We start from the raw sequence: 57,671 nt of genomic DNA on the forward strand, positions 1-57,671 counted from the left end.
GCCGTGGTCGCCGCCGCCGTGCCGGCTGTGCAGGCCGCGCCGCCCGCGCCGGTGGCGGCAGCGCCCGCCGCGGCGTCCGCCGCCAAGGAATCCAGCTCCATCCGCGTCGACGTGGAGAAGGTCGACCAGCTCATCAACCTCGTGGGCGAACTCGTCATCACGCAGTCGATGCTCACGCAGGCCGCGACCATGCTCGACCCGGTGGCCTACGAGCGCTTCCTCAGCGGCCTCGGCCACCTGGAGCGCAACGCGCGCGACCTGCAGGAATCGGTCATGTCCATCCGCATGATGCCGATGGACTACGTGTTCAGCCGCTTCCCGCGCGTGATCCGCGACGTCAGCGCCAAGCTGGGCAAGCAGGTGCGCCTGGACACCTACGGCAAGGAAACAGAGCTCGACAAGGGCCTGATCGAGCGCATCGTCGACCCGCTCACGCACCTGGTGCGCAACAGCCTCGACCACGGCATCGAGACGCCCGAAGTGCGCCTGGCCAAGGGCAAGGACGCCACCGGCCAGCTGCTGCTGTCGGCGCAGCACCACGGCGGTAACATCGTGATCGAGGTGAGCGACGACGGCGCCGGCCTCAACCGCGAACGCATCCTGGCCAAGGCCATGCAGCAGGGCATGGCGGTGAGCGAGACCATTCCCGACGAGGAGGTGTGGCAACTCATCTTCGCGCCCGGCTTCTCCACCGCCGACCAGGTGACCGACATCTCGGGCCGCGGCGTGGGCATGGACGTGGTCAAGCGCAACATCCAGGAAATGGGCGGCCATGTGGAAATCCACTCGCGCGGCGGGCAGGGCACCACCACGCGCATCGTGCTGCCGCTGACACTGGCCATCCTGAACGGCATGTCGGTGAAGGTGGGCGACGAGGCCTACATCCTGCCGCTGAGCTACGTGATCGAGTCGCTGCAGCCGCTGCCGGAGCACCTGCATTCCATCACCGCCGACGGCCACGTGATCCGCGTGCGCGGCGAATACCTGCCGTTGATCGAACTGCACCGCGTGTTCGACGTGGCGGGCGCGCAGACGCATCCGACGCAGGGCATCCTGGTGATCGTGCAGGCCGACGACAGCCGCTTCGCGCTGCTGGTCGACGAACTGCTCGGACAGCACCAGGTGGTGGTGAAGAACCTGGAAACCAACTATCGCAAGGTGCCCGGCATCTCGGCCGCGACCATCCTCGGCGACGGCAGCGTGGCCTTCATCATCGACGTGGGCGCCATGCCACGCATCCAGCGCGCGCAAGCCGCGAGCGCGGCTGCCCTGGCGGGAGCCTCCCGGAGGGCCGACGCCATCGCGCTCTGAGACCCACGGAGACAGCTGAATGCGTTTCGACTTCTTCAGACGTTCGGGTTCCGGCGGCGCCGATGGCGCGGACGGCACCGACGCCGCGCGCGGCCAGGATGCCGCCGCGAACGGCCACGTGGCCTACGCCATGCTGCTCGACGCGCAGCGGCGCGTCACCGGCTACCGGCTGGCCTGGCGGCCGGCGGGCGAACAGGCGGCCGCCCAGGCGGGCGCCGGCATCAAGGCGCTGATGGACACCGCGGCGCTGCACCTCAACCCCGAGGACGGCGGCTGGCAGCTCGGCGCCATGCTGCTGTTCGTGGATGTCTCGGTCGACGCGCTGTTCCAGAGCGAACTGCAGTCGCTGCCGGCGCAAAGCGTGGTGCTGTGCATGGACAAGGAAGACCTGATGGACGCCGAGCTGCGCTCCATCCTGCTGTTCCTGCGCGAACAGGGCTTCGGCTTCATGCTGCGCGGCGCCGCGGCGCTGCCGGAAGACCCCGAACTGCGGGCCATCGTCACCCACTTCGAGGTGGACGCGCTGGACGCCGAGACCGTGGTGCGCGTGCGCCAGGAAACCCAGCAAGGCAACCCGCCGGTCGAGCTGGTGGCGCCCCGCGTGAACACCTGGAAGGAATTCGACGCCTGCGCCGCGCGGCGCGTGAACGTGTTCATCGACGGCGCGTTCCGCAATCCGCCGGTGCGCGACGTGGACGACGCCCTGCAGCCCGAGTCGCTGCTGATCGTGCAGCTCATGCAGATGATCCAGCGCAACGAAGACGTGCGCGTCATCGAGGCGGCGCTCAAGCACGACGCGGCGCTCACCTACCGGCTGCTGCGCTACATCAATTCGCCTTCGGTCGGCATGGCGGTGGAGATCCATTCGCTGCGCCATGCGGTGGCCATGCTCGGCTATTCGCCGCTGTACCGCTGGCTGTCGCTGCTGCTGGCCACCAGCAACAAGGCCAGCTCCCCGTTCATGATGAAGAAGGCCATCGTGCGCGGCCGCTTCGTCGAGCTGATGGGGCAGGGCATGCTGCCGCCCAGCGAATCCGACAACCTGTTCGTGGCGGGCATGTTCTCGCTGCTCGACCAGCTGCTGGGCGTGTCGATGGAAGGCGTGCTGCGCAAGGTGCAGCTCACCGAGTCGGTGCAGCAGGCCATCCTGTCGCGCGGCGGCCTTTACGGCCCGTTCGTGGCGCTGGCCGAGAGCTGCGAGCTGGACGACGGCCAGGCCCCGCGCCTGGCCGAGGCTCTTTTCCTCAGCGCGGCGCAGGTCAACGCGGCGCAACTTTCGGCGCTGGTGTGGTCCCAGGACGCGAGTCCGGCCGCGGCGGGGCCCTGACATGACATTGAAAGTGCAGGGCTTTTGTGCATCTGATCGCTCCATTGGAAACGGGGAGCGGTATGTACATTGAAAGCCATGCTTCCAGGCTGGCTGTGAATAACGAGTTCCTCTTTACCGATAGCGACTTCTCGAGAATCCGGACCCTCATCCATCGCCGCGCCGGCATCGCCCTTGGCGACCAGAAGCGGCAGATGGTGTACAGCCGGCTCTCGCGTCGCCTGAGGGAGCTTCAGCTCCCCGAGTTCTCCACGTACCTCGACTGGCTGGAGTCCAGCGCGGACGGCGGGGAGTGGCAGTTGTTCATCAACTCGCTGACCACCAACCTGACCTCGTTCTTCCGCGAGGCGCACCACTTTCCGGCGCTGGCCGCGCATGTGCGCAAGATGCCGCAACCGGTGACGGTGTGGTGCGCGGCCGCATCGACCGGCGAGGAGCCGTACTCGATCGCCATCACGCTGATGGAGGCGCTGGGCGACAAGGCGGGGTCGGCGCGCGTCATCGCGACCGACATCGACACGGCGGTGCTGGCCAAGGCCGCGGCCGGCGTATTCACCACCGAGCAGGTCGCGCGGCTGTCGCCGGAGCGGCTGCGTCGCTTCTTCAACAAGGGCACCGGCGCCAATGCGGGCAAGGTGCGCATTCGCCCCGAGGTGGCCGCGCTGGTGAAGTTCTCGCGGCTCAACCTGCTGGACAGCGCCTGGTCCGTCAAGGAGCCGGTCGACGCGATCTTCTGCCGCAACGTGATGATCTATTTCGACAAGCCTACGCAGAAGAAGGTGCTCGACCGCTTCGTGCCGCTGCTCAAGCCGAACGGGCTGCTGTTCGCCGGGCATTCGGAGAACGCGTCGCTGGTCAACCAGGCGTTCAAGTCGCTGGGCCAGACGGTGTACGAACTGGCGCGCACGCGCGCCCCGGGCGCGGCATGAGCAACACCAGCCCCAGCGCGCCGGATTCGGTGGCGACCCACCACTACTTCGACCGCGACGTCGGCCACAAGGCGGTGAAGCTGCTGCCGTCGGAGTACTACGTGACGGCGGACGACACCGTGCTGAGCACCGTGCTGGGCTCCTGCGTGGCCGCGTGCCTGCACGACGCCGAGGCCGGCGTGGCCGGCATGAACCACTTCATGCTGCCCGACGACAGCGAGTCCGGCATGCGCGACCCGGTCGACTCCATGCGCTACGGCACCTACGCGATGGACGTGCTGATCCGCGAGCTGGTGCGCGCGGGCGCTCGCCGAGACCGGCTGCAGGCCAAGGTGTTCGGCGGCGGCGCGGTGCTGGCCAACATGACCACGCTGAACATCGGCGACCGCAACGCGGACTTCGTGCTGCGCTATCTGCGCACGGAGCGCATCGAGGTCGCCGCGCAAGACCTGCGCGGGCCGCACGCGCGGCGCGTGTACTTCATGCCGGCCACCGGCAAGGCGATCGTGCGCAAGCTGCGCGCGCAGACGGAAGTCCGGTCGATCCAGCGCGAGGAGGGCGAACTGCTGCGCAGTCTGTCCGGCCTGCGCGCGGTGCCCGACCTGGAGAAAACAAGCAACGCCCCGGGCGCCCGCATGGCGCCCCTGGCCGCCATCAAAGGAAACCGGTGAGCGTAAAGAAAATAAAAGTGCTGTGCGTCGACGATTCGGCGCTGATCCGCAGCGTGATGACCGAGATCATCAACAGCCAGAGTGACATGACCGTGGTGGGCACTGCAGCCGATCCGCTGGTGGCGCGCGACCTCATCAAGGTCACCAACCCCGACGTGCTCACGCTCGACGTCGAAATGCCGCGCATGGACGGGCTGGAGTTCCTCGAGAAGCTCATGCGCCTGCGGCCGATGCCGGTGGTCATGGTGTCTTCACTGACCGAGCGGGGCTCGGAGATCGCGCTGCGCGCGCTCGAGCTCGGCGCCATCGACTTCGTGACCAAGCCGCGCCTGGGCGTGCGCGACGGCCTGCTCAACTACACCGAGCTCATCGCCGGCAAGATCCGCACGGCCGCCAGCGCGCGGCTGCTGCCGAGCCGGCATGCGGCCGCCGCCAAGTCCCCGGCGGACGCGCCGCAGGAATCGCTGCTGCGCAGCCCGCTGCTCAGCACCGAGAAGCTGATCATCATCGGCGCCTCCACCGGCGGCACCGAGGCCATCCGCGAGGTGCTGCAGCCGCTGCCGCCCGACTCGCCCGCGGTGATGATCGCGCAGCACATGCCGGCCGGCTTCACGCGTTCGTTCGCGCAGCGCCTGGACGGCCTGTGCCGCATCAACGTCAAGGAAGCGGAGCACGGCGAGCGCGTGCTGCCGGGCTACGCGTACATCGCGCCGGGCGGCTTTCACCTGTCGCTGGGCCGAAGCGGCGCCAACTACGTGGCGCACCTCGACCAGGAGCCGCCGGTGAACCGCCACCGCCCGTCGATCGACGTGCTGTTCGATTCGGCCGCCAAGTGCGCGGGCAAGAACGCCATCGGCATCATCCTGACCGGCATGGGCAAGGACGGCGCCGAGGGCCTGCTGCGCATGAAGCGCGCCGGCGCCCACACGCTGGCGCAGGACGAGGCCAGCTGCGTGGTCTTCGGCATGCCGCGCGAGGCCATCGCGCTGGGCGCGGTGGACGACGTATCCCCCCTGAGTGAAGTGAGTCGCCGGGTTCTGGCGCACCTTCGCACGTTCGGCGAACGTGCGAACCGAGTTTGAAAATCGACCTGTTGGAGTTGGAAATATCGTGATCGACAAGAGCATCAAAATCCTGGTTGTGGACGACTTCCCGACCATGCGCCGCATCGTGCGCAACCTGCTGAAGGAACTGGAGTTCCTCAACGTCGACGAGGCCGAGGACGGCGCGGCCGGTATCGAGAAACTGCGCGGCGGCAATTTCGGCTTCGTGGTGTCCGACTGGAACATGCCGAACATGGACGGCCTGACCATGCTGCAGACCATCCGCGCCGACCCCGAGCTCAAGAAGCTCCCGGTGCTGATGGTCACGGCCGAGGCCAAGAAGGAAAACATCGTGGCGGCCGCGCAGGCGGGCGCCAATGGCTATGTGGTGAAGCCGTTCACCGCCGCCACGCTCGAAGAGAAGATCACCAAGATCTTCGAGAAGCTGGCCAAAGAGGCAGCCTGACATGAGCCAGGACGCATCGGTGGCCGCGGACTCCACCAACAACACCGCGGAACAACTGCTCGGGCGCATCGGCCAGCTCACGCGCCAGCTGCGCGAAGGCCTGCGCGAGCTGGGTCTGGACAAGCAGGTGGCCAAGGCCGCCCAGGCCATTCCCGACGCGCGCGACCGCCTGAGCTACGTGGCGGCGACCACCGAGCGCGCGGCGCACCGCGCGCTCAACGCCATCGACGTGGCGCAGCCGCTGCAGGAAGCGCTGGCCAGCGACGCCAAGGGCCTGAGCAAGCGCTGGGACCAGTGGTTCGAGAACCCGCTCGAGCTCGACCAGGCGCGCGAGCTGGTGCTGGACACGCGCGGCTACCTCAACGAGGTGCCCGATCGCGCCAGCGCCATCAACTCGCAGCTGATGGAAATCCTCATGGCGCAGGACTTCCAGGACCTGACCGGCCAGGTCATCAAGAAGATGATGGAAGTGGTCAACGACGTGGAGACGCAGCTGCTCCAGGTGCTGATCGACAACTCCCCGCCCGAGAAGCGCCAAGAAGCCGCCCATAGCCTGCAGAACGGCCCGCAGGTCAAGCCCGGCAACCCCGAGGCCGTGACCGACCAGGCCCAGGTGGACGACCTGCTGGAGAGCCTGGGCTTCTAGAGCCCGCCCGGCCCTGCTTCATTGGCCGAACTGCAGGGCGATAAGGGCCCTTATCGGCAGATTGTTCCGGACGACCGAATTCAATAATTTGGTCATGAGCAAGGCGTACTTCGCCACTGCTGGTTCGGAGCATGAATGGCTGAGGAAAGCGATCTCGAAAAAACGGAACCCGCCTCCGAGCGGCGCCTGGAAAAGGCGCGCGAGGAAGGCAACGTTGCCCGTTCACGGGAGCTCACCACCTTCGTGATGCTGGGCACCGCGAGCGCGGGCCTGTGGTTCAGCGCGGGGCTGCTCGGCGAGAGCATGGACGGTTCGCTGCGCCGCGGCCTGCAGTTCGAGCGCGCCAGCGCGTTCGACACCTCGCACATGCTGGCCCAGACCGGGCTCATGGGGCTGCAGACGCTGCTGGCCATCGGCCCGCTGTTCGCCATGATGATGGTGGCGGCCGTGGCCGCGCCGCTGATGCTCGGCGGCTGGATGTTCTCCGTAGAGGCCGTCGCGCCGAAGTTCAGCAAGATCAATCCGCTGGCCGGCATCGCGCGCATGTTCTCCGCCCAGTCGCTGGCCGAGCTGGTCAAGGCGCTGGCCAAGTCGGCGCTGATCGGCGGCGTGGCATGGTGGGTGATCGCGGGCGACATCGGCACGGTGATGGCGCTCATGGCACAGCCCGCGCACTACGCGCTGCCGCACGCGCTGGTGCTGGTGGCCAAGCACTGCGTTCTGATCGCGGCCACGCTGTTCCTGGTGGCGCTGATCGACGTGCCGTTCCAGCTCTGGAGCTACTACCGCAAGCTGCGCATGTCGCGCGAAGACCTGCGCCAGGAGCACAAGGAAAGCGAAGGCGACCCCCACATCAAGGCGCAGATCCGCCGCCAGCAACAGCAGATCGCCAAGCGCCGGATGATGTCCGAGGTGCCCAAGGCCGACATCGTGCTGACCAACCCCACCCACTTCGCGGTGGCGCTGAAATACCTGGACAGCGACATGCGCGCGCCGCGCGTGGTCGCCAAGGGCACCGACCTGGTCGCCGAGCGCATCCGCGAACTGGCGAAGGAACACAACGTCGCCATCCTCGAGGCGCCGCCGCTCACGCGTTCGCTCTACAAGCACACCAAGGTGGGCGAGGAGATTCCGAGCGGCCTCTACACCGCGGTGGCCGAAGTGCTGGCGTGGGTCTACCAGCTCAAGCGCTGGAAGAGCGAGGGCGGCGACGCCCCGCGCACCCCCACCGACCTGCAGGTGCCGCAAGCCCTTGAATACACAGTGAAAGACACAGCGAAAGCCGCATGAACGCGATGACCAACCTGTTGCGTCTGCCGACGCAGATGTTCTCCGGATCGCAGTTCAAGGGACTGGCCGGGCCGATTCTCATCATCATGATCCTGAGCATGATGGTGCTGCCGCTGCCGCCATTCCTGCTCGACCTGCTGTTCACCTTCAACATCGCCATGTCGGTGATGGTGCTGCTGGTGAGCATGTACACCATGAAGGCGCTCGACTTCGCGGCCTTCCCGGCGGTGCTGCTGTTCTCCACGCTGCTGCGCCTGTCGCTGAACGTGGCCTCCACGCGCGTGGTGCTGATGAACGGCCACACCGGCCCGGACGCGGCCGGCAAGGTGATCGAAGCGTTCGGCCACTTCCTGGTGGGCGGCAACTTCGCGGTGGGCGTGATGGTGTTCATCATCCTCGTGCTCATCAACTTCATGGTGATCACCAAGGGCGCGGGCCGCATCGCCGAGGTGGGCGCGCGCTTCATGCTCGACGCGATGCCCGGCAAGCAGATGGCCATCGACGCCGACCTCAACGCCGGCCTGATCGGCGAGGAAGTGGCCCGCAAGCGCCGCCAGGAAGTGGCGCAGGAAGCCGACTTCTACGGCTCGATGGACGGTGCCAGCAAGTTCGTGCGCGGCGACGCGATCGCGGGCCTGCTCATCATGGTGATCAACATCATCGGCGGGCTGGTGGTCGGCATGGTGCAGCACGGGCTGGACTTCTCCACCGCCGGCAAGACCTACACGCTGCTGGCCATCGGCGACGGCCTGGTGGCGCAGATCCCGGCGCTGGTGATCTCGACCGCGGCCGGCGTGATCGTCTCGCGCGTGACCACCGACGAAGACGTCGGCAGCCAGCTCACCGGGCAGCTGTTCTCCAACCCGCAGGTGCTGTTCCTGACGGCCGGCATCGTCGGCCTGCTGGGCATGATTCCCGGCATGCCGAACCTGGCGTTCCTGCTGATCGCGGGCGGCCTGGTGTGGCTGGGCCGCCGCCTGGTGCAGCGCAAGCCGCAGCAGCAGGCGGCGCAAGAGGCGGCCGCCGCGCAGGCCGCCAACCTCGCGCCCGGCAGCGAGATGGCCGAGGCCACCTGGGACGACGTGGCCATGGTCGACCCGCTGGGCATGCAGGTCGGCTACCGCCTGATTCCGCTGGTGGACCAGTCGCAGCAGGGCGAGCTGCTGGGCCGCATCAAGAGCATCCGCAAGAAGATCGCGCAGGACATCGGCTTCCTGGTGCCGGTGGTGCACATCCGCGACAACCTGGAGATCAAGCCCAACACCTACGTCATCACCCTGAAGGACGTGGAGATCGGCCGCGGCGAGGCCTTCCCGAACCAGTGGATGGCCATCAACCCGGGCCAGGTGTCGGGCACGCTGCCCGGCGCGCCCACGCGCGACCCGGCCTTCGGCCTGCCCGCGGTGTGGATCGACGCCAGCCAGCGCCAGCAGGCGCAGGTGTACGGCTACACGGTGGTCGATGCCTGCACCGTGATGGCCACGCACCTGAACCATCTCATACAGACGCATGCGGCCGAACTGCTGGGCCGCCAGGAAGTGCAGCAGCTGCTCGACCAGATCGCCAAGACCGCGCCCAAGCTCACCGAGGACCTGGTGCCGAAGGTGCTGTCGCTCAGCACGCTGCACAAGGTGCTGCAGAACCTGCTGGACGAAGAGGTGCCGATCCGCGACATGCGCACCATCCTCGACGTGATGGCCGAGCACGCGCCGACCATCAAGGACCCGACCGAACTCACCACGCTCACGCGCCTGGCGCTGGGCCGCGCCATCACGCAGCAGCTGTTCCCGGGCGATGGCGAGATGCAGGTCATCGGCCTGGACGGCGCGCTCGACGGCGTGCTGCAGCAGGCGCTGGGCAGCAGCGGCGGCATCGAGCCCGGCATTGCCGACAACCTGCTGCACCAGGCGCAGGCCGCCATCCAGCGGCAGGAGCAGATGGGGCTGGCCCCGGTGCTCGTCGTGCAGCACTCGCTGCGCGTGCTGCTGTCGCGTTTCCTGCGGCGCAGCCTGCCGCAGCTCAAGGTTCTTTCGCACGCGGAAATCCCTGATTCCCGCACCATCAAGATCACCGCCGCCATTGGAGGACGAGGTTGAATTCCCAGCAGAACGACGTGCGCACCACCGCACGCAAATTCGTCGCGGCCACCAGCCGCGAAGCCCTGAGGCTGGTGCGCGAGGCGCTGGGCGCCGACGCCATCGTGCTGACCCACCGTGCCACCGCCGAGGGCGTCGAGATCGTCGCCATGGTGGAGGGCGATGTGCAGGGCGTGGCGCGCAACGCGGCGCCGGCGGCTGTCGCGGCCGCACCCGTGCCCGCACCTGCGGCTGTCGCTGTCGCAGCGCCCGTTGCACAGGCCGCGCCGGTCGCACTTGTTGCACCTGTTGTTCAGGCCGCGCGCCCCGCGCCGCAGCCCGTGGCCGCGCCCGCGCCAGCACCCGCGCTCCACGGCGACACCGTGCTCAACGAACTGCACTCCATGCGCGGCATGATCGAAGAGCAGCTCGCCAGCGTGGTCTGGAACGACAAGCAGCGCCGCGACCCGGTGCGCGGCCGCCTGCTGCGCACGCTGCTGGGCGCCGGCTTCAGCGCGCGCCTGTCGAAGGCCATGCTCGAGAAGCTGCCCACCGGCCAGACCTACGCCGAGGGCATGGCCTACGTGCGCTCCGAGCTGATCCGCGCGGTGCCTGTGCATGAAGACGAGGACGCCCTGTTCGCGCAGGGCGGCGTCTATGCGCTGATGGGCCCGACCGGCGTCGGCAAGACCACCACCACCGCCAAGCTGGCCGCGCGCTGCGTGATGCGCTTCGGCGCCGACAAGCTCGCGCTGGTGACCACCGACAGCTACCGTATCGGCGCCTACGAGCAGCTGCGCATCTACGGCCAGATCCTCAACGTGCCCGTCTACGCCGTGAAGGACGCTGCCGACCTGCACCTGGTGCTGCAGGACCTGCGCGACAAGCACATGGTGCTGATCGACACCGTCGGCATGAGCCAGCGCGACCGCGCCGTGCCCGAGCAGATCGCCATGCTGGGCCAGAGCCCGCGCCCGGTGAAGCGGCTGCTGCTGCTCAACGCCACCAGCCACGGCGACACGCTCAACGAAGTGGTGCACGCCTACCGCCACGGCAACGACCTGACCGGCTGCATCTTCACCAAGGTCGACGAGTCCACGCACCCGGGCGCGCTGATCGACACCGTCATCCGCCATCGCCTGCCGGTGCACTACATCTCCAGCGGCCAGAAGGTGCCCGAGAACCTGATGCAGGCCGACCGCGCGCAACTGGTGGACAGCGTGTTCCAGCCGCGCCAGCACAACCCGCTGTTCGTGCCGGCCGAAAGCGACCTGCAGGAAGAGCCCGCGGGCACCGCGCCGTCGGCGCAGGTGGTGCAGGCGCAGGGCGAAGCCGACCGCCTGCGGCTGAAGTACCAGAACCTGATCCGCGCGATGGCGCACGACGCGCAAGAGCTGGCTACCGCCGCCAGCGCGCTGGCCGGCGCGCAGATCGGCTTCGAGCGTGCGCGCGGGCTGTGGCGCAATGCCGCCGACGAAGACATCGGCCAGAAGGCCGTGCTTCAGGACCTGATGGTGCATGCGCGCGGCGAGATCGCGGCCGGCTGCAAGACCCATGTGCTTGCGCTGTGCGGCCAGGTCGGCCTGCGCTCCAACGAAGGCGGCGACGCCTACGAATGCCACGGCAGCCTGCTGCTGTCGGACCGCAGCGGCCTGCCGCTGGCCGCGCCCAACCAATGGCTTTCCACCGCCGCCACGCGCGGCATGAAAGACGCCTCCCGCAAGCCGGGCGCGCGCCAGGTGCCGTGGCTGCGCCAGCAGGACTTCGGCGGCAAGCCGATGGTGCATGTGCTCACGCGCCTGCCCGGCCTCGAGTCGATGCTGCAGTGGCAGGCGGGCGGCCAGCGCTGGCTGGCGCGCGCGCCGGGCTCCACGGCGGTGGTCGATGCGCGCACCGGCGCACCCGACACGCTCGCGCGGCTGGACTTCGAGTTCAGCGAAGGGCAGGCCGTGCGCTTCCGCGGCAAGGCCGCGCTGCGCTGCGAGGCGCAGGTCGACGTGGTGCTGCGCTTCAACGCGGCCGCGGTGGCGGCGGGCGTCGGGCGCGAGGCCATGCCCGCGCTGCGCTGCGTCGCCACGCGCATGCTCGACGCGCGCAGCGGCAACGTGCTGGCGCAGAGCTATGCGCTCACGAACATCGGCACCGAGGTGACGGCGCGCCAGCTCGCCCAATGGCAGGCCTGGGCCAACGACGCCGAGCCGTGCTTCCGCCTGCTGCGCGACGGCGTGCAGCTGGTCGGCGGCATCGGCGAACTGGGCGACCCGAACAACATGAAGCGCCTGCTCATCGCCGGCCAGATGACCACCACCGTGTGGCGCCTGGCGCAGGCCGAGGGCGAATGGGCCGACCGCACCCGCGTGCTGCTGGGCCAGCTGACCGGCCGCCCGGTGCGCAACGGCCGGCTCATGAGCGGCAGCGCGCTGTATGCGGGCGTGGGCAAGCTTTTCCTGTTGCTGGAGGCGCTGGGCACCGAGTCCACCGCGCCCGTGCAGGCGCCGCGCGCGCTGGAGCCGCAGGGTTGAGGAGATCGCAATGAGCAAGATGGTCGCGGACCAGGCCGACGGGTTGCGCCGCCTGCTGGCGCAGACGCAGACACGCGTGGTCGCGGTCACGAGCATGGGCCCGGGCGCGGGTGCCACCACGGCCGCGATGAACCTCGGCGCCGCGCTGGTGCAGCAGGGCAAGAACGTGCTGCTGCTCGATGAGCACTGTCCCAAGGTCGGCTCGGCCTGCGAGGTCTGGGCCATCGATCCGCTGGGCGGGCTGGCCGACGTGGCCTCCGGCCGGCTCACGCTCGCGAGCGCGGCGGTGCGCGCCGGCAGCGGCGTGCACGTGCTGCCCGCGCCGCCCGGCGTGGCCGGCGACGCCACCGACCCGCGCACGATGTGGCGCGACGGCGTGGTCATCGTCGACGCGGCGCTCGACAGCGAAGGCCGCCTGTCGCCGCTCGCGCAGGCCGCCGACGAACTCCTGCTGGTGCTGCAGCCGCAGCCTGCGTCGATCACCACCGCCTATGCGGGCATCAAGCGCCTGCACTACGCGCACGGACTCAAGCAATTGCGCTTCCTCGTCAACGGCGTGGCCGAGGTCGAGGCGGCGCGCCGGATCATGAGCAACCTGGCCAACGCCGGCAGCCGCTACCTGGCGCTGTCGCTGGAGGCGGCCGGCTGGGCCCGCTTCGACGCGCGCGTCGCCGATGCATGGCGGCTGAAGCAGACCATCGTCGAGGCCTTTCCCGCGAGCGCGGCGGCGGTCGATTTCCGCCGCGTGGCCGACGACATGGGCCGCTGGCCCTGGCGCGCCGATGCGCGCGCCGGCGTTGCTCCAGGCAAGCCAGCCCAGGCCGTGATGCACGCGGCCGCAGCCGCCTGACCCGGTTCCGGCAGATAACCGCAAGAGGACGTCCGTGTACACCGCACAGGGAACCATCGAGAAATCGCACCTGCTGGCGCAGCATCAGCCGCTGGTGCGCCGCATCGCATTGCAGATGATGGCCAAGCTGCCCGCCAGCGTGGAGCTGGACGACCTGATCCAGGCCGGCATGCTGGGCCTGCTGGATGCGTCCAGCCGCTACCAGGACAACCGTGGAGCGCAGTTCGAGACCTTCGTCAGCCAGCGCATCCGCGGCGCCATGCTCGACGAACTGCGCGCCAGCGACTGGGGCTCGCGCGGCCTGCGCCAGTCGGCCCGTGGCATCGAGAAGGCCATTCATGCGCTCGGCCACCGGCTCGGGCGCGCGCCGAGCGAAGGCGAGATCGCCAAGGAACTGAAGATGGACCTGGAGGCCTACCAGTCCATGCTGCAGGAGATACATGGCTGCCAGCTGCTCTACGTGGAGGACTTCGCGAAGGACGACCCGGACAACCCGTTCCTGGACATCCACTCGCAGGACGCGCGCCGCGACCGGCGCAGTGGCGACGACCCGCTGGAGCAACTGCTGGAGAGCGGCTTCCGCCACCAGCTGGTGGATGCGATTTCGGCGCTGCCGGAGCGCGACCAGCTGCTGCTGAACCTCTACTACGAGGAAGAATTGAACCTGCGCGAAATCGGCGCCATCTTGGAAGTGAGCCAGTCGCGCGTGTGCCAGCTGCACAGCCAGGCGATCAGCAGGCTGCGCGCGAAGCTCAAGGACCTGCTCTGACGACGACGCAGCCGGCCGCGGCCGGATAGGCGTTGTCCGGCAGCACTTGGCGCCGCTCTCCGGCGCGGTGCCGCCGGCCGGCGGGCGATGCTCACGGCTTGTCTCAGCCGCCAAAAAATAAGCAACCCTCGACGCGCCGGCGGCATGCCCGCCCGGCACGGCCCATTGCCGACTATGCGCTGATCGGCTCCACCCACAGCGCCGCGCTGGTGCACCTGGGCGGCGACATCGAGTGGCTGTGCCTGCCGCGCTTCGATTCCGCCGCCATGTTCGCGAGCCTGCTCGGCGACGAGCGCAACGGCCGTTGGACCATGCGCGCCAGGAGCGCCAAGGCCCGGGTCACGCGCCGCTACCTGCCCGGCACCATGGTGCTGGAGACCACCATCCACACCGCCAAGGGCACGGCCCTGGTGACCGACTTCATGCCGCGCCCGGCCGCGGGCGGCACGCACGAGGTGGTGCGCATCGTGCGGGGCGTGCGCGGCGCGGTGAACATGCACACCGAGTTGCGCATCCGCTTCAACTACGGCGAGTGGTGCCCCTGGGTCGAGCGGCGCGACGGCGCGGTGCATGCCGTCGCCGGGCCCGATGCGGTGCGGATCAGCTCCGGCGTGCCGCTGGTCAATGAAGACTTTGCGAGCCGTGCCGATTTCACCGTGCTGGCCGGGCAGTCGATCGCGTTCGTGCTCGACTGGTTTCCCTCGCACGAGAAACCGCCGGTCACGCGCGACGCCAGCGCGTTGCTGGCCCAGGCCAGCGCCGAGTGGTGCGCATGGACCGATCGCTGCGGCTACCACGGCGAGTACCGCGAGCCGGTGATGCGTTCGCTGCTCACGCTCAAGGCGCTGACCTACGAGCCCACAGGCGGCATCGTCGCCGCGCCCAGCACCTCGCTGCCCGAGCAGCCCGGCGGCGAGCGCAACTGGGACTACCGCTTCTGCTGGCTGCGCGACGCCGCGCTCACGCTCTACGCGCTGATCGGCTCCGGCTATGTGGAAGAGGCCAGCGCATGGCGCTGGTGGCTGATGCGCGCCGTGGGCGGCTCGCCCGAGGAACTGCAGGTGATGTACGGCTTGCACGGCGAACGCTCGCTCACCGAACTGGAACTCGGCTGGCTGCCGGGCTACGACGGCAGCCGGCCGGTGCGCATCGGCAACGGCGCGCACGGGCAGCGCCAGCTCGACGTGTACGGCTCGGTCATCGCGGCTTTCCATGCGGCGCGCAAGGCGGGCCTGGCGGACATGGACAAGGTCTGGCCGCTGGAGCGCGCCATCGCGAAGCAGCTCATGGTGCTGTGGAAGCAGCCCGACTGCAGCCTGTGGGAAGTGCGCGGCGAGCCGCGCCACTTCGTCCACTCCAAGATCATGTGCTGGCTGGCCTTCGACCGCATGATCGCGAGCGCGGAAGACTTCGGTCTCGAAGGGCCGGTCGACCACTGGCGCGCGGCGCGCGACGAGATCCATGCCGAGGTCTGCGCGCGCGGCTACGACGCGGCCAGCAATTCCTTCGTGCAGTACTACGGCGCCGACACGGTCGATGCGGCATTGCTGTGGATGCCGCTGATCGGCTTCCTGCCCATCCACGATCCGCGCGTGCAGGGAACCATCGCGCGCGTCGAGAAAGAACTGATCTTCAACGGGCTGGTGTATCGCTACCGCACCGAGAAAGGCGTCGACGGCCTGGAAGGCGGGGAGGGCGCGTTCCTCGCCTGCAGCTTCTGGCTGACGAACGTCTACGTGGCCATGGGCAAGCTGCGCAAGGCACGCGTGCTGTTCAAGCGGCTGCTGGCGCTGGGCAACGACCTGGGCCTGTTCGCGGAGGAATACGACCCGGTCGGGCGGCGGCAGCTCGGCAATTTTCCGCAGGCGTTCTCGCACATCGGGCTGATCAACAGCGCGCATGCGCTGGTGTCCGCGGCGGGCGGCGTGTGGGAGCTGGCGGACCTCGACGGCAAGGCGCCGCTCAAGCGGCGGCGGCGTCCTTCGCGTGGCGGGTGAGCCGTGCGCCGATGTCGGACACGATTTGCGCCACGGGCTTGTCGATGGCGGCATGCCACACGTCCGTTTCGCTCGGGTCCGGCCGTTCCAGCGTCCGCAACTGGCTGTCGAGCAGGCTGGGCGGCATGTAGTGGCCGGTGCGCCGTTCCAGGCGCTGGCGGATGAGCGCATCGGGCCCGTCCAGGAACACGAACTGCAGCGACGGCGACGCGGCACGCAGCCGGTCGCGGTAGGCGCGCCGCAGTGCGGAGCAGGCCACCAGCACGCCGCGCGGCGCGGCGGTGCGGTCGGCCAGGTTGTCGCCCACGCGGTCGAGCCATGGCCAGCGGTCCGCGTCGCCCAGCGGCTGGCCGGCCCGCATGCGCGCCACGGCTTCGGGCAGGTGAAGGTCGTCGGCGTCGATCCAGGGCAGCGCGAGCAACTGCGCCAGCCCCGCCGCCACGCTGCTCTTGCCGGTGCCCGACACGCCCATCACCACCACGCAGGTGCGCTGCTGCGCGTGCATGCGGCTACAGGCTCGCGGTGATGCCGCCGTCCACGTACAGGATGTGGCCGTTGACGAAGCTCGAGGCGTCCGACGCGAGGAAGATGGCCGCGCCGCCGAGTTCCTCGACGTCCCCCCAGCGGCCGGCCGGCGTGCGGCCCGACAGCCAGGCCGTGAAGGCCTCGTCGGCCACCAGCGCCTGCGTCAGTTCGGTCTTGAAGTAGCCGGGGCCCAGGCCGTTGACCTGGATGCCGTGCTTGCCCAGGTCGATGGCCATGCCCTTGGTGAGCATCTTCACCGCGCCCTTGGTGGCGGCGTAGGGCGCGATGCCGGGGCGGCCCAGCTCGCTTTGCACCGAGCACACGTTGATGATCTTGCCGCGCTTGCGCTCGATCATGCGCTGCGCCACGAAGCGGCCCACGAAGAACACGCTGTCGATGTTGGTGGTCGTGATCTTGTGCCAGGCGTCGATGGGGAATTCGGCGAATGCGCCGCGGTGCTGCATGCCCGCGTTGTTGACCAGGATGTCGATGGGGCCGATGCCGGACTCGACCGCGGCCACGCCGGCCTCGACCGCCGCGGCATCCGTCACGTCGAAGGCGACCGATTCGGCCGCGATGCCCCGGGCGCGCAGTGCGTCGCGCGCGGCGGTGAGTGCGGCTGCGTCGCGTGCGTTGAGCACGACGCGCGCGCCGGCCTGGCCCAGTGCCGCCGCCAGCGCGAAGCCGATGCCCTTGCTGGAGCCGGTGACGAGGGCGGTGCGCCCGGAAAGATCGAACAGTTTCAAGAAGAGCTCCTTGGTACGGGGCGTGAGCGGGGTGCCACGGTACGTGGCAACGGCAGGAAGTTACCGGTATCTTTTGAAAACGTCAATGGGTGAAGCCCGTGCTGGCTTTGCTGCAAGCAATTCGTTAGAGTTGCCGGTATCTTTCATGCCGCAGGAGACTTCCGCTTGACCGCTACCGCCATTTCCCCGCACGTGCTCCTGGCCGGCGCCTATCCCGAGTGGGACATGGCGCCGATGCGGGCGGCCTACACCTTGCACCACCTGTGGGAGGCGCCGGACCCGGCGGCCTTCGTCGCCGAACATGCGGCCGACATCCGCGCCATCGCCACGCGCGGCGAACTGGGCGCGAGCGCGGAGCTCATCGCGTCGCTGCCCAGGCTGGAGCTGGTCGCCTGCTACGGCGTGGGCACCGACGCCATCGATCTCGCCGCCTGCCGCGCGCGCGGCATCCGCGTGACCAACACGCCCGACGTGCTCAACGGCGACGTGGCAGACCTTGCCGTGGGGCTCACGCTGGCGCTGCAGCGGCGCATAGCGGCCAGCGACCAGTTCGTGCGCAGCGGCGCATGGGCGCAAGGCGGCGTACCGCTGGCCACGCGCGTCTTCGGCCAGCGCGTCGGCATCGCCGGTTTCGGCCGCATCGGCAGCACCATCGCGAAGCGGCTCTCGGGCTTCGACGTGGAGCTGGGCTACTTCAGCCGCACCCCGAAGGCAGACAGCCCGCACCGCCACTTCGCGAGCCTGAGCGCGATGGCCGACTGGTGCGACGTGCTCATCGTCATCCTGCCGGGCGGCGAGGCCACGCGCGGCATCGTGAATGCCGAAGTGCTGCAGGCGCTGGGCCCCAGGGGCTGGCTGGTGAACGTGTCGCGCGGCACCACCGTCGACGAAGCCGCGCTGCTGCAGGCGCTGGAGGCGCGCAGCATTGCCGGCGCGGGGCTCGACGTGTTCCTCAACGAGCCGCGCATCGACCCGCGCTTCGCCGCGCTCGACAACGTGGTGCTGACCCCGCACCATGGCAGCGGCACCGAACAGACGCGCCGCGCCATGGGCGAGCTGGTGCGCCGCAACCTCGAGGCCCACTTCGCGGGCCAGCCTCTCATCACCCCCGTGGCCTGATCGCCCGAAGGAAAGAATCATGCGTTTGCGTTGTATGTGCCTCGTGATCCACGCCCCCGACGACCTGCGGCTGGACGAACAGGACGCCGGGGAAATCGGCCCCGGCCAGGTATTGGTGAAGGTCGGCATGGGCGGCATCTGCGGCTCCGACCTGCACTACTTTCACAACGGCGGTTTCGGCACCGTGCGCATCAAGGAGCCGATGGTGCTGGGCCACGAGGTGGCCGGCACCGTGGTGGCGGTGGCGCCCGGCGTGGAGAGCGTGCGCATCGGCGACAAGGTGGCCGTCAACCCGAGCCGTCCCTGCGGCGCCTGCAAGTTCTGCCTCGAAGGCCTGCCCAACCAGTGCCTGGACATGCGCTTCTACGGCAGCGCGATGCGCACGCCGCACGTACAGGGCGCGTTCCGCAACATGCTGCTGTGCGAGGCCACGCAGTGCGTGAAGGTGGCCGACCACGTGCCGCTGCGGCTGGCCGCGCTGGCCGAGCCGTTCTCGGTGGGGCTGCACGGCGTGTCGCGTGCCGGGCCGCTGCTGGGCAAGCGCGTGCTGGTGTCGGGCTGCGGCCCGATCGGCGTGCTGGCCATCGCGGCGGCGCGCGCGCACGGCGCGGCCGAGATCACCGCCACCGACGTGGTCGACGAGCCGCTGGCCATTGCACGCGCCATGGGCGCCGACCAGACCATCAATGTCGCGCAGGACAAGACCTGGGTGTCGCGCCATTCGGCCGACAAGGGCACCTTCGACGTGATGCTCGAATGCTCCGGCAACGAACGCGCGCTGCGCGACGGCCTGGAAGTGATGCGCCCGCGCGGCGTGGTCGTGCAGCTCGGCCTGGGCGGCGACGTGAGCATTCCGCAGAACATGGTGGTGTCGAAGGAGCTGAGCATCTGCGGCTCGTTCCGCTTCCATGCCGAGTTCGCGCTGGCCGTGCGGCTCATCAACGAAGGCCAGGTCGACCTGTCGCCGGTGGTGACGCACACCTTCCCGATGCTGCAGGCGCGCGAGGCCTTCGAGCTGGCGAGCGACCGCAAGCAGGCGATGAAGGTGCTGATCGACTTTGCGGACGCGGGAGCGGCGGCCTGAGGCCGCTCAGGAGCTCTCCCGCTGCTCGACGCGAAACGGGATGAGCACCGTCTCCGGCGGCGGCCGATGCCCGTCCCGCGTGCCGTCGATCACCCGCAGCAGCAGCTCGCCCGCCGCCGTGCCGATGCCCATGCAATCCACCGCCACGGTGGTGATGCGCGGATGGCAGGCGCGCGCGACTTCGAAGTCGCCAAAGCCCGCGATCGCGATGCGCCCGGGCACGTCCCAGCCCCGGCGCTGGCATTCCATCAGCGCGCCGAAGGCCGAGAGGTCGGACACGCAGAGCACCGCATCCACGTCGGGCCACTGGCGCACGAGCTGCGCGATGGCCTCGCCGCCTTGCGCCATCGAGATCGGCGGCTGGCCGAAGCTGATGACGCGCCCGTCGGGCAGCCCCAGTTCGCGGATCGCCTGCGCATAGCCGCGCTGCCGGTCGGCGCCGCGCGTGTCGCGGTTCGAGGTGCCGCCGATGAACGCGATGCGCCGGTAGCCCTTGCCGTGCAGGTGCCGCACCATCGCCGCGGCGGCTTCGGCGTTCGAGAAGCCGACCGTGTGCCCGATGGGCGTGGCGGGCAGGTCCCAGGTCTCGATGACCGGCACGCCGGCGGCCTGCAGCATGGCGCGCGCGGCGGGCGTATGGGAGCCGCCGGTGAGTATCACGCCCTCGGGCCGGCGTGCGAGCATGGCGCGCAGCAGGCGCTCTTCGGTCTCCACGCGGTAGTCCGTGTAGCCCAGCAGCAGTTGCAGCCCGCGCGATTCCACCGCCGCGGCAATGCCCTGCACCGTCTCAGAGAAGTTGGAGTTGTTGAGCGACGGGATCAGCGCCGCGACGAAACCCGAGCGCTTGCTCGAGAAAGTGCGCGCGGTCTGGTCGATCACGTAGCCCATCTCTTCGCAGGCCTGCAGGATGCGCTCGCGCAGCGCCTGCGAGGTGACGCGGTCGCTGCCCACGCTGCGGTTGAGCGCACGCGAGACCGTCATCTTCGACACGCCGACGCGCGCGGCCACGTCGGCCATGGTGGGCGGGCGGGACGCAGGGACGGAGGCTTTGGTCGGGGGCAATGGGCTCTCTCGGAATCGGGTTCGAAGGCAGGCGGCGTGATGCGATACCGATAACGCGGGTATCGCCTGTACGCATGCTACGAGAACTCCGGCGTTTGTGAAAACTCCGGAGCGTAATGGCGGTCTCGGCGTCTGCGGAAAGCCCGGGTTACAGGTATCTCTTCGCGCGTGTTCAGGGTTCAGGCCCGCTCTTTCTTCAGCTGTCGCAGGGCCGCTTCGGCATGCGTGATGAAGCGCCCGGCCAGCAGCGAGGCCGCGAAGTTGTCGTTGGTGACGGCGAACACGTCGAACGACGGCGCCTTCCCGATCGGCCGGAAGCTCAGCCGGTCGGTCATGCAGCCGCGCGCGGTGAGGTCGTCGACGATGGCCACGCCCGCGCCCGCCGCCGCCAGCGCGCAGGCGGTCTGGCCGGCGCGCACCTCGGTCTGCGCATCGGGCTGGCAGCCTTGCTGCAGGCACCAGTCGGCAATGATGCGGCCCTGCGGCGTGTCGGGGCTGAACGCGATCATGCGTTCGCCCAGGATGTCGGCCGGCTTCAGCGTGCGCCGCGCTTCCAGCGGGTGGCCCTTGGGAAACACGCCGGCCAGCGTCCATTGGCCGATGGGGCGCGCGTTGAGCAGCGGGTCGTCGATGGCCAGGGTGGAGATCGCCACGTCGGCCTCGTGCGCGGCCAGCCGCTTTACCATGTCGCGCGCCAGCAGCACCTCGACGTAGAAACGGGCGGCGGGGAACTCGCGGCCCAGCGCAGTGAGCGCGCGCGGCACCATGTCGAGCCCGGTGCTCGGGCTGCACAGCACGCGCAGCGTGAGCATCTTGCCGCTCTTGAGCGCCTGCGCGCAGTCCTCGATGCGCGCAACGCCGCGATACACCTGCTCGACCTCCGCGAACAGCGCCTGCGCCTCGGGCGTGGCCTGCAGCTTGCCCTTGCGGCGCTCGAACAGGCGCAGCCCCAGCTGCAGCTCGATGTGAGACAGCATGCGGCTGATGCCCGGCTGCGACACGTGCAGCGAGCGCGCCGCATCGGTGACGGAGCCGGCCAGCATGACGGCGCGGAAGACTTCGATCTGTCGGAGGTTCATGACTTTGCCCGGCGCTTCGGCGTTGTTCGATAACGCGATGTTATGGGCTCGCCACATGTTGGTATTTGCCGCCCCGGCGCCCCGTTCCTAGCATCGGCGTGTTCCTTCATTCGATCAAAACCATAAGCAGAGGCATACAGGACATGGTTCACCGTCCAATCTCGGGCCGGGGTGCGCTGGCACCCGGCGTCACACGCAGAAGCGTTCTCTCGGCCGTGGCGCTCGGCGCCGCGGGCACCCTGGCCGCCGGGCCCTGGCGTGGCGCCGGGGCCGCCGAGGCATGGCCCACCAAGCCGGTGCGCATCATCGTGCCCTTCGCGCCGGGCGGCGGCGCCGACGGCTCGGCGCGCGTGCTGGCCGAGGTGCTCGCGCCGCAGCTGGGGCAGGCGGTGATCGTGGAGAACAAGCCCGGCGCCGGCAGCGCCATCGGCGTGGCGGCGGCCCTGCAGAGCCGCGACGGCCACACGCTGCTCATGGGCAGCAACAGCATGGTGATCAACCCGGCGCTGAACCCGAAGCTCACATATGACGTGGCGCGCGACTTCGACGCCATCGGCATGGTTTCGCAGCAGCCGCTGGTGCTGGTCGTGCCGGCCGAGTCGAAGGCGATGACGGTGGCCGACCTCGTGGCGCAGGCCAAGGCGCAGCCCGGCAAGCTCAGCGCGGGCAACAGCGGCACCGGCACGCTGGCCCACCTGACGGCCGAGCTCTTCGCGCAGGAGACCGGCACCTCGCTGGTCAGCGTGCCCTACAAGGGCGAGAGCGCGCTCATGCCCGACCTGATCTCCGGGCTGGTGTCGATGGGCTTCCTCAACCTGCCGAGCGTGATCGTGCACATCCGCTCGGGCCGGCTGCGCGCGCTGGCCGTGTCTTCGGCACAGCCGGTGGCCGAACTGCAGAACGTGCCCACCTTCCGCAGCCTGAAGCTGCAGAGCCTGGAGGTCGAGGGCTGGGCCACGCTGGTCGCGCCCAGGGGCTCGATTCCGCCCGAAGGGCTGGCCCGGCTCGAGAAGCTGCTGGCCGCGGCCCTGCAGTCCGACGCGGTGAAGAAGCGCTTCGCCGCGCTGAGCCTCGAACCGTTCACCAGCGGTCGCGAGGCCACGGCCAGATACCTGAAGGCCGAAGGCAGCCGCTGGGGCGAAGTGGTGAAGAGCCGCGGCATCCAGCTGGAAAACTGAAATGAACGACAGCACGATTCAGGGGCAGGCAAGCAGCCGCACGGTCGAGGCCGACGTGGTGGTGTGCGGCGGCGGCGTCGCCGGCACGATGGCGGCCGTGGCGGCGGCGAGGCAGGGCGCGTCGGTCGTGCTGGTGGAGCGCTACGGGTTCCTCGGCGGCAATGCGACGGCCGGCGCGGTGGCGCAGTTCAACAGCTGGCAGACCGGCAACGGCCGCAAGGTGGTGGCCGGCCTGGCGCAGGAGGTGGTCGATCGGCTGCGCCGCTACGACGGAGCCCGCGCGCACGAGACCTTCGTGATGTCCACCGGGCACCGCATGGACCGCGTCGAATACGCGCCCGAAGTGCTGAAGCTGGTGCTGGACGACATGGTGGCCGAGGCCGGCGTGCGGCCCCTGCTGCATGCCAGCCTGCTCGACGTGGCCTGCGAGGGCCGCCGCATCGAGCGTGCGAGCGTGCTGACCAAGGGCGGTGTGCTGCACCTGCGCGCGGGCGTGCTGGTCGACGCCTCGGGCGACATGGATGTGCTGAAGCGGGCGGGCGCGCGTTTCCTGGAACTCGGCAACGGCGAGGCGCTGCAGCCGGCGACGATGATGTTCCGCTTCGGGCCGATCGACTTCGCGCGCTTCGGTGCGCTGTCGAAGGCCGAGCTTGCCGAACTGGCGGCGCGCGGCTTCGCGCAGGGCCGGCTGGCGCGCGCGGCGCTGCATTCGAGCCGCGATCCCTATTCGGACGACGGCTGGTTCAACATCAGCCGCCTGGGCATCGACGCCACCGACCCGATGGCGCTGGGCGCCGCCGAGATCGAAGGGCGGCGCCAGGCGTGGAAGGCGGCTGGCTTCCTCGCGGATGCGGTGCCCGGCTGCGAGCGCGGGCGGCTGCGGGCCTTCGGCACGCAGGTCGGCGTGCGCGAGACGCGGCGGATGGAGGGCGACCATGTGCTGACGGCGGCCGAATTGCTGGAGCCGGTGCGGTTTCCCGACGCGATCGCCGCGGGGGCATATCCGATCGACATCCACCCCGCGACGGGCGGTGCGCTGCACTACGTGCCGATGGACGCAGACCACGCGTATCAGATTCCGTACCGCAGCCTGGTGCCGAGGGCGCTCGACAACGCGCTGGGCGTGGGCCGCGGTATTTCGGCGAGCCACGAGGCGCTGGCGGCGATCCGGGTGATGACGATCTCGATGGCGGTCGGGCAGGCCGCCGGCATTGCCGCGGCCATGGCCGCCAGGGCGGCGGAGGGCGGCATGGGAGCACAGGTGCGCAAGGTGCCGGTGCCCGCGCTGCGCGAGGCGCTGCTGCGCGGCGGCGCCGTGCTCGGCTAGCGCCGCCGGCAGCCTGGCGTCAGAGCCAGTTGCCGCTCTGCGGCATCTGCACCTTCTCGGCCGGGTCGTCGCTCGTCACGAACGAGCCGATGACGACGCTCAGGATCGAGATGAAGATGCTCGCGAACAGCGCGGTCCAGAAGCCGGACACGCGGAAGCCCTTCACCAGCGCGGCCACCAGCAGGATCATCAGCGCGTTGATGACCAGCAGGAACAGGCCGAGCGTCACGAGCGTCAGCGGCAGCGTGAGCACGATCAGCAGCGGCTTGACGACGGCATTGGCCAGGCCCAGCAGCAGGGCCGAGACCACCAGCGCGCCGGTGCTCTCGAACTTGATCCCCCGAAACAGATGGCTCGCCACCCAGAGCGAGATGGCCGTGATGGCCCAGTGGATGAGAAAAGGGGCCAGGTTGTTAAACATTTCCGGGGGCTCGTGATTCGTGGAAAAAGGAGCCGGCCATTATCCGTGGCCCGTGGGAGCGCCGTTTTCTCCTGTTACGCGCAGAAACAACGGGCGACACCCCGTTAAGATCCCACCTCTTTGGCGCCCCGTGCAGAAGGGGCTTTCTTCATGGCCGGACAAACAAGGGTCATCACCACATGGCCAATGCCTCGATCGCGAGCTTGACACCCGCCCCGGCTTCGGCCGACGAGGCCGAATCATGGGTGCGCGGCGAGCTCATCCGCAGCCTGATGCGCTCGGCGCGCGGCTCCTATCTCGTCTCGGCCGCGCTGATGCCGGCCATGGTCGGCCTCAACTGGGCCTACATACCTCGCTGGGAACTGATCACCTGGCTGGTGGCCGGCCTCATCGCCACGGCCTGCCGCGCCTGGGGCGCGCAGGTCTATGCGGTGCGCTATGCGGGGCGCAGTGCCGCGGCGCAGCTGCAGTTCACCGAGCGCTACGGCTTCGTGTGGAGCACCAGCGCGGTGGTGTGGGGCTTCTCGGTGCTGCTGTTCTTCGAGCGCACGCCGCAGGCCAACCAGTTCATGAGCTGGCTCATCGTGGCCGGGGTGGGCACCTTCCCGCTGAACGGGCTGGCGCTGCATCCTCCGCTGCTCAAGCGCTACGTCAACACGCTGTTCATCACGATGCTGGGCGCGGTGCTGATCCGGCTGTCGGGGATCATGCTGCATCACCCCCAGTTCCAGTACAGCTACCTGATGCCGGTCCTGCCGATCCTGCACTGGTTCCTGCTGCTGCGGGCCGGGCGGCACATCTACGAGACGGCGCGCAACAGCCTGGAGCTGCTGTTCCACAACCACATCCTGATCAAGTCGCTCACGCAGCAGCGGCAGGCGGCGGTGTCGGCCGTGGCCATGAAGAACCGCTTCCTGGCCAGCGCCGCGCACGACATGCGCCAGCCGGTGCTGGCGCTCTCGCTGTACGCCGACTGGCTGCGCAACGAGCCCGAACTGGTGCTGGAACTCGCCCCGAAGATCGTGCGCGCCACGCATGCGGTGAACGCGCTGTTCGACTCGATGTTCGACCTGGCGCGCATCGACTCGGGCCAGGTGCGCCTGCACGTCGAGCGCGTCGACGTGCCCGAGCTGCTGCACGACCTGGAGCTGCAATACCGCCCCGTGGCCGAGAGCCGCGGGCTGGACTTCCGGGTGCACGTGTGCGAAGGCTCGTTCCTGACCGACCCGATCCGCGTGCGCCGCATGATCGGCAACCTGCTGGCCAACGCCATCAAGTACACGACCGAAGGCGGCGTGCTGCTGGCGGCACGGCAGACGCGCGACGGCCTGCGCGTGGAAGTGTGGGACACCGGCATCGGCATCGCGCCCGAGCATCTGCGCGACGTGTTCCTGGAGTTCTACAAGGTGGCCGACCATGCCGGCACCTCGGACGGCTTCGGCCTCGGCCTGGCCATCGTTGCGCGGCTGTCGCACGTGCTGGGCCACCCGGTGAGCGTGCGGTCGCGGCTGGGCAGCGGCAGCGTGTTCCGCGTGGCGCTGCATGACGCGGACGAGGCGGTGGCGCAGGCTCGGGTGACGGCTTCCGGCGGCTGAAGAAAAAAACCGCGCAATGCGCGGTTTTTTCATTCCAGAAACACCGGGAAGGAAGTGCGCGAAGCCTGGGGTCAGCCTGAAAGCAATCCGTTCGTGCGCGCGTAGTGCAGCGCCTGCGTCCGGCTCTTCACACCCAGCCGGCGGAACAGCCGCCACAGGTGAACCTTCACCGTGTGCTCGCTGATTTCGAGGTCCGTAGCGATGTCGCGGTTGCTCATGCCCTTGTCGAGCATGGCGATCAGCTGCGTCTGGCGCTTCGACAGCTTGCCGCTGTTGGCGGCCGGCGGCTCGTCGGCTTCGTCTTCCGAACCCGCCATCAGCAGGCCGCGCAGGGCGGCCGCCAGCTCGTTGGAGCTGGCCGATTTCTCGATGTAGGTGTCGGCGCCCGCCTCGATGCAGGCGTCTTCCATGTCGGCCGCCGGTGCCGCCGAATACACGGCGATCGGCACGTTGGGATAGACCTGCTTGACCGCGATCACGCCCGACACGCCATTGGTGTCCGGGAGCTTCAGGTCAAGGCAGAAGAGGGTGGGAGCGCCGCGCTGCTGGACGGATCCCGCGAGCTTGTCGAGGCGCTCGAGCTCGACGATGTTCTCGGCCGGTCGCAAGCGCCGCAAGACCATCACGATCGCGTCGCGCATCAGGGGGTGGTCGTCGATGACATAAATGCTCATGTTTTCTTCCTTTGTGATCGCACCGTCTTCTCTCTTCCTGCTCACCGGCGGGTAGGCCGGTGGGTTCCGCCGGATCAACTTCCCTGGTTGTTGGGCGTTGCCTCGGCCAGTGCTTCCAGCGCCTCGGTGACGGCGCTTGTTCCTTCCGTGTCGATGGGTTCAAGCTGCCCGGCCAGCGCGGTCAATGCCGCGCCGCGCTGCTCCTGCAAGGCCGCGATGGTACGGCCGGCTTCCTGCGGCGACGCGAATCCACGGCTCTGGAGCAGGGTTTCGCCGCGCGCATCGAGCAGCTTGAAATAGAAGAGGCCGTCGGCCTTCTCGCGGTATTGCTTGAAGCTGGGCTTCGCGACCTTGGCCGCCTTGGCGCCGGCCTTGTCCTTGCCGGCCGCGAGATTGCGCAGGCCGACCGCATGGCGCAGCTCCACCATGAAGGGCTTCGACAGCGCGCGGGCCTTCTCGGCACCGATGAGCAGCTGGCGCTCGATCTCGGCCGGGTTGTTCATGAGCGCGTCGTAGCGCTCGCGCAGCGGCGCCACTTCGAGATCGATGCGCTCGAACAGCAGCTGCTTCGCATCGCCCCAGCCGATGCCGTCGGCATAGGCCTTGCGGAGCATCTCGGTCTCGTCGGCGTCGGCAAAGGCCTGGTAGATCTGGAACAGCGCGGAGCCTTCGGTGTCCTTGGGCTCGCCGGGCGCGCGCGAGTCGGTCACGATGCTGGTGATCTGCTTGCGCAGGTACGCGCGCGGCGCGAACAGCGGGATCGTGTTGTTGTAGCTCTTGCTCATCTTGCGGCCGTCCAGGCCGGGCAAGGTGGCGACGGCATCGTCGATCTCGGCGTCGGGCAGCGTGAAGTGCTCGCCGTACAGGTGATTGAAGCGCTGCGCCATGTCGCGCGCCATCTCGATGTGCTGCACCTGGTCGCGGCCCACCGGCACCTTGTGGGCGTTGAACATCAGGATGTCCGCGCCCATGAGCACCGGGTACATGAAGAGGCCGGCCGTCACGTCGGCGTCGGGGTCTTCGCCCTTTGCGGTGTTCTTGTCGATCTGCGCCTTGTAGGCATGCGCGCGGTTGAGCACGCCCTTGCCGGTGACGCAGGTGAGGAACCAGGTGAGCTCGGGAATCTCGGGGATGTCGGACTGGCGGTAGAAGGTGACGTGCTCCGGGTCGAGGCCGCAGGCCAGCCAGCTGGCGGCGATCTCGAGGGTGGAGCGCTGGATCTTCGCCGGCTCCTGCACCTTGATGAGCGCGTGGTAGTCCGCCAGGAAGAAGAAGCTCTGCACACCGGGCGCGACGCTTTGCCGCACCGAATGGCGGATCGAGCCGACGTAGTTGCCGAGGTGGGGCGTGCCCGACGGGGTGATGCCGGTCAGGACGCGCAGTGGAGCTTTGGAAGACGGGGACATGGAACGAGGAACTTAGAACAGCAATGCCTTGAGCGGGGTGATGGCCAGGTTGATGACGTAGTAGCCGACGTCCATCAACGGACGCAGCCAGTAGTTGCTGACGACACCGGCGAGCACCAGCGCCATCACGATGAAGAAGCCGTAGGGCTCGATGCGCGCCAGGAAATTCTGCGCGGTTCCGTTCGGCAGCAGGCCTGCCAGCACGCGCCCGCCGTCGAGCGGTGGCAGCGGGAACAGGTTGAAGGCCCACATCACGAGGTTGACCAGCACGCCGCCTTGCGCCATCTTGATGAAAAAGGTTTCATCGATGCCCGCCGCGACCAGTGCTATCAGCACCAGCGCCCAGAGAATGGCCTGGATGAAGTTCGAAGCCGGGCCCGCGAGCGCCACCCACACCATGTCGCGCTTCGGATGGCGCAGCCGCCCGAAGTTGACCGGCACCGGCTTGGCATATCCGAAAAGGAAGGCGCCGGAGGTCGCGAAGTAGAGCATCAGCGGCATCAGGATGGTCCCGATGGGGTCGATGTGCTTCATCGGGTTGAGCGTGACGCGCCCCATGACCTCGGCGGTGTTGTCGCCGAAATAGCGCGCGACATAGCCATGGGCCGCCTCATGCACGGTGATCGCGAAGATCACCGGCAGTGCGTATATCAGTACGGTCTGTATCAGGTTGGAAATATCCACGGCGCGATTGTGTCAGACAGGGCGGGTCTCACCGCCCGATTTCAGAGCCCCAGCACGGCCAATGTCCCGCGCCCCTGGCGCACCACGACGGGGTCGTCGCCCGTGCCCATGGGCGTGAGGTCGACCACCGTGGTGGGCTGCGAGGGGCAGGCCCCGGCGTCGATGACGGCGCCGATCTGCTTCTCGAAGCGCTCGCGGATGGTTTGCGCGTCGTTCAGAGCCTCGGTCTCGCCGGGCGCGATGAGCGTGGTGGCCAGCAGCGGCGCGCCGTGCAGCGACAGCAGCTCCAGCAGCACCTTGTGGTCGGGCACGCGCAGGCCGATGGTCTTGCGCTGCGGATGGCTCACGCGGCGCGGCACTTCCTTCGTGGCTTCGAGCAGGAAGGTGTAGGGGCCGGGCGTGGCGGCCTTCAGCAGGCGGTATTGCTTGTTGTCTACACGTGCGTAGTTGGCCAGCTCGCTCAGGTCGCGGCACAGCAGCGTGAGGTGATGCTTGTCGTCGACCTGCCGGATGCGGCGAAGCTGGTCGACCGCGTCCTTGTCGTCCAGGTGGCAGGCCAGGGCGTAGCTGGAGTCGGTGGGCACGGCCACGATCTCGCCGCGCTCGAGCAGCGCGACGGCCTGCTTGAGCAGGCGCTGCTGCGGGTTGTCGGGGTGGACTTCGAAGTACTGGGCCATTTGAAATATCTCCGGGTCAGGATTCCGCGGGTTCGATCGGCACGCGCCGCTCGCGCACTGTGAGCCATGCGCCGGCCGCGCCGCACACGGCGATCATCGCCATGCCGATGAGCGAGAAGCGGTCGGGCACATGGGAAAAGACTAGCCAGCCGCCGAGCATTGCAAAGGCGATCTGCGCATAGAGGTAGGGCGTGAGCGTGGAGGCCGGCGCGCGCTGGTAGGCCAGGATCAGCATGAAGTGCCCCACCGTGCCCATGAACCCCATGAGGCAAAGCAGCGCCCACCATTCCCACGACGGCAGCGCGGTCCATGCGAAGGGCACCACCAGCGAGGCGATCAGCGTGCCGACCCAGCCGGTGTAGAAGTGCATGGTCAGCGGGTTCTCGGTCTGCGCGAGCTTGCTGGTGAGCACCTGGAACCAGGCGTTGGTCAGCACCAGCCCCAGCGGCAGGAAGATGGCCCAGCTGAAAGTGCCGCCGCCCGGGCGAAGGATCACCAGCGTGCCGGCGAAGCCGCCCGCCACCAGCGTCCAGCGCAAGGGCGACACATGCTCCTTGAGCGTGGTGGCGGCCAGCAGCGTGATGACCAGCGGCGCGATCAGCACGATCGACGTGAACTCAGCCAGCGGCATGTAGCGCAGGCTCAGGAACGCGAAGACGCTCGACGACAGCAGCAACGCACCGCGCAGCGCCTGGTAGCGCGGATGCCGCGTGCGCAGCAGCGCGGTGCCGTGCAGCGGCAGCAGCACGATGGTGGTCGCCACGGCCTGGAACGCATAGCGGAACCACACGCCCATGAGAATCGGCACGCCGAGGGTGGAGAACTTGGTGGCGGTGTCCAGCGTGGCGAAGCAGGCCACCGCCAGCAGCACGAGGCCGATGCCCGCGAGGATGCGTTCCGCCTCGACCCTGCGGGCCGTCTGCGCCGCCGAACGTGCACTGGCCAGCGCAACGGTTGCCGCGTTGTCGATGCCGGGCCCGGGGCTCTGGCTCACTGCTGAATGCGGTGGCCGAGCAGTTCCCACACAGGAGTGAGCGCGCCGGGCAACGGCGGCAGCTTGCCGAGATCGCAATGGCTCTCGTCGGGGCTGTGGAAATCGCTGCCGCGCGAGGCGGCGAAATCGAACTCGAGCGCCTTGTCGGCGTACTCGACATATTCGGCCGGCGTGTGGCTGCCGGTGACGACCTCGATCGCCTGGCCGCCGTGCGCCTTGAATTCCAAGAACAGCGCGTATTCCTCGTTGGCCGAGAACTTGTAGCGGCCCGGGTGCGCGATGACGGCGATGCCCTTGGCGGCGGTGATCCAGTGCACCGCGTCCTTCAGCGAGGCCCAGCGGTGCGGCACGTAGCCAGGCTTGCCTTCGGTGAGGAACTTGCGGAACACCTCGGGCGTGTCGCGGCAATGGCCCTGCTCGACCAGGAAGCGTGCGAAGTGCGTGCGGGAGATGAGTTCGGGGTTGCCCACGAACCTGAGCGCGCCTTCGTAGGCGCCATGGATGCCGACCTTGGCCAGCCCCTCGGACATTTCCTGCGCGCGCTTGCCGCGGCCGCCGCGCGTGTCGTAGAGGCCCTGCGTGATGGCCGCGTCGTCCGGGTCGAAGCCCAGGCCGACGATGTGCACCGTTTCTCCCGCGAAGGTCACGGAAATCTCGGTGCCGGTGAGGTAGCGCATGCCGTTGGCGCGGGCAGCCGCCGCGGCGCGGTGCTGGCCGCCGATTTCGTCGTGGTCGGTGAGGGCCCAGAGCTCGACCCCGTTCGCGGCCGCGCGGGCGGCCAGTTCTTCGGGCGTCAGAGTGCCGTCGGAGACCACGGAGTGGCAGTGAAGATCGGCATTGAGGATGGAGGACACCCCACCATTCTAGGGGCTATGGAACAACGGTGCGGGCGCATGGATGCTATGCACGACGCTACTAAATAAATAGCATTACTGGCCCGCTGCATGCGGCTCAGCGCTTCTTGCGGAAAGCCGCCCAGGCCGCCACCGCGGTAAAGCTTGCCACGATGGCGACAACGATCCAGAAGCCGTGCTTGTGGTCCGCGAGCGGAATGCCCCCCACATTCATGCCGAACAGGCCCGCCAGGATGTTGATCGGCAGGGCCAGCACGGTGACCACCGTCAGCACGAAGAGGCTGCGGTTGTTGTCCTCGTTGACGTTGGCGGCTATTTCTTCCTGCAGCAGCTTGATGCGCTCCTGCAGCGCCTGCATGTCGCGCAGCACCACCGAGAACTCTTCCGTGGAGCCGCGCAGTTCCTGCACGTCGGGTTCGGACATCCAGGCCGGCGGCCCCTGCAGCAGCCGGAAGAGGGCAGCCGGCTCGGGCGCCAGCAGCCGCTGCAGCCGCACCAGCAGCCGGCGCAGCACGCCGAGCCGCGCGCGCTTGTGGTCGAGCCGCCCGGCCAGCAGCTCGTCTTCGATGCGGTCGATGCGCGAGGTGACGCCGCGCACGATCTTCACCAGCACGTCGGCCTGCGCGCGCAGCAGGTGTTCGAGCAGTTCGGTGCTCGAGCGCGGCGCGTCGCCGGCCTTCACGGCCGTGCGCAGCGCATCGACCGAGCGCAGCGGCTTGGTGCGCGCCGTGACCACGAGGCGCGGGCCCACGCTGATCCACAGCGTGGAGATGTCCGAGGGCTCGAAGCTGAACTCGAAGTGCACGTCGTTGATGACCGCGATCAGCGAGTCGTCGGCGCGTTCGATGCGCGTGGAGGGCAGCCCTTCGTGCAGCGTCTCGTAGAAGGTGTCGGAGAGGTTCGCGTGCCGCACCAGCCAGCGCTCCGCATGCGCGTGGCTCAGGTTGAAGTGCAGCCAGACGTACGGCGGGTTTTCTTCGGCGCATTCGCGCTCGCGCTGCTGCGCCAGCCATGCGGCTGCCTGCACGGAGTCGATCGCCCGCGCGGGCTCGGGCGCCGACGCGTCGAACAGGTAGCCGGAGATCAGTCCGGCTTCGTCGCCGCCGTAGGACTGGGCGGCGAGATCATGAAATGCCGACAAGATGCGTGATTCAGAAGATGCGAGTGAAAAGCCAGTAGAGCGAACCCGACAGCAGCATCGCCACCGGCAGCGTGAGCACCCAGGCCAGCGCGAGGTTGCGCAGCGTCGACAACTGCAGGCCCGAGCCGCTGGCCGTCATGGTGCCGGCCACGCCGGAGGACAGCACGTGCGTGGTCGACACCGGCAGGCCGTACATGTCGGCCGCGCCGATGGTGATCATGGCCACCACTTCGGCCGAGGCGCCCTGCGCGTAGCTCAGGTGCGTCTTGCCGATCTTCTCGCCCACGGTCACGACGATGCGCTTCCAGCCGATCATCGTGCCCAGGCCCAGCGCAATGGCCACCGCGACCTTGACCCACAGCGGGATGAAGCGCGTGGCGGTGTCCAGTTCTTCGCGGAAGGTGACCACGCGCAGTCGGGTCTCGTCGTCGAACTTGGCGGCGCCGCTTTTCTCCAGATGGCGGATGGCTTCGGAGGCCAGGTACATGTCGTTGCGCACGTTGGCCACGGAATCGGCAGGCACGCCGGCCAGCGAACCGTGCGCCTTGACCTGCTGGCCGATGCTGCCGGCGGCGGCGGCCAGGGCCGGCACGACCGCGGCATTGAACTCCCGCGTGCGCACGTAGGTGGAGAGCGTCTCGCGCGCTGCTTCGGGTTGCAGCGCGGGCAGCGAGGCCGGCACGCTGCGGTTCAGCGCGTTCTGCGCCATCTCGGTCACCGCCACGAACTTGATGGTCTCGCTGGCGGGCATGGCGCGGTTCAGCGCATAGGCCATCGGCACCGTGCCCACCAGGATCAGCATGATGAGGCCCATGCCCTTCTGCCCGTCGTTGGAGCCGTGCGCGAACGACACCCCGGTGCAGGTCAGGATGAGCAGGCCGCGGATCCACCACGGCGGCGGCTCGCTGCCCTTGGGCTCCTCATACAGCGCGCGGTTCTTCACGAAGGCGCGCAGCGCCAGCAGCAGCAGGGCGGCGCAGCCGAAGCCGACCATCGGCGACAGCAGCAGCGAATAGCCCACCTTGGTGGCCTGCCCCCAGTCGACGCCGCTGGTGCCGTCGCGACCGTGCATGAGCGCATTGGCCACGCCCACGCCGATGATCGAGCCGATCAGCGTGTGCGAAGACGAAGCCGGCAGCCCGAGCCACCACGTGCCCAGGTTCCAGATGATCGCGGCAATCAGCAGCGCGAACACCATGGCGAAGCCCGCGCTCGAGCCCACCTGCAGGATCAGCTCCACCGGCAGCAGCGCGATGATGCCGAAGGCCACGGCGCCGCTGGAAACCAGCACGCCCAGGAAGTTGAAGAAGCCCGACCAAACCACCGCGAAGTTGGGTGGCAGCGAGTGGGTGTAGATGACGGTCGCCACGGCGTTGGCCGTGTCGTGGAAGCCGTTGACGAACTCGAAGCCCAGCGCAATCAGCAGCGCCACGCCCAGCAGGATGTAGGGAACCCAGGTCGTGACCGGCACGCCGGAGGCGGCGACGTCGCCCACCAGGCTCCAGGCCGTGAACAGCAGGCCGGCTGCCAGCAGGCCCACGAAGGTGATCAGCGTGAGCGGACCGGGCTTGGCGTCGAGTTTCGGCCGGTGCGAAGCGGGCGCGGACGGCAACTCGGCATGCGGGGCTGCAAGCGTGTTCATGGACGATTCTGGGGTGTTGGAATGGCTTCAGATGGTGTTCGCCGCGTGTGACAACTACATGTCAACGGCGTCAAAACCGTCACGTAGTCGTCATACAGGGCGAGCAGCATGCCTTTTCGCCTTCCTTCAATCCTTTTCTCCTGCTGCCCCACCATGCCGACGAGCGCACTTCCCGACCATGAAGAACTGATGCAACGCATCGCCCGCGACCTGATCGACAGCTACGACGAAGAGCTGGAACTGGAGATCGAGGACCGCAACATCGACGGCCTCGACCCCTCGGCCGGCACCAGCGCCGCCACCGACAAGGCCGCCCGGCAGGCCTACTTCAAGGAACTGTTCCGCCTGCAGGGCGAGCTGGTCAAGCTGCAGGACTGGGTGCAGCACAGCAAGCAGAAAGTAGTCATCCTGTTCGAAGGCCGCGACGCTGCCGGCAAGGGCGGCGTCATCAAGCGCATCACCCAGCGGCTGAACCCGCGCGTGGCCCGCGTGGCCGCGCTGCCGGCGCCGAACGACCGCGAACGCACCCAGTGGTATTTCCAGCGCTATGCCGCGCACCTGCCGGCCGCCGGCGAAATGGTGCTGTTCGACCGCAGCTGGTACAACCGCGCCGGCGTCGAGCGCGTGATGGGCTTCTGCACCGACGACGAGTACGAAGAATTCTTCCGCACCGTGCCCGAGTTCGAGAAGATGCTCGTGCGCTCGGGCATCAAGCTCATCAAGTACTGGTTCTCCATCACCGACGACGAGCAGCACATGCGCTTCCTCGGCCGCATCCATGACCCGCTCAAGCAATGGAAGCTGAGCCCCATGGACCTGGAAAGCCGCCGCCGCTGGGAGGAATACACCAAGGCGAAGGAAATCATGCTGGAGCGCACCCACATTCCGGAAGCGCCGTGGTGGGTGGTGCAGGCGGTCGACAAGAAGAAGGCGCGCCTGAACTGCATCAGCCACCTGCTCGGCCAGATGCCCTACAAGGAAGTGCCGCACCCGGCCGTCGAGCTGCCCGAGCGCGAGCGCCATGCGGACTACCTGCGCCAGCCGGTGCCTGCGAGCATGATCGTCCCGGAGATTTATTAACCCCCAGGCTTCGCGCACTTCGTGTCGCTTCTCCTTCCCCCTTGCAGGGGGCGACACCAACGGCCCGGCGGAGCCGGTTCCGTGGTGTCTCTGGACTGGGCCGCTGTTGGTTTGCGAGGGCTTTGCCTTCACACTGCGCCATGGCCCGTCGTTCCACCGCTTCTGTTTTTGCCCGCGCTTATGAGCGCAACCTCAAGGCGCTGACCCGGCTCACGCTGAGCAGCAGCAAGCGCGTGGCGGGGCAGGTGCAGCGCGCGGCGGCCAAGCGGCTCAAGCCCCCGCCGGGCCGTGGGGACTGGCTCAGCGGGGTGGCGGTGGGGGCTGGCGGGGCGCGGGGCTATCACCTGTTCCGGCCGGCCGGGCTGCAGCTTGCGCCGGGGGAGAAGCTGCCGCTCATGGTCATGCTGCACGGTTGCGGCCAGACGGGGCGTGACTTCGCGGCCAGCACGCGCATGAACGCGCTGGCCGTGCGCCAGCGCTTTCTCGTCCTCTACCCGGAGCAGGACCGGCTGGCCCACCCGCAAGGCTGCTGGAACTGGTACGAGCGCCGCTCGGGCAAGGCCGACGCCGAGGCCGCCACGCTGATGGCCGCGGTCGACCAGGCCTGCATGCTCTACCCGGTGGACCGTGACCGTGTGGCGCTGGCCGGCCTGTCGGCGGGCGCCAGCATGGCGGCGCTGTTGGCCACGCGCTACCCGAATCGTTTCCGCGCCGTCGTCATGCATTCGGGCGTCGCACCCGGCGCCGCCAAGTCGTCGGCCACCGCGCTCGGCGCGATGCGCGGCCAGAACGTGCCGCCCATGCCGGTCACGGCCGTCGGCAAGGCGATGGGTGCCGCGGCCGTCTTCACCACCCTGCCGCCGATGCTGGTGCTGCACGGCGATGCCGACTCGGTGGTCGCGCCCAGCAACGCCGTCAGCAGCGCCGCCGTGTGGGCCACTGCCATCGGCGCGCAGCCGGGCCAGCCGCGCTACACGCAGCGCGGCAAGCGCCGGCCGATGCGGGTGACCGACTTCAAGCGCAATGGCCGCACGCTCGTCACGCTGTGCGAGATCGCCGGGCTGGGCCATTCATGGAGCGGCGGCGCATCTAAGCTGCTGTTCAGCGACCCCGAAGGGCCGGACGCGACGCGCATGGCCTGGGCTTTTGCGGTTGCGCAGTTCAAGGCCGCTCAGGGCTCGAAGAAGCTCTGAGAGCCCGCTGTGCCCTGGTCGAATGCCTAACCGCGTGACGGCGCGGGAAGTGCGGACAGCTTCTCGGCCACGCGCTGGCAGGCGGTGATCAGATCGCGAACGATGCGCTCGTCGATGTTCAGGTCGCCTTCGTACTCGCCCAGATTGCGGATCTCATGGCCTTTGGCCAGAACCCGCCAGACCTCCGGTCCCAGCGACAGGGTATGAGGCAGTACCTGGAAGACGATGAAGCGGTTGCTCGAGCGGTAGCCATGCCACCTCAGCGCGGCGAGGCACATGGCATGCGCCGCGTTGTAGACGAGGTCGAAACGGCTCTCCAGCGACAGCTGCACCAGTTGCGCATCCACCAGGCGCGCCTGCCCGGAACGCAGCAAGCCGGCAAATTCGCGAGCGTCAGGCGCTTCCGCGACAAGCGGCTTCGAGGGACCGCACAGGTTTTCAAGCGGGGAGGGCATTCGCGTCGCCGATCACCCAGAGCTTGGGCTGTGCCATCACGCGCGTGACGAATGATTCGCCGTTCTTGAGCTTTCGCATCAGTTCGTTCCTTGTGAATATGGTCGGATTCACTGTACGGCCAAGGCGTGCCGAGACGGCGTCCAGCGCCAGAAACAGGTCTGAATACGCAAGTTCGTCACTGACAAGGAAAAGGTCGATGTCGCTGGCGGCCGTGTCGCTCTTCCTGGCTACAGAACCGAAAACGAATGCGGCGTCGATCTTGTCGGCGATCGGCTGCAGCGCTTCGTGCAGCGGGCCCGCGAGTCCGAAAGTCTTGCGCACGATGCTGCACAGTTCCTCGTGAATCGGTGATGCGGCGTTGGCTTGGTAGTGTTTCTGATTGCCTGCGCGAGAGGTCGTCAGCAGCCCGCAGTCGGTCAGGTATTTGAGTTCGCGCTGCACGGCTCCCGAGCCGGCACCGGTGAGCTTGATCAGTTCGCTGGAGAAGAAACTTCGGTCCGGCTGGCCGAAGAGATACCCCAGCACGCGCTGCTGAGTTTTCGTGAACAGGGCATCTGCAAGGCCTGTGGGCTTGTATGTTTCCGGCGATGACGGCGAGATCTTTCCCATTTTGGGTATCTTAATGCCCAAAATGGGCTTGTACGCCACCCGGCGTATTTCACCTTCCTGGTGCATTCCGCAGACTCCTCTCCACGCCAGCCAAGCGCTGTCGACAAGGTTCAACCAACCCCGGAGCAGGAGTCCACATGCAACGTCGTTTCACACTCAAGGCGCTTACCGCCGCCGTCGCGCTGGCCAGCATTTCTGCTGCGCCCGCATTCGCAGCCGACACCATCAAGGTCGGCGTGCTGCATTCGCTGTCGGGCACGATGGCCATTTCGGAAACCGTGCTGAAAGACACGGTGCTGATGGCCATCGACGACATCAACAAGAAGGGCGGCGTGCTGGGCAAGCAGCTCGAGCCCGTGGTGGTCGACCCGGCCTCCAACTGGCCCCTGTTCGCCGAAAAGACCAAGCAGCTGCTCGGCCAGGACAAGGTCTCGGTCATCTTCGGCTGCTGGACCTCGGTGTCGCGCAAGTCGGTGCTGCCGGTGGTCGAGGAAATGAACGGCCTGCTGTTCTACCCGGTGCAGTACGAGGGTGAGGAACTCTCGAAGAACGTGTTCTACACGGGCGCCGCGCCCAACCAGCAAGCCATTCCGGCCGTCGACTACCTGATGAGCAAGGAAGGCGGCGGCGCCAAGCGCTGGGTGCTGCTGGGCACCGACTACGTGTACCCCCGTACCACCAACAAGATCCTGCGCGCCTACCTCAAGAGCAAGGGCGTGAAGGAAACCGACATCGACGAGAAGTACACCCCCTTCGGCCACAGCGACTACCAGACCATCGTCGCCGACATCAAGAAGTTCTCGGCCGGCGGCAAGACCGCGGTGGTGTCGACCATCAACGGCGACTCCAACGTGCCCTTCTACAAGGAACTCGGCAACGCCGGCCTGAAGGCCAAGGACGTGCCCGTGGTCGCCTTCTCGGTGGGTGAGGAAGAGCTGCGCGGCGTGGATACCAAGCCGCTGGTCGGCCACCTGGCCGCCTGGAACTACTTCATGAGCCTGAAGAACCCGACCAACACGGCGTTCATCAAGGAGTGGAGCGAATACGCCAAGGCCAAGAAGATCCCCGGCCACATGGACAAGCCGCTCACCAACGACCCGATGGAAGCCACCTGGATCGGCATCCACATGTGGAAGCAGGCCGTGGAAAAGGCCAAGTCGACCGACACCGACAAGGTGATCGCCGCCATGGCCGGCCAGACCTTCACGGCGCCCTCGGGCATCGTGTCGAAGATGGACGAGAAGAACCACCACCTGCACAAGAGCGTGTTCATCGGCGAGATCAAGGCCGACGGCCAGTTCAACGTGGTGTGGAAGACGCCGGGTCCTGTGAAGGCCAAGCCGTGGAGCCCGTACATCGAAGGCAACGACAAGAAGCCTGACTACCCCGCCGGCAAGTCGATGTAAGTGTGTTTCTCCCTCCCCCGCCGGGGGAGGGCAGGGGTGGGGGCTGACGGCGGTCGATTCGCGCATTGCGCTTGCACGGGCGCCGCGTGCCCCCACCCCGACCCTCCCCCGGAAGGGGATAGGGCCAACCCAACTTCCAGTTTCATGATGCTTCGACGAACCCTTCACTGCGCACTCGCCGCCATGCTCCTCATGGCATCGGCCGCCCACGCGCTGACCGCCGACGAAGCCCGGGCCATCGCCTCCGGCGAATCCGAAGCCCGCATCGCCGCGCTCAACAAGGCCGTGCTCACGGCCGACGACAAGACCGCCGCCTTCATCCAGGCCATGTCAGACGACGCGGTCAAGTACACCGAGGACAAGGTCTTCGTGATGAAGGACGACAAGGGCTACGACCCCGTCACCGGCGCCGAGCTGAAGGTGCCCGACACCGCGGAAGACGTCGTCAACAACAACCTCATGCGCGGCGCGCTCGATGCCGCGCAGGCCGCGCTCAAGCTCTCCAGCAAGGACGACGCCGTGCGCGCCGAAGCCGCGCAGGCGCTCTTCAAGGAGCCCGACGAATCGCGCGTTCCCATGGTCGAGAAGGCGCTGGCCGCCGAAACCAACCCCAAGATCAAGGCGCAGCTCGAACTGGTGCGCGCCGCCAGCATGCTCACCAGCGCCGACAAGGCCAAGCGCCTCGCCGCCGCCAAGGAGCTTGGCAACAACCGCAACCCCGACACCAAGCTGCTGCTCAACCAGCGCCTGGCCGACGAGACCGAGGCCGACGTCAAGGCCGCCATCGTCGCGTCGATCGCCAGCATCGACGGCTCGCTGGTCTGGGGCGACCGCATCAACGCCGTGTTCAGCGGCATCAGTCTGGGCTCCGTGCTGCTGCTGGCCGCGCTGGGCCTGGCCATCACCTACGGCCTGATGGGCGTGATCAACATGGCCCATGGCGAGCTGATGATGATCGGCGCCTACGCCACCTACGTGATGCAGGGAATCTTCCAGAAGTACATGCCGGAGGCGGCCTTCGGCTGGTACCTGGTCGCCGCCATTCCCGTGTCCTTCCTCGCATCGGCGCTGGTGGGCGCGGTGCTGGAGCGCGGCGTGATCCGTTTCCTCTACGGCCGCCCGCTCGAGACGCTGCTCGCCACCTGGGGCATCAGCCTGATGCTGCAGCAGCTGGTGCGCTCGCTGTTCGGCGCGCAGAACGTCGGCGTCGAGAACCCCGGCTGGATGAGCGGCGGCTTCACCATGCTGAGCAACGTCACGCTGCCGTGGAATCGCATCTGCATCATCATCTTCGCCGCCCTGGTGTTGCTGGCGATGGGCTGGCTCATCGGCAAGACGCGCCTGGGGCTCTTCGTGCGCGGCGTCACGCAGAACCGCCCGATCGCCTCGTGCATGGGCGTGAACACCGCGCGCATCGACACCTACGCCTTCGCGCTCGGCTCCGGCATCGCAGGCCTCGCAGGCTGCGCGCTGAGCCAGATCGGCAACGTCGGCCCCGACCTGGGCCAGAGCTACATCGTCGACAGCTTCATGGTTGTCGTGATGGGCGGCGTCGGCCAGCTCGCGGGCACCGTGTATGCGGCGCTTGGGCTGGGCATTCTCAACAAGTTCATCGAGGGCTGGGCGGGCGCCGTGCTTGCCAAGATCGCGGTGCTCGTTTTCATCATCATCTTCATCCAGAAGCGGCCGCAGGGCATCTTCGCAATGAAAGGCCGGAGCGCAGAGGCATGAGCAAGGTCGTACTTCCAACCAAGGGGCCGCTGCTGAGCGGCAAGGGCTGGACGGCCTTCTTCGTCGCACTCATCGTGGTGTGCGCGGTGGCGCCCGTCCTCAATATGTGGGTGCCGGTGGACAGCCCGCTGCACATGAGCGACTACGCGGTGGCGCTGGTCGGCAAGATCATGTGCTACGCCATCTGCGCGCTGGCCATGGACCTGATCTGGGGCTACACGGGCATCCTGTCGCTGGGCCACGGCCTGTTCTTCGCGCTGGGCGGCTACATGATGGGCATGTACCTCATGCGCCAGATCGGCCGCGACGGCAACTACAAGAGCGACCTGCCCGACTTCATGGTGTTCCTCGACTGGAAGACGCTGCCCTGGCACTGGACCTTCAGCGACAGCTTCATCGCCACGCTGATCCTGATCGTCGCGGTGCCGGGCCTCATCGCCTTCGTGTTCGGCTTCTTCGCGTTCCGTTCGCGCATCAAGGGCGTGTACTTCTCGATCATCACGCAGGCCATGACCTTCGCGGCCATGCTGCTGTTCTTCCGCAACGAGACGGGCTTCGGCGGCAACAACGGCTTCACCGACTTCAAGCGCATCCTGAATATTCCGATCGCCACGCAGGAAATGCGCATGACGCTGTTCGCGCTCACCGGTGCCACGCTGCTGGGCTTCTTCCTGTTCGCCAAGTGGCTCATCGGCAGCAAGTTCGGCCGCGTGCTGCAGGCCATTCGCGATGCCGAAACGCGCGTGATGTTCTCGGGCTACAACCCGCTGCCATACAAGCTCACGATCTGGGTCATCTCCGCCGTCATGTGCGGCGTGGCCGGTGCGCTGTACGTGCCGCAGGTCGGCATCATCAACCCGGGCGAGATGAGCGCGGCCAACTCCATCGAGATCGCCATCTGGGCGGCCGTGGGCGGGCGCGCGACGCTCATCGGTCCCATCATCGGCGCCTTCATCGTCAACGGCGCCAAGAGCTGGCTCACGGTGGCCTACCCGGAATACTGGCTGTACTTTCTGGGTGCCTTGTTCATTGCTGTCACGCTGTTCCTGCCGAACGGCATCGTGGGGTTGGTGCGCAAGTGGTTGTCGAGGGAGAAGAAGCAAGCGCTGAGCGAAGAGCCGGTGCAGGAAGCACGGCGCGCCGTGGCCGCGGAGCAGGGCGTGGAGCCCGACGCCCTGGCCTCGCTGCCGGTGGACGCGAAGGGAGCACGCGCATGACGCCCGACCTGATGGAAGCCGGCGCCGAGCGCGCCGCACGCGCCAGCGGTATTCACTATGTGAGCGGCAGCACGGAGTCGGGCGGCCGCACCGCGGACTTCGGCCGCCATGTCACGCCGGGCGAAGTCGACGTCACGCACGGCCGCATCCTCTATCTGGAAGACGTGAGCGTGAGCTTCGACGGCTTCAAGGCCATCAACAAGCTGTCGCTGGACATCGCGCCCGGCGAGCTGCGCTGCATCATCGGGCCGAACGGCGCGGGCAAGACCACGATGATGGACATCATCACCGGCAAGACCCGGCCCGACTCGGGCACCGTGTTCTTCGGCAGCACCATCGACCTGCTGCGCCATCGCGAAGCGGAAATCGCGCAGCTCGGCATCGGCCGCAAGTTCCAGAAGCCGACGGTGTTCGAGCATCTGACGGTGTTCGAGAACCTCGAGCTCGCGCTCAAGACGAACAAGGGCGTGCGCGCATCGATGCTGTTCAAGCTCGATTCGGCGCAGAGCGACCGCCTAGCCGAGGTGCTGGAGACCATCCACCTGGCCGACAGCGTGTCGCGCCTGGCCGGCAACCTGAGCCACGGCCAGAAGCAGTGGCTGGAAATAGGCATGCTGCTGATGCAGGACCCGAAGCTTCTTCTGCTCGACGAACCGGTCGCCGGCATGACCGACGAGGAAACGGCGCGCACCGCCGAGCTGTTCCTCACCCTCAAGGGCAAGCATTCGCTGATGGTGGTGGAGCACGACATGAGCTTCATCCGCACCATCTCCGAGATCGTCACCGTGCTGTGCGACGGCTCGGTGCTGGCTCAGGGCACGCTTGATGAAGTGCAGGCAGACGAACGCGTGATCGAGGTTTATCTTGGTCGCTGAAGCCCCCGTCGCCGTGGTCAGAGCGGTGGCGCACCCCCTGCCTTCCTCCCTCTCCCCCTGGGAGAGGGCCGGGGTGAGGGCAGACGGCATCAACATCACGACAAGCGCCCGGTACGCGGCGCGGTGTGGGCGGCCCCTCTGTGCCGCCGAGGAGCGCAGCGTTTCGCGGATCAGGGCTCGCAGCTGTCTGAGCGAAGCGAGTTCTGCGAGACCCCGCGAAGCGCGAGCACCGCAGGGGAGCCCGAAGGGCCGGCATAGCGGGGCCGACCGCGCCGCGCCGCGTACCGGGCGCCCTCCAAACGAAACCAGGAAGGAGCCCAAAAAATGCTGACAGTAAAAAACATCCACCAGTACTACGGCGGCTCCCACATCCTCCGGGACGTGAGCTTCGAAGCCAAGCTGGGCAAAGTCACCGTGCTGCTGGGCCGCAACGGCGTAGGCAAGACCACGCTGCTCAAGTCGCTCATGGGCCTGGTGCCCATCAAGAGCGGCAGCATCGAACTCGAAGGCAAGCCCATCCACAAGGCCACCCCCTACGACCGGGCCAGGGCCGGCATCGGCTTCGTCCCCCAGGGCCGCGAGATCTTCGCGAGGCTCACCGTCGAAGAAAACCTGCGCATGGGCCTGGCCTACAAGAGCGGCAGCACGCCCATCCCCTCGGAGCTGTACGACCTGTTCCCCGTGCTCAAGCAGATGATCAACCGAAGAGGCGGCGACCTCTCCGGCGGCCAGCAGCAGCAGCTTGCCATCGCGCGCGCCCTGGCGCCCAAGCCCAGGCTACTCATCCTCGACGAGCCCACCGAAGGCATCCAGCCCAGCATCATCAAGGACATCGGCCGCGTCATCCGCATGCTGGCCGACCGCGGCGACATGGCCATCGTGCTGTGCGAGCAGTACTACGACTTCGCCCAGGAACTGGCCGACGACTACCTCGTGATGGAGCGCGGCGAGGTCATCGCGCGCGGCCTCGGCAAGGACATGGAAGCACAGGGCGTGCGCCAGCTGGTGGCCATCTGAGCCTTGCCACCAGGGCCTCGTGGCCTTGCGAGTACAAGGTCTTGGGCAATTCCGTATCGGCGGGATTTCAGGGTTAACCCTAAAATCGGGCTTTGCCCGCTGCTGCCGGGCACCTCCCAGGAGCCTGGCCTTGAACGCCTCCCCAACCGCGCCGGAAAGCGCGGGCACCGACATTTCCTCCTTTTCGCTGCCGTCCGGCAAGCCCGCCAACTTCCTGCGCGCGGTGCTCGCGCTGGGCGTCGGCGGCTTCGCCATCGGCACCGGCGAATTCGTCATCATGGGCCTGCTGCCCGAAGTCGCCAAGGACATCGGCGTGAGCATTCCGCAGGCCGGGCACGTCATCAGCGCCTATGCGCTCGGCGTGGTCATCGGCGCGCCGGTGCTCGCGGTGCTCGCCGCCGGCTGGCGCCGCCGCGCCTTGCTGATCGCGCTCATGGCCGTGTTCGCGGCCGGCAACTTCGCCAGCGCCATCGCGCCCAACTACCTGCTGCTGAACCTGCTGCGCTTTGCGGCCGGCCTGCCGCACGGCACCTACTTCGGCGTGGCCGCGCTGGTGGCCGCCACGCTCGCGCCACCGGGGCGGCGCGCGCGGGCCGTGGGGCTCGTCATGCTGGGGCTCACCGGCGCCACGCTGGTGGGCGTGCCCATCGCGGCCTGGCTGGGCCAGATCTTCGGCTGGCGCGCGGCCTTCGTCTTCGTCGGCGTCATCGCGCTGCTGGCCATCGCGCTGCTGCGCCGCGACATCCCCGACATGGCCCCGGCCGCCGGCGCCAGCCCGTGGCGCGAACTCGGCGCGCTCAAGCGCAAGCAGGTGTGGTTCACGCTGGGCATCGGCGCCATCGGCTTCGGCGGCATGTTCGCGGTGTTCAGCTACATCAAGCCCACGCTGATCGAAGTGGCCGGCATGCCGCTGGGCGGCGTGCCCTTCGTGCTCGCGCTGTTCGGCCTCGGCATGGTCATGGGCAACCTCGTGGGCTCGCGGCTGGCCGACAAGTCGCTCATGCGCACCATCGGCGGCCTGCTGGTCTACGCCGCGCTGGTGCTCGCGATGTTCACCTTCGCGGCCCACAACATGGTGACGGCGTCCATCAACGTGTTCCTCATCGGCACCACCGTGGCCATCGGCCCGGCGCTGCAGATCCGCCTGATGGACGTGGCCGGCGACGCGCAGACGCTGGCGGCGGCGCTCAATCACTCGGCCTTCAACATGGCCAACGCGCTGGGTGCATGGCTCGGCGGCGTCGCCATTGCGGCCGGGCTGGGCTGGACTTCCACCGGCTGGGTCGGCGCATTGCTCGCGCTGGCGGGCATGGGCGTGTTCGGCTGGGCGATCGCCAGCGCCCGCGCCGACGCGCGGCAGCGGCCGGCGGCCATCGCCTGCTGAGCCATCGGCGCCCGCTCGATCGCGCCGATTGACAGGGCAGAGCGAACCGGACGACATTGCCGGGATGATCGATGCCAACGTGAACGCCGCCGCTTGCAAATGAAGAAGAGCGCGGCAATGCAGAAATTCTCCCGCCGGCAACTTTTGTTCAGCGGCCTCGCTGCCGCTTCGCTGGGCCATCCCTTCCTGAGGCTGAACGCGCAGCCCGCGTCGCGGGCGCTGTTCACGCTGGGCGTGGCCTCGGGCACGCCTACAGCCGACGGCTTTGTGCTCTGGACGCGGCTGGCCCCCGAGCCCTTGCAGGGCGGCGGCATGGGCGATGCACCGGTCGAGGTGCGCTGGGAAGTTGCCGACGATGAAGGCTTCAGGCGCGTGGTGGCGAAAGGCGCGGCCACCGCCACGGCCGAGTTCGCACACTCGGTGCACGTGGAGGTGCGCGGCCTTGCGGCGGGCCGCTGGTACTGGTACCGCTTCACGGCAGGCGGCGATCGCAGCCCCGCCGGGCGCACGCGCACCACGCCCGCCGATTCCGACGAAGCCTCGCAGCCGCTGCGCTTCGCCTTCGCCTCCTGCCAGCACTACGAGCAGGGCTACTACGCCGCCTACCGCGACATGGCCGCGCAGCCGCTCGACTTCGTCGTGCACCTTGGCGACTACATCTACGAAAGTTCCCGCGCTTCGCGCCAGGTGCGGCGGCACGAGGGCGGCATTCCAACGCAGCTGGCGCAGTTCCGCGACCGCTACGCGCTCTACAAGGCCGATGTGCAACTGCAGGCCGCGCACGCCGCCTTCCCCTGGCTCGTGACCTGGGACGACCACGAGGTGGCCAACGACTACACGAACGACGTGTCGCCGCGCACCGCCGATCCCGCGCAGTTCCTCGCGATCCGCGCTGCCGCCTACCAGGCCTGGTACGAGCACATGCCCGTGCCCGCCAGCATGCGCCCGCGCGGCGCCGATGCCACCATCTACGGCCGCCACCGCTTCGGCCGCATGCTCGACGTGCTGCTGACCGACGGGCGCCAGTACCGCTCGCACCACGCCTGCCTGGCCGGCCGCAGTGCCTCGCCGCTGGCCGATTGCGCCGATCGCCTTTCGCCGGAGCGCAGCCTCTTCGGCGCCGAGCAGGAGGCATGGCTGGCGCGCGAGCTCGCGGCGCCGCCCGCGCGCTGGACCCTCATCGCCCAGCCCACGCTGCTGGCCGAGGCCGACCGCAAGCGCGGCCCCGATCACGGCTACTGGATGGACGGCTGGGACGGCTACGCCGCCGCCCGCGCGCGCCTGCTCGACGGACTGGCCGCGCACAAGGCGCGCGGCGGCAACGCGCTGGTGGCCAGCGGCGACGTGCACGCCTTCTGGGCCGCCGACTTGCGGCAGGGCGATGCGCAGCAGGGGCCGTTGGTCGCGACCGAGTTCGTCGGCGGCGCCATCACCTCCGAAGGGCCGAGCGCCGCCAGCGTGGCCAACATGCTCGCGAAGAACCCGCACCTGCGCTACGGCCGGGCCGACAGGCGCGGCTACGCGCTCATGACGCTCGACGAGCGCGGCTGCGCGGTCGAGTTCCGCGCGGTGGAAGACGAGAAGACGGCCGACTCGCCGGTCGGCACCATGGCCCGTTTCTCGGTGGAGCGCGGCGCGCCCGGCGTGCGTGCGGAAAGCACCTGAAAGCGCCACCCGCCTGCAGGATTGCGCGGCCGTGCCTATGATGGCCGCCGCCCCTTCCATCCTCATTTCTCATCTCCCCTGAGCGAGAACCGAACACCATGAGCATTCCCACCACCCGTCTCGGCCGCACCGGCCTCACCGTGTCCCGCCTGGCCCTGGGCACCATGACCTTCGGCCTGCAGACCGACGAGACCGTGTCGCACCAGATCCTCGACAAGGCGGCCGAGGGCGGCATCAACTTCCTGGACACGGCCGACGTGTACCCGCTCGGCGGCACCGTCGAGACCACCGGGCGCACCGAAGAAATCATCGGCCGCTGGCTGCAGAAGCAAGGGCCGGTGGGCCGCCGCCGTTTCGTGGTCGCCACCAAGGCGGTCGGCAAGGTCGGCCCCAACAGCTGGGACCAGGGCGCGTCGCGCAAGCACCTGCTGGACGCCATCGACGCGTCGCTCAAGCGGCTGCAGACCGACCACGTCGACCTGTACCAGCTGCACAGCGACGACCGCGAGACGCCGCTCGAGGAAAGCCTGGAGGCGCTCGACGTCATCGTGAAGTCGGGCCGCGCGCGCTACGTGGGCGTGTCGAACTTCCTGGCCTACCGGCTGGCCCGCGCGCTGGGCAAGGCCGAGCTGCACAAGCTCACGCGCTATGTGTCGGTGCAGCCGCGCTACAGCCTGCTGTTCCGCGAGATCGAGCGCGAGCTGCTGCCGCTGGCGGGCGAAGAGGGCCTGGGCGTGATTCCCTACAACCCGCTGGCCGGCGGCCTGCTCACCGGCAAGTACAAGGCCGGCGCCAAGCCCGAGGACAACACCCGCTTCACCCTCGGCACCGCCGGCAACATGTACCAGGACCGCTACTGGAACGAACGCAGCTTCAACACCGTGGCGCAACTGCACAAGCTGGCGGACGAAGCCGGCGTGCCGCTGGCCACGCTGGCCGTGGCGTGGGTCATGGCGAACCCGCTGATCACCGCGCCGCTGCTCGGCGCGAGCCGTCCCGACCAGCTCGATGCGACGCTGGCGGCTGCCGAATACAAGCTCGATCCGGCGCTGAAGCAGAAGCTCGACGAACTGACCGCCGAATACCGCAAAGGCGACGCACCACGCTGAGTTCGTCGTATTTCTCCTTCCCCCTCTGGGGGAAGGCCGGGATGGGGGCAGGACCTCGGATAAGCGCAATGCGTCATCGAGCGCCGCCGTGCCCCCACCCCAACCCTCCCCCAGCGGGGGAGGGAGCAAAGCGGAAACTGTCAGAACTGTCAGTTAGTCGACAGCGAGGGGTTTGAAGGGGTTGCCTAGAGTGGCCCCATCATGGTCCTCCCTGACGCACCCCCTCTATCGCGCGCGGCCCTCGCGCTGGCCGTCCTGCTCCTTGCGGGGTGCGCCGTCGGTCCCGATTACGTCCGCCCGCAGATGGACGTGCCCACCGCCTTCAAGGAAACCGGCGGCCCCTGGAAAACCGCCGCGCCGCAGACCATCGACGCCGAGCATCCCTGGTGGGACGCCTACGGCGACAGCACCCTCGGTGCGCTGATGGTGCAGGCCAACGCGGCCAACCAGAACATCCGCGTCGCCGAGGCCCAGTACCGCCAGGCGCAGGCCATCACCGCGGCGGCGCGCGCCAACTTCTTCCCGACCGTCGGCCTGAACGCCGGCGCCGTGCGGGCGCAGAGCAACAGCACCGGCGTCGTCAAGCTGGGCACCACCGACACCCTGGGCCTGGGCGCGAGCTGGGAGCCCGACCTGTGGGGCTCGGTGCGCCGCTCGGTGGAGGCGGGCACCGCCAGCGAGCAGGCCAGCGCCGACGACCTGGCCGGCGCGCGCCTGAGCATCCAGACCACGCTCGCGCAGGACTACCTGCAGATCCGCGTCATCGACCTCGAGCGCGACCTGTACGCCAGCACCACCGCCGCCTATGCCAAGGCGCTCGAACTCACGCAGCACCAGTACGCCGCCGGCACCGTGCTGCGCTCCGACGTGGCGCTGGCCGAAAGCCAGCTCAAGACCGCGCAGGCGCAGGCGGTCGACCTCGAAGCGCAGCGCGCGCAGCTCGAGCACGCCATCGCCGTGCTGACCGGGCAGGCGCCGGCTTCGTTCTCGCTGCCGCCGCTGGAATCTTCGGGCCAGCCGCAGACGGCCGAATCGCTTTCCTCGGCCTCGGCACTGCATGTGCAGCTGCCGGTGTCGCCCGCGGGCCTGCCGTCGGAACTGCTCGAGCGCCGGCCCGACATCGCCGGCGCCGAGCGCCGGGTGCAGGCCGCCAACGCCAACATCGGCGTCGCCAAGGCGGCTTACTACCCGCAGATCACGCTCAGCGCCAGCGGCGGCTTCAGCGCGGCCAGCCTGGCCACGCTCTTCAACACGCCCAGCCGCGTGTGGTCGCTGGGCGCGGCGCTTGCGCAGACCGTGTTCGACGGCGGCCTGCGCAAGGCCCACACCGACCAGGCCGTGGCCGCCTACGACGCCTCCGTCGCGCAATACAAGCAGACCGTGCTCGGCGGCTTCCAGCAGGTGGAAGACGACCTGGCCACCCTGCGCGTGCTCGACAGCGAATCCACGCTGCAGGCCGACGCCGTGCGCTCCGCCCAGCTTGCAGAGCGGCTGGCCCTGGCCCAGTACCGCGCCGGCACGGCCACCTACCTGAGCGTGGTGACGGCGCAGACGCTGTCGCTCACCAACCAGCGCACCGCCGCGCAAGTGCTGGGCCGGCAGCTGGCCGCCAGCGTCTCGCTGATCGCGGCCACGGGTGGCGGCTGGAGCGCCGCCGATGCCCAGGCCGGCACAAGCTCCGGCGCCGACAAGATTTCCAGGAATTGATGCCATGACGACCACACCCACCACCGCCCACCCCCTGTTCCAGCGCCGATCGACCTGGCTCGCCACCGCCGCGCTTGTGCTGGTGCTGGGCGGCGGCACCTGGGCGCTCACCCACCATTCCGCCCATGCCGCCAAGCACGAGGCCGCCCAGGCAGCGCCGCCGGTGCAGGTGACCACGGCGCGCGTCAAGCAGCAGGACGTGCAGGTCTACCGCAGCGGCATCGGCACCGTGGCCTCGATGGCCACCGTCACCGTCAAGGCCCGCATCGACGGGCAGCTCGACAAGGTCGGCTTCGTGGAAGGGCAGGACGTGAAGGCCGGGCAGATGCTCGCGCAGCTCGACCCGCGCACGCTGCAGGCGCAGCTCGCGCAGGCGCAGGCCACCCGGGCGAAGGACCAGGCCACGCTTGCCAACGCCCGCGCCGACCTCAAGCGCTACACCACGCTGATCGCGCAGGACGCGGCCACGCAGCAGCAGCTCGACACGCAGAAGGCACTGGTCAACCAGCTCGAGGCCACCGTGCAGAACGATGCCGCGCAGGTGAAGTACGCCGAAGTGCAGCTCAGCTTCACGCGCATCTCGTCGCCGATGGACGGCCGCGTCGGCGCGCGGCTGGTGGACCCCGGCAACATCGTGCACGCGGCCGACACCAACGGGCTGGTGGTCATCAACCAGATCGACCCCATCGCCGTGCAGTTCACGCTGCCCGAAGACGCGGTGCAGGACATCAACCGCCTGCAGCAGAAAAGCAGCCAGCCGCTCACGGTGGTGGCCTACGACCGCAGCGGCGCGCAGATGCTGGGCACCGGCAAGCTCATCCTGCTGAACAACCAGATCGACACCACCAGTGGCACCGTGCAGCTCAAGGGCAGCTTCGCCAACCCGCAGCATTCGCTGTGGCCCGGCCAGTACGTCAACGTGCGGCTGCAGCTTGACCGCCGGCCCGACTCGCTCACCGTGCCCGCCGCCGCCGTGCAGCGCGGCCAGGACAGCACCTACGTCTGGGTGGTCGATGACCAGAACAAGGTCGGCAACGTGCCGGTGCACGTGGTGCAGATCGCCGACGGCACGGCCGTGATCGACAAGGGCCTGAGCGCGAACCAGCGCGTGGTGGTGGATGGCCAGTACAAGCTCAAGCCCGGCGCCACCGTCGTGGAGCCGCCGCCCGCGCAGAAGGGCGCGGCCGGTGGCGGCGCCGACGCCAACAAGCCCGCCGGCGGGAGCAGCAATTGAGCATCTCCGCCACATTCATCAAGCGCCCCATCGGCACCACGCTGCTGGCGCTGGCCATCCTGCTGGTCGGTGCGGCGGTGTTTCCGCTGCTGCCGGTGGCGCCGCTGCCGCAGGTCGACTTTCCTACCATCCAGGTCTCGGCCAGCCTGCCCGGCGCCAGTCCGGAGACCATGGCCTCCAACGTCGCGCAGCCGCTGGAGCGCAACTTCTCGCTGATCGCGGGCCTGTCGCAGATGACGTCCACCAGCGGCCTGGGCAACACCCAGATCACGCTGCAGTTCGACCTCGACCGCAGCATCGACGCCGCCGCGCTCGACGTGCAGGCCGCCATCAACGCCTCCACCGGCCAGCTACCGGCCAACCTGCCGAGCCCGCCCACGTTCCGCAAGGTGAACCCGGCCGACGCGCCCATCCTCATCCTGTCGGTGCAGTCGAAGACGCTGCCGCTGACCGAGGTGAACGACTATGCCGACAACATCCTCGCGCAGCAGATATCGCAGATATCGGGCGTGGGCCTGGTCAACATCGGCGGGGTGCAGAAGCCGGCCGTGCGCATACAGGTCGACCCGGCCAAGCTCGCCGCGCTGGGCTTGAGCCTGGAAGACGTGCGCACCGTGCTCTCGTCGGCCACCGTGAACGCGCCCAAGGGCACCATCGACGGGCCCAACCAGAGCTTCACCGTCTACACCAATGACCAGCTGCTCAAGGCACAGCCCTGGAACGACGTGGTGCTGGCCTACCGCAACGGCGCGCCCATCCGCGTGCGCGACCTGGGCGTGGCGGTCGACGGCCCCGAGAACTCCAAGATTGCCGGCTGGGCCTACGCCGGTGCCGCCGCGCCGGCCGGCAGCAACGTGCAGAACGGCCGCTCCATCGTGCTCGCCATCACCAAGCAGCCGGGCGCCAACGTCATCGAGACGGTTGACCGCATCAACGCGGCGCTGCCGCGGCTGAAGGCCTCGATTCCGCCGACCATCGACGTCAACGCCATCATCGACCGCACGCAGACCATCCGCGCATCGGTGAAGGACGTGGAGTTCACCCTGTTGCTGACCATCGTGCTGGTGGTGGCCGTGATCTTCGTATTCCTGCGCAACGTGCCGGCCACGCTCATTCCCAGCGTGACGGTGCCGCTCGCGCTGCTGGGCACGGTGGCCGTGATGTACCTGCTGGGCTACAGCCTGGACAACCTCTCGCTCATGGCGCTGACCATCGCGGTCGGCTTCGTGGTGGACGACGCCATCGTGATGCTGGAGAACATCTATCGCTACGTCGAAGAGGGCATGACGGCGATGGAGGCGGCCTACAAGGGCGCGGGCGAGATCGGCTTCACCATCATCTCGATCTCGGTGTCGCTGGTGGCGGTGTTCATTCCGCTGCTGCTCATGGGCGGCATCGTGGGGCGCCTCTTCCGCGAGTTCGCGGTCACGGTCACGCTGACCATCGTGGTGAGCGTGGTCATCTCGCTCACGCTGACGCCCATGCTGTGCTCGCGCTTCCTCAAGAACGAGCACGGCAGCAAGCACGGGCGGCTGTACCTGCTGTTCGAGCGCGGCTTCGACGCCATGCTCAGCGGCTACAAGCGCGGGCTGCACGTGGTGCTGGACCACCAGTTCATCACGCTGATGGTGTTCATTGCCACGGTGGCCGCCACGGGCGTGCTGTTCGCGGTGATTCCCAAGGGCTTCTTCCCGCAGCAGGACACCGGCTTCATCTCGGGCTTTGCCGAGTCGGGGCAGGACGCTTCCTTCGCGTCGATGAACGCGCGCATGCTCCAGCTGGCCGACGTGGTGCGCAAGGACCCCGACGTGACCGGCTTCGGCATGAACGGCAGCTCTTCCACCTACAACACCGGCAACTTCTTCATCAGCCTGAAGCCCAAGGACGAGGGCCGCACCGCCACCGCCGACGAGATCATCACGCGGCTGCGCCCGCAACTGGCCAAGGTGCAGGGCGTGAACCTGTTCCTGCAGGCGGGACAGGACATCCGCGTGGGCGGGCGTGCTTCGCGCACGCAGTACCAGTACACGGTGACCGACGCCGACCTGGGCGAGCTCAACACCTGGGCGCCCAAGCTGCTCGCGCGCTTCAAGCAGCTGCCGGAGCTCACCGACCTGGCCACCGACCAGCAGAACGCCGCCGCGTCGGCCGTGCTGACCATCGACCGCGACCGCGCATCGAGCTTCGGCATCACGCCGGCCACCATCGACGCCACGCTCTACGACGCGATCGGCCAGCGCCAGGTGGCGCAGTACTTCACGCAGCTCAACAGCTACCACGTGGTGCTGGAGGTCACGCCCAGCCTGCAGCAGGACCCGACGCTCTTCAGCAAGCTCTACCTGAGCTCGCCCATCACCGGGCAGCAGGTGCCGCTGTCGACTTTCGTGAAGGTGGACACCAGCAAGACGGCTTACCTGTCGATCAGCCACCAGGGCCAGTTCCCGGCAGTGACCATCTCGTTCAACCTGGCACCGGGCGTGGCGCTGGGCGACGCGGTGAACGCCATCAACAAGGCGCAGGCCGACATGGGCCTGCCGCAGTCGCTGACCGGCTCGTTCCAGGGTACGGCGCAGGCCTTCCAGGACTCGCTGGCCTCCCAGCCCTACCTGATTGCCGCGGCGCTGGTGGCGGTGTACATCGTGCTGGGCCTGCTGTACGAGAGCTACATCCACCCGCTGACGATTCTCTCGACGCTGCCCTCGGCCGGCGTGGGGGCGCTGCTGATATTGATGGCCGGCGGCTACGACCTGAGCGTGATCGCGCTCATCGGCATCATCCTGCTCATCGGCATCGTGAAGAAGAACGGCATCATGATGATCGACTTCGCGCTCAAGGCGGAGCGGGAGCAGGGCATGTCGCCGCACGACGCCATCTACCAGGCCTGCCTGCTGCGCTTCCGCCCGATCATGATGACCACCATGTGCGCGCTGCTCTCAGGCCTGCCGCTGATGCTGGGCCACGGATCGGGTTCCGAGCTGCGCCGCCCGCTGGGCTACGCGATGGTCGGCGGGCTGATACTCTCGCAGGCACTCACCCTGTTCACGACCCCGGTGGTCTACCTGTACCTCGACCGCGCCCACTACTGGTATCTGAGCCGCAAGGAAGCGCGCAAGGCCAGGAAAGCCGGGAAGGAAGGCAAGGCGCCGGTGCCGGCCGAGGCGCATTGACGAGCGCCGGCTGACATCATGGGCAGGGACGGAGACACAGAAGAAGACGCCATGAAGATCCTGATTGTCGAAGACGAACTGAGAACCGCGGACTACCTCTCCAAGGGGCTGACCGAGCAGGGCTGCGCGGTCGACATGGCACACAACGGCATCGACGGCCAGCACCTGGCGCTCACGCACGACTACGACGTGATCGTGCTCGACGTGATGCTGCCGGGGCAGGACGGCTTCTCGGTGCTGCGCGAGCTGCGCGCCGTGAAGCAGACGCCGGTCATCATGCTCACCGCGCGCGACCGGGTGGAGGACCGCATCAAGGGCCTGCACGAAGGCGCGGACGACTACCTCATCAAGCCCTTCTCTTTTCTGGAGCTGCTGGCGCGGCTGCAGGCGCTGAACCGGCGCGGCCGCAAGCAGGAGCCGATGCAGCTGCGCATTGCCGACCTGCAGATCGACCTGCTGGCGCGCAAGGCATTTCGTGGCAGTGGTGGCGGCAGCACCCGCATCGACCTCACCGCCAAGGAATTCGCGCTGCTGGCCGTGCTGGCCCGGCGCCAGGGCGAGATCCTGTCGAAGACGGCCATCGCCGAGCTGGTGTGGGACATGAACTTCGACAGCAACACCAACGTGGTTGAGGTGGCCATCAAGCGGCTGCGCGACAAGATCGACGTGCCCTTCAGCCCCAAGCTGCTGCACACCATCCGCGGCATGGGCTACGTGATGGAGGTGCGCGACGCGCAGGCCGAGGGCCAGGCGCCGTGAAGCGCTCCATCACCGCCCGGCTGGTGCTCATGTTCGCGGCGGTGGCGCTCGCGACGTTCGCGCTGGCGGGCTTCGCGCTGCAGAACGTGCTGGCGCGCGAGCTGGAGCGGCACCAGTACGAAGAACTGGACACCACCCTCAAGAACCTGCAGTTCTGGATCAAGGCCATCGGCACCCCCGAGCGCTGGTCGCGCGTGCAGGCGCGCATGGATGCGCTCACGCCCGCCGACGGCAGCGTGCGCTTCTGGGTGCTCAGCGACGATCCGCGCTTCCAGTACGGCAAGGGCCTGGCAGAAATAGACGGCCTCACGCGCGAGGCCAACGGCCACAGCAGCGTCATCGAGCTGCCGGGGCAGGCGCGGCCGTTCCGCACGCTGTCGGTGCACATCGATCCCCTCGACCAGCGGCCGGCGGTGCGGCTGATCGTCGGGCACAACACCGAGCCGTACGAGCGCACGCGCCAGGCCTTCCTGACCGCGCTGATCGGGCTCGGGCTGGGCGCGGTGCTGGTGGTGGCGGTGGCCGGCTACTGGATCGCGCGCGTGGGGCTGCGGCCGCTGGAGCGGCTGTCGCGCGAGGCGCAGGCGCTGCGGCCCAAGACGCTGTCGCAGCGGCTGCGCTCCGAGCCGCTGCCGGTGGAGCTGTCGGCGCTGACCGAGGCCTTCAACGGCGCGCTCGCCCGGCTCGAAGAGGCCTACGGCCAGCTCGAGGCCTTCAACGCCGACGTGGCGCACGAGCTGCGCACGCCGCTGGCCAACCTCATCGGCAGCACGCAGGTGGCGCTGTCGCGCCAGCGCAGCGCGGGCGAGTTCCAGGAAGTGCTGCAGGCCAACCTGGAAGACCTGGAGCGGGTGCGCTCCATCGTCAACGACATGCTGTTCCTCGCGCGCGCCGACCGCGGCGAGGTGGCCACCGGCCTGGTGCTCACGCCGGTGGCGCAGGAGGTGCACAAGACCATCGAGTTCTTCGAGTTCGTGCTCGACGAGACCCGCACGCAGGTCTCCATCGAGGGCGACGTGCACACCGAGGCCCGGCTGGAAAGCGCGCTGTTCCGCCGCGCCATGTCGAACCTGCTGCAGAACGCCATCGAGCATTCGGAGCCGGGCGCGCACATCGCCGTCACGCTGCGCGAGGAAGAGGCCGTGACCTGGATCACCGTGTCCAACCCCGGCGCGCCCATCGATGCGCGGCACCTGCCGCACCTGTTCGATCGCTTCTACCGCGCCGATGCCTCGCGCAACGACCGCGGCGAGCATCACGGCCACGGGCTCGGGCTGGCCATCGTGAAGGCGGTGGCGAGCATGCACGGCGGGCAGGTCGGCGCGTCGCGCCAGGGCGGGCTGAACAACTTCGGCTTCAGCGTTGCGAGGTAGCACTGCCCGGCGCATCGCGCGAATGACCGTTGGGCGGTGCGTTCTTGCGGCATGCGGGACAATCGCCGGTGGCATGAACCCCTCCCGACCCCCCCGAAAGTCCGCATGGCGCAGCTGATGTCGCTGCTCGTGCAGAACGCCATTCTGGTGGTGTTTGCCGTCAGCTTCGCCGCGCGCCTGGGGCTGCCCGTGCCGGCGGCCGCCGTGCTGGTGCTCACCGGCGCGCTGCTGGCGGCGGGCGACGTGTCGGTGCCCGGGGTGGTGCTGGCCGCGGTGGTTGCCAACCTGCTGGGCGACGCGGCGTGGTTCTATGCGGGCCGGCGCTTCGGCTACCGGTTCATGCGCCTCTTGTGCCGCATTTCGCTGTCGCCCGACACCTGCGTGCGGCGCGGCGAATCGCTCATCACCGACTGGGGCGGGCTGTCGCTGGTGGCGGCCAAGTTCGTGCCGGGCGTGTCGGTGGTGGCGCCGCCGATGGCGGGGGCGCTGGGCATGTCGGTGCGGCGCTTCATCGGCTTCGACATTGGCGCGGCGCTGGTCTGGACCGGCCTGTTCCTCGGGCTGGGCTGGGTCTTCCGCAACCAGATCCAGGAGGTGCTGGCCATCATGGCGCAGGCCGGCGGCATCGCCACGGTGGCGCTGGGCGTGCTGCTGCTGGTGATTCTTGCGGTGCGCTACTGGCGCCGCCGCGCCTTCATGCGGCTCACCGGCATGCCGCGCATCTCGGTCGACGAGCTGCACGAACTGCTCTCCAGCGAAGAACCTCCGCTGGTGATCGACGTGCGGGGCAAGGCCGGCTTGCAGGTCGATCCGCGCCGCATTCCTGGCGCCATGCCGTACACGCTCAAGGCGCTGCAGCAGCGCAACCTCGACCTGTCGCATGCCCGGGGCCGCGACGTGGTGCTGTATTGCAACTGCCCCAACGAGGTCTCGGCCGCGCAGGCTGCGCGCGTGCTGCTGGCCCGTGGCGCGCGCCGGGCGCTGCCGCTGACCGGCGGGCTCGACGCATGGGTGGCCTCGGGCCGGCCGACCAGCGTGGATTGAATCCAGGGTTGCCCCGGCGGCCATCTGCACGAATCGGCCTCCCGTGCTATGGTCCCCGGCCCTCGGGATAACCCTAGAGGTTGCCCTGCAGAAACCGGGATTCCTCGTGTCTTCAACCTCCAAAACTCCTCATTCACCGGCCGGCCTCACGCCCTTGCTGACGCTGGTCTTCGCCGTGGCCTGCGGCCTGTGCGTGGCCAACATCTATTACGCGCAGCCGCTGATCGGCCCCATCTCCGACACGCTGCAGCTGCACGCCGGCCTGGCCGGGCTCATCATGACGCTCACCCAGCTCGGCTACGGCGCCGGCCTGCTGCTGCTGGTGCCGCTGGCCGACGTGGTCGAGAACCGGCGGCTGATCGTCGGCGCGCTCTTCGGCGCGGTGATCGGGCTGGTGGGCATCGCGCTCTCGGACTCGGCCATCACCTTCCTGGCCGCATCTTTCGTGGTGGGCGCATGCGCGGTCGCGGCGCAGGTGCTGCTGCCCTTTGCCTCGCACCTGGCGCCCGAGGCCACGCGCGGCAAGGTGGTCGGCAACATC

General features: G+C 68.4%; 50 protein-coding genes (1 of these 50 running past the window's edge). 35 read left to right on the forward strand and 15 right to left on the reverse strand.

The annotated features are described in order from the left end of the window. The 13 genes from QRN67_RS28480 to QRN67_RS28540 form a co-directional block, all read left to right on the forward strand. On the forward strand, positions 1-1,311 hold a 1,311-nt coding region (locus QRN67_RS28480), incomplete at its 5' end, for a chemotaxis protein CheW (protein WP_285414601.1). Positions 1,312-1,330: 19 nt separating this feature from the next. Next, complete coding sequence (locus tag QRN67_RS28485; RefSeq protein WP_285414602.1) at positions 1,331-2,638, forward strand: EAL and HDOD domain-containing protein; 1,308 nt, start codon at positions 1,331-1,333, stop codon at positions 2,636-2,638. Positions 2,639-2,733: 95 nt separating this feature from the next. Further along, positions 2,734-3,567, forward strand: a complete 834-nt coding sequence (locus QRN67_RS28490) for a CheR family methyltransferase (RefSeq protein ID WP_285414603.1) — start codon at positions 2,734-2,736, stop codon at positions 3,565-3,567. Next, positions 3,564-4,238, forward strand: coding sequence for a chemoreceptor glutamine deamidase CheD (gene cheD / locus QRN67_RS28495; protein WP_285414604.1), 675 nt, complete (start codon positions 3,564-3,566; stop codon positions 4,236-4,238). The genes QRN67_RS28490 and cheD overlap by 4 nt, the downstream gene beginning before the upstream one ends. A gap of 56 nt (positions 4,239-4,294) precedes the next feature. Continuing rightward, positions 4,295-5,320, forward strand: a complete 1,026-nt coding sequence (locus QRN67_RS28500; protein ID WP_503010954.1) for a protein-glutamate methylesterase/protein-glutamine glutaminase — start codon at positions 4,295-4,297, stop codon at positions 5,318-5,320. Positions 5,321-5,351: 31 nt separating this feature from the next. Beyond that, a complete protein-coding gene (cheY, locus tag QRN67_RS28505; protein ID WP_172839779.1) occupies positions 5,352-5,747 on the forward strand; it encodes a chemotaxis response regulator CheY in 396 nt (131 codons plus the stop codon). 1 nt (position 5,748) lies between these two features. Then, positions 5,749-6,393, forward strand: a complete 645-nt coding sequence (cheZ, locus tag QRN67_RS28510) for a protein phosphatase CheZ (RefSeq protein WP_081266204.1) — start codon at positions 5,749-5,751, stop codon at positions 6,391-6,393. A 135-nt stretch (positions 6,394-6,528) separates the two neighbouring features. After that, positions 6,529-7,683 carry a flagellar biosynthesis protein FlhB gene (gene flhB / locus QRN67_RS28515; RefSeq protein WP_081266205.1) on the forward strand — a complete coding sequence of 385 codons (1,155 nt, stop codon included), beginning with the start codon at positions 6,529-6,531 and terminating at the stop codon, positions 7,681-7,683. Next, the gene (flhA, locus tag QRN67_RS28520) at positions 7,680-9,779 is read left to right on the forward strand and encodes a flagellar biosynthesis protein FlhA (RefSeq protein WP_081266206.1); all 2,100 of its coding nucleotides are present in this window, start codon (positions 7,680-7,682) and stop codon (positions 9,777-9,779) included. The genes flhB and flhA overlap by 4 nt, the downstream gene beginning before the upstream one ends. Beyond that, a complete protein-coding gene (gene flhF, locus QRN67_RS28525; RefSeq protein WP_285414606.1) occupies positions 9,776-12,280 on the forward strand; it encodes a flagellar biosynthesis GTPase FlhF in 2,505 nt (834 codons plus the stop codon). The genes flhA and flhF overlap by 4 nt, the downstream gene beginning before the upstream one ends. Before the next feature lie 10 nt (positions 12,281-12,290). Next, entirely contained in the window at positions 12,291-13,130 is an 840-nt protein-coding gene (locus QRN67_RS28530; protein ID WP_285414607.1) for a MinD/ParA family ATP-binding protein, read from the forward strand. Positions 13,131-13,164: 34 nt separating this feature from the next. Continuing rightward, positions 13,165-13,899, forward strand: a complete 735-nt coding sequence (locus QRN67_RS28535; protein WP_081266208.1) for an RNA polymerase sigma factor FliA — start codon at positions 13,165-13,167, stop codon at positions 13,897-13,899. A gap of 98 nt (positions 13,900-13,997) precedes the next feature. Continuing rightward, complete coding sequence (locus QRN67_RS28540) at positions 13,998-15,896, forward strand: glycoside hydrolase family 15 protein (RefSeq protein ID WP_285414608.1); 1,899 nt, start codon at positions 13,998-14,000, stop codon at positions 15,894-15,896. Here QRN67_RS28540 and QRN67_RS28545 read toward each other — a convergent pair. Both QRN67_RS28545 and QRN67_RS28550 read right to left on the reverse strand, forming a co-directional pair. Continuing rightward, positions 15,862-16,401 carry a gluconokinase gene (locus QRN67_RS28545; protein WP_285414609.1) on the reverse strand — a complete coding sequence of 180 codons (540 nt, stop codon included), beginning with the start codon at positions 16,399-16,401 and terminating at the stop codon, positions 15,862-15,864. The two genes, QRN67_RS28540 and QRN67_RS28545, sit on opposite strands and share 35 nt — an antisense overlap. Positions 16,402-16,405: 4 nt before the next feature. Continuing rightward, the gene (locus QRN67_RS28550) at positions 16,406-17,167 is read right to left on the reverse strand and encodes a glucose 1-dehydrogenase (protein ID WP_081266211.1); all 762 of its coding nucleotides are present in this window, start codon (positions 17,165-17,167) and stop codon (positions 16,406-16,408) included. Between the two features lie 165 nt (positions 17,168-17,332). Between QRN67_RS28550 and QRN67_RS28555 the strand changes: the two genes are divergently transcribed. Both QRN67_RS28555 and QRN67_RS28560 read left to right on the forward strand, forming a co-directional pair. Further along, positions 17,333-18,286 (forward strand): 2-hydroxyacid dehydrogenase, encoded by a 954-nt coding sequence (locus QRN67_RS28555; RefSeq protein ID WP_285414610.1) that lies wholly within the window; start codon positions 17,333-17,335, stop codon positions 18,284-18,286. A 19-nt stretch (positions 18,287-18,305) separates the two neighbouring features. Beyond that, the gene (locus QRN67_RS28560; protein WP_285414611.1) at positions 18,306-19,370 is read left to right on the forward strand and encodes an L-idonate 5-dehydrogenase; all 1,065 of its coding nucleotides are present in this window, start codon (positions 18,306-18,308) and stop codon (positions 19,368-19,370) included. Positions 19,371-19,376: 6 nt separating this feature from the next. Here the strand turns inward: QRN67_RS28560 and QRN67_RS28565 are convergent, their stop codons facing one another. Then, positions 19,377-20,387 (reverse strand): LacI family DNA-binding transcriptional regulator, encoded by a 1,011-nt coding sequence (locus tag QRN67_RS28565; protein WP_285414612.1) that lies wholly within the window; start codon positions 20,385-20,387, stop codon positions 19,377-19,379. A 224-nt stretch (positions 20,388-20,611) separates the two neighbouring features. Continuing rightward, positions 20,612-21,511, reverse strand: a complete 900-nt coding sequence (locus QRN67_RS28570) for a LysR family transcriptional regulator (protein ID WP_285414613.1) — start codon at positions 21,509-21,511, stop codon at positions 20,612-20,614. 143 nt (positions 21,512-21,654) lie between these two features. On the opposite strand from QRN67_RS28570, the gene QRN67_RS28575 reads away from it, so the two are divergent. Further along, entirely contained in the window at positions 21,655-22,689 is a 1,035-nt protein-coding gene (locus QRN67_RS28575) for a Bug family tripartite tricarboxylate transporter substrate binding protein (RefSeq protein WP_285414614.1), read from the forward strand. A 1-nt stretch (position 22,690) separates the two neighbouring features. Next, on the forward strand, positions 22,691-24,016 hold the full coding sequence (locus tag QRN67_RS28580; protein WP_285414615.1) for an FAD-dependent oxidoreductase: 1,326 nt from the start codon (positions 22,691-22,693) through the stop codon (positions 24,014-24,016). 19 nt (positions 24,017-24,035) lie between these two features. On the opposite strand, the gene QRN67_RS28585 is transcribed toward QRN67_RS28580, so the two are convergent. After that, positions 24,036-24,437 carry a phage holin family protein gene (locus QRN67_RS28585; protein WP_081266228.1) on the reverse strand — a complete coding sequence of 134 codons (402 nt, stop codon included), beginning with the start codon at positions 24,435-24,437 and terminating at the stop codon, positions 24,036-24,038. Between the two features lie 179 nt (positions 24,438-24,616). On the opposite strand from QRN67_RS28585, the gene shkS reads away from it, so the two are divergent. Then, positions 24,617-26,032: a surface-behavior sensor histidine kinase ShkS gene (gene shkS / locus QRN67_RS28590; protein WP_081266229.1), complete on the forward strand. Its 1,416-nt coding sequence runs from the start codon at positions 24,617-24,619 to the stop codon at positions 26,030-26,032. A 71-nt stretch (positions 26,033-26,103) separates the two neighbouring features. On the opposite strand, the gene QRN67_RS28595 is transcribed toward shkS, so the two are convergent. From QRN67_RS28595 to QRN67_RS28630, 8 genes are all read right to left on the reverse strand, one after another. Further along, on the reverse strand, positions 26,104-26,706 hold the full coding sequence (locus QRN67_RS28595) for a LuxR C-terminal-related transcriptional regulator (RefSeq protein ID WP_081266230.1): 603 nt from the start codon (positions 26,704-26,706) through the stop codon (positions 26,104-26,106). Between the two features lie 74 nt (positions 26,707-26,780). Beyond that, positions 26,781-28,112, reverse strand: a complete 1,332-nt coding sequence (locus QRN67_RS28600) for a tryptophan--tRNA ligase (protein ID WP_285414616.1) — start codon at positions 28,110-28,112, stop codon at positions 26,781-26,783. A 12-nt stretch (positions 28,113-28,124) separates the two neighbouring features. Then, positions 28,125-28,796, reverse strand: a complete 672-nt coding sequence (locus QRN67_RS28605) for a site-2 protease family protein (protein ID WP_285414617.1) — start codon at positions 28,794-28,796, stop codon at positions 28,125-28,127. Positions 28,797-28,837: 41 nt separating this feature from the next. Continuing rightward, the gene (locus tag QRN67_RS28610; protein WP_081266233.1) at positions 28,838-29,473 is read right to left on the reverse strand and encodes an L-threonylcarbamoyladenylate synthase; all 636 of its coding nucleotides are present in this window, start codon (positions 29,471-29,473) and stop codon (positions 28,838-28,840) included. A gap of 16 nt (positions 29,474-29,489) precedes the next feature. Beyond that, positions 29,490-30,467, reverse strand: a complete 978-nt coding sequence (locus tag QRN67_RS28615; protein ID WP_106937150.1) for a DMT family transporter — start codon at positions 30,465-30,467, stop codon at positions 29,490-29,492. Beyond that, entirely contained in the window at positions 30,464-31,321 is an 858-nt protein-coding gene (locus QRN67_RS28620; protein ID WP_081266235.1) for a 3',5'-nucleoside bisphosphate phosphatase, read from the reverse strand. Before QRN67_RS28620 ends, QRN67_RS28615 begins: the two co-directional genes overlap by 4 nt. A 97-nt stretch (positions 31,322-31,418) precedes the next feature. Beyond that, a complete protein-coding gene (locus tag QRN67_RS28625; RefSeq protein ID WP_106937151.1) occupies positions 31,419-32,462 on the reverse strand; it encodes a transporter in 1,044 nt (347 codons plus the stop codon). Between the two features lie 10 nt (positions 32,463-32,472). Continuing rightward, on the reverse strand, positions 32,473-34,104 hold the full coding sequence (locus QRN67_RS28630) for an inorganic phosphate transporter (RefSeq protein ID WP_285414618.1): 1,632 nt from the start codon (positions 34,102-34,104) through the stop codon (positions 32,473-32,475). Positions 34,105-34,257: 153 nt separating this feature from the next. On the opposite strand from QRN67_RS28630, the gene ppk2 reads away from it, so the two are divergent. Together ppk2 and QRN67_RS28640 are read left to right on the forward strand one after the other, a co-directional pair. Further along, positions 34,258-35,184: a polyphosphate kinase 2 gene (ppk2, locus tag QRN67_RS28635; protein WP_285414619.1), complete on the forward strand. Its 927-nt coding sequence runs from the start codon at positions 34,258-34,260 to the stop codon at positions 35,182-35,184. 140 nt (positions 35,185-35,324) lie between these two features. Next, complete coding sequence (locus tag QRN67_RS28640) at positions 35,325-36,377, forward strand: extracellular catalytic domain type 1 short-chain-length polyhydroxyalkanoate depolymerase (protein WP_285414620.1); 1,053 nt, start codon at positions 35,325-35,327, stop codon at positions 36,375-36,377. 26 nt (positions 36,378-36,403) lie between these two features. Here the strand turns inward: QRN67_RS28640 and QRN67_RS28645 are convergent, their stop codons facing one another. Next, on the reverse strand, positions 36,404-36,832 hold the full coding sequence (locus QRN67_RS28645) for a hypothetical protein (RefSeq protein ID WP_285414621.1): 429 nt from the start codon (positions 36,830-36,832) through the stop codon (positions 36,404-36,406). Further along, a complete protein-coding gene (locus QRN67_RS28650; protein ID WP_234382386.1) occupies positions 36,816-37,508 on the reverse strand; it encodes a nucleotidyltransferase domain-containing protein in 693 nt (230 codons plus the stop codon). Before QRN67_RS28650 ends, QRN67_RS28645 begins: the two co-directional genes overlap by 17 nt. 71 nt (positions 37,509-37,579) lie before the next feature. On the opposite strand from QRN67_RS28650, the gene urtA reads away from it, so the two are divergent. From urtA to QRN67_RS28725, 15 genes are all read left to right on the forward strand, one after another. Beyond that, complete coding sequence (urtA, locus tag QRN67_RS28655; protein ID WP_081270211.1) at positions 37,580-38,848, forward strand: urea ABC transporter substrate-binding protein; 1,269 nt, start codon at positions 37,580-37,582, stop codon at positions 38,846-38,848. 183 nt (positions 38,849-39,031) lie between these two features. Next, a complete protein-coding gene (gene urtB, locus QRN67_RS28660; RefSeq protein WP_081270212.1) occupies positions 39,032-40,579 on the forward strand; it encodes an urea ABC transporter permease subunit UrtB in 1,548 nt (515 codons plus the stop codon). Further along, a complete protein-coding gene (urtC, locus tag QRN67_RS28665; RefSeq protein WP_285414622.1) occupies positions 40,576-41,796 on the forward strand; it encodes an urea ABC transporter permease subunit UrtC in 1,221 nt (406 codons plus the stop codon). Before urtB ends, urtC begins: the two co-directional genes overlap by 4 nt. Beyond that, positions 41,793-42,671: an urea ABC transporter ATP-binding protein UrtD gene (gene urtD / locus QRN67_RS28670; protein ID WP_081270214.1), complete on the forward strand. Its 879-nt coding sequence runs from the start codon at positions 41,793-41,795 to the stop codon at positions 42,669-42,671. Before urtC ends, urtD begins: the two co-directional genes overlap by 4 nt. A 324-nt stretch (positions 42,672-42,995) precedes the next feature. Further along, positions 42,996-43,688 carry an urea ABC transporter ATP-binding subunit UrtE gene (urtE, locus tag QRN67_RS28675; RefSeq protein ID WP_081270216.1) on the forward strand — a complete coding sequence of 231 codons (693 nt, stop codon included), beginning with the start codon at positions 42,996-42,998 and terminating at the stop codon, positions 43,686-43,688. A 130-nt stretch (positions 43,689-43,818) separates the two neighbouring features. After that, a complete protein-coding gene (locus QRN67_RS28680) occupies positions 43,819-45,072 on the forward strand; it encodes an MFS transporter (RefSeq protein WP_285414623.1) in 1,254 nt (417 codons plus the stop codon). Positions 45,073-45,189: 117 nt separating this feature from the next. Beyond that, positions 45,190-46,737 (forward strand): alkaline phosphatase D family protein, encoded by a 1,548-nt coding sequence (locus QRN67_RS28685; protein WP_285414624.1) that lies wholly within the window; start codon positions 45,190-45,192, stop codon positions 46,735-46,737. A gap of 98 nt (positions 46,738-46,835) precedes the next feature. Continuing rightward, positions 46,836-47,846, forward strand: a complete 1,011-nt coding sequence (locus tag QRN67_RS28690; RefSeq protein ID WP_081270219.1) for an aldo/keto reductase — start codon at positions 46,836-46,838, stop codon at positions 47,844-47,846. Between the two features lie 201 nt (positions 47,847-48,047). Continuing rightward, positions 48,048-49,553 (forward strand): efflux transporter outer membrane subunit, encoded by a 1,506-nt coding sequence (locus QRN67_RS28695; RefSeq protein WP_285414625.1) that lies wholly within the window; start codon positions 48,048-48,050, stop codon positions 49,551-49,553. Positions 49,554-49,557: 4 nt separating this feature from the next. Further along, the gene (locus QRN67_RS28700; RefSeq protein WP_285414626.1) at positions 49,558-50,787 is read left to right on the forward strand and encodes an efflux RND transporter periplasmic adaptor subunit; all 1,230 of its coding nucleotides are present in this window, start codon (positions 49,558-49,560) and stop codon (positions 50,785-50,787) included. Continuing rightward, positions 50,784-53,954, forward strand: coding sequence for an efflux RND transporter permease subunit (locus tag QRN67_RS28705; protein WP_081270222.1), 3,171 nt, complete (start codon positions 50,784-50,786; stop codon positions 53,952-53,954). Before QRN67_RS28700 ends, QRN67_RS28705 begins: the two co-directional genes overlap by 4 nt. 51 nt (positions 53,955-54,005) lie before the next feature. Then, positions 54,006-54,713, forward strand: a complete 708-nt coding sequence (locus tag QRN67_RS28710; RefSeq protein WP_081270238.1) for a heavy metal response regulator transcription factor — start codon at positions 54,006-54,008, stop codon at positions 54,711-54,713. Beyond that, positions 54,710-56,086: a heavy metal sensor histidine kinase gene (locus tag QRN67_RS28715; RefSeq protein WP_081270223.1), complete on the forward strand. Its 1,377-nt coding sequence runs from the start codon at positions 54,710-54,712 to the stop codon at positions 56,084-56,086. The genes QRN67_RS28710 and QRN67_RS28715 overlap by 4 nt, the downstream gene beginning before the upstream one ends. 105 nt (positions 56,087-56,191) lie before the next feature. Beyond that, positions 56,192-57,130, forward strand: coding sequence for a DedA family protein/thiosulfate sulfurtransferase GlpE (locus tag QRN67_RS28720; protein ID WP_285414627.1), 939 nt, complete (start codon positions 56,192-56,194; stop codon positions 57,128-57,130). A gap of 106 nt (positions 57,131-57,236) precedes the next feature. Beyond that, a protein-coding gene (locus QRN67_RS28725; protein WP_106937165.1) for an MFS transporter crosses the window boundary here: on the forward strand, positions 57,237-57,671 show its 5' portion. The gene runs 783 nt beyond the window's last position; only the first 435 of its 1,218 coding nucleotides appear in the window; its start codon is at positions 57,237-57,239; its stop codon lies off the right edge, out of view.

Source organism: Variovorax sp. efr-133-TYG-130 (assembly GCF_030208835.1).
Lineage (GTDB): Bacteria > Pseudomonadota > Gammaproteobacteria > Burkholderiales > Burkholderiaceae_C > Variovorax.

What these genes read in the sequence shown, in the direction of transcription:
- QRN67_RS28630 (WP_285414618.1), bottom strand. Translation starts at nt 34,104, where the DNA reads ATGAACACGCTTGCAGCCCCGCATGCCGAGTTGCCGTCCGCGCCCGCT.
- QRN67_RS28600 (WP_285414616.1), bottom strand. Translation starts at nt 28,112, where the DNA reads ATGTCCCCGTCTTCCAAAGCTCCACTGCGCGTCCTGACCGGCATCACC.
- shkS (WP_081266229.1), top strand. Translation starts at nt 24,617, where the DNA reads ATGGCCAATGCCTCGATCGCGAGCTTGACACCCGCCCCGGCTTCGGCC.
- urtA (WP_081270211.1), top strand. Translation starts at nt 37,580, where the DNA reads ATGCAACGTCGTTTCACACTCAAGGCGCTTACCGCCGCCGTCGCGCTG.
- QRN67_RS28595 (WP_081266230.1), bottom strand. Translation starts at nt 26,706, where the DNA reads ATGAGCATTTATGTCATCGACGACCACCCCCTGATGCGCGACGCGATC.
- QRN67_RS28545 (WP_285414609.1), bottom strand. Translation starts at nt 16,401, where the DNA reads ATGCACGCGCAGCAGCGCACCTGCGTGGTGGTGATGGGCGTGTCGGGC.
- urtC (WP_285414622.1), top strand. Translation starts at nt 40,576, where the DNA reads ATGAGCAAGGTCGTACTTCCAACCAAGGGGCCGCTGCTGAGCGGCAAG.
- QRN67_RS28580 (WP_285414615.1), top strand. Translation starts at nt 22,691, where the DNA reads ATGAACGACAGCACGATTCAGGGGCAGGCAAGCAGCCGCACGGTCGAG.
- QRN67_RS28650 (WP_234382386.1), bottom strand. Translation starts at nt 37,508, where the DNA reads ATGCACCAGGAAGGTGAAATACGCCGGGTGGCGTACAAGCCCATTTTG.
- cheZ (WP_081266204.1), top strand. Translation starts at nt 5,749, where the DNA reads ATGAGCCAGGACGCATCGGTGGCCGCGGACTCCACCAACAACACCGCG.
- urtE (WP_081270216.1), top strand. Translation starts at nt 42,996, where the DNA reads ATGCTGACAGTAAAAAACATCCACCAGTACTACGGCGGCTCCCACATC.
- QRN67_RS28690 (WP_081270219.1), top strand. Translation starts at nt 46,836, where the DNA reads ATGAGCATTCCCACCACCCGTCTCGGCCGCACCGGCCTCACCGTGTCC.
- QRN67_RS28610 (WP_081266233.1), bottom strand. Translation starts at nt 29,473, where the DNA reads ATGGCCCAGTACTTCGAAGTCCACCCCGACAACCCGCAGCAGCGCCTG.
- urtD (WP_081270214.1), top strand. Translation starts at nt 41,793, where the DNA reads ATGACGCCCGACCTGATGGAAGCCGGCGCCGAGCGCGCCGCACGCGCC.
- QRN67_RS28695 (WP_285414625.1), top strand. Translation starts at nt 48,048, where the DNA reads ATGGTCCTCCCTGACGCACCCCCTCTATCGCGCGCGGCCCTCGCGCTG.
- ppk2 (WP_285414619.1), top strand. Translation starts at nt 34,258, where the DNA reads ATGCCGACGAGCGCACTTCCCGACCATGAAGAACTGATGCAACGCATC.
- QRN67_RS28485 (WP_285414602.1), top strand. Translation starts at nt 1,331, where the DNA reads ATGCGTTTCGACTTCTTCAGACGTTCGGGTTCCGGCGGCGCCGATGGC.
- QRN67_RS28585 (WP_081266228.1), bottom strand. Translation starts at nt 24,437, where the DNA reads ATGTTTAACAACCTGGCCCCTTTTCTCATCCACTGGGCCATCACGGCC.
- QRN67_RS28500 (WP_503010954.1), top strand. Translation starts at nt 4,295, where the DNA reads ATGACCGAGATCATCAACAGCCAGAGTGACATGACCGTGGTGGGCACT.
- QRN67_RS28560 (WP_285414611.1), top strand. Translation starts at nt 18,306, where the DNA reads ATGCGTTTGCGTTGTATGTGCCTCGTGATCCACGCCCCCGACGACCTG.
- QRN67_RS28565 (WP_285414612.1), bottom strand. Translation starts at nt 20,387, where the DNA reads ATGGCCGACGTGGCCGCGCGCGTCGGCGTGTCGAAGATGACGGTCTCG.
- flhA (WP_081266206.1), top strand. Translation starts at nt 7,680, where the DNA reads ATGAACGCGATGACCAACCTGTTGCGTCTGCCGACGCAGATGTTCTCC.
- QRN67_RS28710 (WP_081270238.1), top strand. Translation starts at nt 54,006, where the DNA reads ATGAAGATCCTGATTGTCGAAGACGAACTGAGAACCGCGGACTACCTC.
- QRN67_RS28720 (WP_285414627.1), top strand. Translation starts at nt 56,192, where the DNA reads ATGGCGCAGCTGATGTCGCTGCTCGTGCAGAACGCCATTCTGGTGGTG.
- urtB (WP_081270212.1), top strand. Translation starts at nt 39,032, where the DNA reads ATGCTCCTCATGGCATCGGCCGCCCACGCGCTGACCGCCGACGAAGCC.
- QRN67_RS28570 (WP_285414613.1), bottom strand. Translation starts at nt 21,511, where the DNA reads ATGAACCTCCGACAGATCGAAGTCTTCCGCGCCGTCATGCTGGCCGGC.
- QRN67_RS28645 (WP_285414621.1), bottom strand. Translation starts at nt 36,832, where the DNA reads ATGCCCTCCCCGCTTGAAAACCTGTGCGGTCCCTCGAAGCCGCTTGTC.
- QRN67_RS28530 (WP_285414607.1), top strand. Translation starts at nt 12,291, where the DNA reads ATGAGCAAGATGGTCGCGGACCAGGCCGACGGGTTGCGCCGCCTGCTG.
- QRN67_RS28685 (WP_285414624.1), top strand. Translation starts at nt 45,190, where the DNA reads ATGCAGAAATTCTCCCGCCGGCAACTTTTGTTCAGCGGCCTCGCTGCC.
- QRN67_RS28640 (WP_285414620.1), top strand. Translation starts at nt 35,325, where the DNA reads ATGGCCCGTCGTTCCACCGCTTCTGTTTTTGCCCGCGCTTATGAGCGC.
- QRN67_RS28575 (WP_285414614.1), top strand. Translation starts at nt 21,655, where the DNA reads ATGGTTCACCGTCCAATCTCGGGCCGGGGTGCGCTGGCACCCGGCGTC.
- QRN67_RS28700 (WP_285414626.1), top strand. Translation starts at nt 49,558, where the DNA reads ATGACGACCACACCCACCACCGCCCACCCCCTGTTCCAGCGCCGATCG.
- flhB (WP_081266205.1), top strand. Translation starts at nt 6,529, where the DNA reads ATGGCTGAGGAAAGCGATCTCGAAAAAACGGAACCCGCCTCCGAGCGG.
- cheD (WP_285414604.1), top strand. Translation starts at nt 3,564, where the DNA reads ATGAGCAACACCAGCCCCAGCGCGCCGGATTCGGTGGCGACCCACCAC.